Source organism: Marinobacterium sp. xm-a-152 (genome assembly GCF_013282965.1).
Classification (GTDB): domain Bacteria; phylum Pseudomonadota; class Gammaproteobacteria; order Pseudomonadales; family Balneatricaceae; genus Marinobacterium_E.
On the sequence record NZ_WBYI01000004.1, the window covers coordinates 115,343 to 170,719 of the forward strand.

68 protein-coding genes (2 of these 68 only partly in view) are annotated in these 55,377 nt (G+C 45.4%); 15 read left to right on the forward strand and 53 right to left on the reverse strand.

Annotated features, from left to right (window positions below; genetic code table 11):
* A protein-coding gene (locus tag XMA152_RS04930; protein WP_173482917.1) for a LysR family transcriptional regulator crosses the window boundary here: on the reverse strand, window positions 1-225 show its beginning. It extends 702 nt beyond the left edge of the window; 225 of the gene's 927 nt are visible here — the first part of the coding sequence; its start codon is at window positions 223-225; its stop codon lies off the left edge, out of view.
* A 98-nt stretch (window positions 226-323) separates the two neighbouring features.
* Between XMA152_RS04930 and XMA152_RS04935 the strand changes: the two genes are divergently transcribed.
* The 4 genes from XMA152_RS04935 to XMA152_RS04950 are packed head-to-tail and all read left to right on the forward strand — an operon-like array spanning window position 324 to window position 4,412.
* Window positions 324-1,532, forward strand: a complete 1,209-nt coding sequence (locus XMA152_RS04935; protein WP_254443093.1) for a M20 aminoacylase family protein — start codon at window positions 324-326, stop codon at window positions 1,530-1,532.
* A 21-nt stretch (window positions 1,533-1,553) separates the two neighbouring features.
* Window positions 1,554-2,585: a TRAP transporter substrate-binding protein gene (locus tag XMA152_RS04940; protein ID WP_173482918.1), complete on the forward strand. Its 1,032-nt coding sequence runs from the start codon at window positions 1,554-1,556 to the stop codon at window positions 2,583-2,585.
* Between the two features lie 52 nt (window positions 2,586-2,637).
* Window positions 2,638-3,123 carry a TRAP transporter small permease gene (locus XMA152_RS04945; RefSeq protein ID WP_173482919.1) on the forward strand — a complete coding sequence of 162 codons (486 nt, stop codon included), beginning with the start codon at window positions 2,638-2,640 and terminating at the stop codon, window positions 3,121-3,123.
* Entirely contained in the window at window positions 3,120-4,412 is a 1,293-nt protein-coding gene (locus tag XMA152_RS04950; protein ID WP_173482920.1) for a TRAP transporter large permease, read from the forward strand. Before XMA152_RS04945 ends, XMA152_RS04950 begins: the two co-directional genes overlap by 4 nt.
* A gap of 255 nt (window positions 4,413-4,667) precedes the next feature.
* Here the strand turns inward: XMA152_RS04950 and rplQ are convergent, their stop codons facing one another.
* The 29 genes from rplQ to tuf all read right to left on the reverse strand — a co-directional run bounded on the left by rplQ (window position 4,668) and on the right by tuf (window position 20,021).
* Window positions 4,668-5,048, reverse strand: coding sequence for a 50S ribosomal protein L17 (rplQ, locus tag XMA152_RS04955; protein ID WP_173480333.1), 381 nt, complete (start codon window positions 5,046-5,048; stop codon window positions 4,668-4,670).
* 33 nt (window positions 5,049-5,081) lie between these two features.
* Complete coding sequence (gene rpoA / locus XMA152_RS04960) at window positions 5,082-6,086, reverse strand: DNA-directed RNA polymerase subunit alpha (protein WP_173480332.1); 1,005 nt, start codon at window positions 6,084-6,086, stop codon at window positions 5,082-5,084.
* Window positions 6,087-6,108: 22 nt separating this feature from the next.
* Entirely contained in the window at window positions 6,109-6,729 is a 621-nt protein-coding gene (rpsD, locus tag XMA152_RS04965) for a 30S ribosomal protein S4 (RefSeq protein WP_173480331.1), read from the reverse strand.
* A 20-nt stretch (window positions 6,730-6,749) separates the two neighbouring features.
* Window positions 6,750-7,139: a 30S ribosomal protein S11 gene (gene rpsK, locus XMA152_RS04970; protein ID WP_173480330.1), complete on the reverse strand. Its 390-nt coding sequence runs from the start codon at window positions 7,137-7,139 to the stop codon at window positions 6,750-6,752.
* A gap of 19 nt (window positions 7,140-7,158) precedes the next feature.
* Window positions 7,159-7,515 carry a 30S ribosomal protein S13 gene (gene rpsM / locus XMA152_RS04975; RefSeq protein WP_173480329.1) on the reverse strand — a complete coding sequence of 119 codons (357 nt, stop codon included), beginning with the start codon at window positions 7,513-7,515 and terminating at the stop codon, window positions 7,159-7,161.
* Window positions 7,516-7,659: 144 nt separating this feature from the next.
* Entirely contained in the window at window positions 7,660-7,776 is a 117-nt protein-coding gene (gene rpmJ, locus XMA152_RS04980; protein WP_007021200.1) for a 50S ribosomal protein L36, read from the reverse strand.
* A gap of 16 nt (window positions 7,777-7,792) precedes the next feature.
* Window positions 7,793-9,118 (reverse strand): preprotein translocase subunit SecY, encoded by a 1,326-nt coding sequence (secY, locus tag XMA152_RS04985; RefSeq protein ID WP_173482921.1) that lies wholly within the window; start codon window positions 9,116-9,118, stop codon window positions 7,793-7,795.
* Window positions 9,118-9,552 carry a 50S ribosomal protein L15 gene (gene rplO, locus XMA152_RS04990; RefSeq protein WP_173480327.1) on the reverse strand — a complete coding sequence of 145 codons (435 nt, stop codon included), beginning with the start codon at window positions 9,550-9,552 and terminating at the stop codon, window positions 9,118-9,120. Before rplO ends, secY begins: the two co-directional genes overlap by 1 nt.
* Window positions 9,553-9,568: 16 nt before the next feature.
* Entirely contained in the window at window positions 9,569-9,748 is a 180-nt protein-coding gene (gene rpmD / locus XMA152_RS04995) for a 50S ribosomal protein L30 (RefSeq protein WP_173480326.1), read from the reverse strand.
* Between the two features lie 3 nt (window positions 9,749-9,751).
* Complete coding sequence (gene rpsE, locus XMA152_RS05000; RefSeq protein ID WP_173480325.1) at window positions 9,752-10,255, reverse strand: 30S ribosomal protein S5; 504 nt, start codon at window positions 10,253-10,255, stop codon at window positions 9,752-9,754.
* 11 nt (window positions 10,256-10,266) lie between these two features.
* Window positions 10,267-10,617 carry a 50S ribosomal protein L18 gene (gene rplR / locus XMA152_RS05005; RefSeq protein ID WP_173480324.1) on the reverse strand — a complete coding sequence of 117 codons (351 nt, stop codon included), beginning with the start codon at window positions 10,615-10,617 and terminating at the stop codon, window positions 10,267-10,269.
* Window positions 10,618-10,626: 9 nt separating this feature from the next.
* Entirely contained in the window at window positions 10,627-11,160 is a 534-nt protein-coding gene (gene rplF / locus XMA152_RS05010; protein WP_173480323.1) for a 50S ribosomal protein L6, read from the reverse strand.
* A gap of 11 nt (window positions 11,161-11,171) precedes the next feature.
* Window positions 11,172-11,564, reverse strand: coding sequence for a 30S ribosomal protein S8 (rpsH, locus tag XMA152_RS05015; RefSeq protein ID WP_173480322.1), 393 nt, complete (start codon window positions 11,562-11,564; stop codon window positions 11,172-11,174).
* A 94-nt stretch (window positions 11,565-11,658) separates the two neighbouring features.
* A complete protein-coding gene (gene rpsN / locus XMA152_RS05020; RefSeq protein WP_173480321.1) occupies window positions 11,659-11,964 on the reverse strand; it encodes a 30S ribosomal protein S14 in 306 nt (101 codons plus the stop codon).
* A 14-nt stretch (window positions 11,965-11,978) separates the two neighbouring features.
* Window positions 11,979-12,518, reverse strand: coding sequence for a 50S ribosomal protein L5 (gene rplE / locus XMA152_RS05025; protein ID WP_173480320.1), 540 nt, complete (start codon window positions 12,516-12,518; stop codon window positions 11,979-11,981).
* 14 nt (window positions 12,519-12,532) lie between these two features.
* Window positions 12,533-12,847 carry a 50S ribosomal protein L24 gene (gene rplX, locus XMA152_RS05030; protein ID WP_173482922.1) on the reverse strand — a complete coding sequence of 105 codons (315 nt, stop codon included), beginning with the start codon at window positions 12,845-12,847 and terminating at the stop codon, window positions 12,533-12,535.
* A 100-nt stretch (window positions 12,848-12,947) separates the two neighbouring features.
* Window positions 12,948-13,316 carry a 50S ribosomal protein L14 gene (gene rplN / locus XMA152_RS05035; protein WP_173480318.1) on the reverse strand — a complete coding sequence of 123 codons (369 nt, stop codon included), beginning with the start codon at window positions 13,314-13,316 and terminating at the stop codon, window positions 12,948-12,950.
* A gap of 84 nt (window positions 13,317-13,400) precedes the next feature.
* Window positions 13,401-13,664 carry a 30S ribosomal protein S17 gene (rpsQ, locus tag XMA152_RS05040; protein WP_173480317.1) on the reverse strand — a complete coding sequence of 88 codons (264 nt, stop codon included), beginning with the start codon at window positions 13,662-13,664 and terminating at the stop codon, window positions 13,401-13,403.
* Complete coding sequence (gene rpmC, locus XMA152_RS05045; protein ID WP_173480316.1) at window positions 13,665-13,856, reverse strand: 50S ribosomal protein L29; 192 nt, start codon at window positions 13,854-13,856, stop codon at window positions 13,665-13,667.
* A complete protein-coding gene (rplP, locus tag XMA152_RS05050; protein ID WP_173480315.1) occupies window positions 13,856-14,269 on the reverse strand; it encodes a 50S ribosomal protein L16 in 414 nt (137 codons plus the stop codon). The genes rpmC and rplP overlap by 1 nt, the downstream gene beginning before the upstream one ends.
* An 11-nt stretch (window positions 14,270-14,280) precedes the next feature.
* Complete coding sequence (gene rpsC, locus XMA152_RS05055; RefSeq protein ID WP_173480314.1) at window positions 14,281-14,961, reverse strand: 30S ribosomal protein S3; 681 nt, start codon at window positions 14,959-14,961, stop codon at window positions 14,281-14,283.
* A 25-nt stretch (window positions 14,962-14,986) separates the two neighbouring features.
* Window positions 14,987-15,316 (reverse strand): 50S ribosomal protein L22, encoded by a 330-nt coding sequence (gene rplV / locus XMA152_RS05060; RefSeq protein WP_173480313.1) that lies wholly within the window; start codon window positions 15,314-15,316, stop codon window positions 14,987-14,989.
* 12 nt (window positions 15,317-15,328) lie between these two features.
* On the reverse strand, window positions 15,329-15,604 hold the full coding sequence (gene rpsS, locus XMA152_RS05065; RefSeq protein ID WP_173480312.1) for a 30S ribosomal protein S19: 276 nt from the start codon (window positions 15,602-15,604) through the stop codon (window positions 15,329-15,331).
* Between the two features lie 12 nt (window positions 15,605-15,616).
* Window positions 15,617-16,444, reverse strand: coding sequence for a 50S ribosomal protein L2 (gene rplB / locus XMA152_RS05070; protein ID WP_173480311.1), 828 nt, complete (start codon window positions 16,442-16,444; stop codon window positions 15,617-15,619).
* Window positions 16,445-16,458: 14 nt separating this feature from the next.
* Window positions 16,459-16,758 (reverse strand): 50S ribosomal protein L23, encoded by a 300-nt coding sequence (gene rplW / locus XMA152_RS05075; protein WP_173480310.1) that lies wholly within the window; start codon window positions 16,756-16,758, stop codon window positions 16,459-16,461.
* On the reverse strand, window positions 16,755-17,360 hold the full coding sequence (gene rplD / locus XMA152_RS05080) for a 50S ribosomal protein L4 (RefSeq protein ID WP_173480309.1): 606 nt from the start codon (window positions 17,358-17,360) through the stop codon (window positions 16,755-16,757). The genes rplW and rplD overlap by 4 nt, the downstream gene beginning before the upstream one ends.
* Before the next feature lie 11 nt (window positions 17,361-17,371).
* Window positions 17,372-18,010 (reverse strand): 50S ribosomal protein L3, encoded by a 639-nt coding sequence (gene rplC / locus XMA152_RS05085; protein ID WP_173480308.1) that lies wholly within the window; start codon window positions 18,008-18,010, stop codon window positions 17,372-17,374.
* Between the two features lie 116 nt (window positions 18,011-18,126).
* Window positions 18,127-18,438: a 30S ribosomal protein S10 gene (gene rpsJ / locus XMA152_RS05090; protein WP_173480307.1), complete on the reverse strand. Its 312-nt coding sequence runs from the start codon at window positions 18,436-18,438 to the stop codon at window positions 18,127-18,129.
* 359 nt (window positions 18,439-18,797) lie between these two features.
* On the reverse strand, window positions 18,798-20,021 hold the full coding sequence (tuf, locus tag XMA152_RS05095) for an elongation factor Tu (RefSeq protein WP_173482923.1): 1,224 nt from the start codon (window positions 20,019-20,021) through the stop codon (window positions 18,798-18,800).
* 294 nt (window positions 20,022-20,315) lie between these two features.
* Here tuf and fusA point away from each other — a divergent pair, with 294 nt between their 5' ends.
* The 3 genes from fusA to XMA152_RS05110 all read left to right on the forward strand — a co-directional run bounded on the left by fusA (window position 20,316) and on the right by XMA152_RS05110 (window position 23,115).
* Window positions 20,316-22,400, forward strand: a complete 2,085-nt coding sequence (gene fusA / locus XMA152_RS05100) for an elongation factor G (RefSeq protein WP_173480305.1) — start codon at window positions 20,316-20,318, stop codon at window positions 22,398-22,400.
* A 194-nt stretch (window positions 22,401-22,594) separates the two neighbouring features.
* Window positions 22,595-22,855: a type II toxin-antitoxin system Phd/YefM family antitoxin gene (locus XMA152_RS05105; RefSeq protein ID WP_173480304.1), complete on the forward strand. Its 261-nt coding sequence runs from the start codon at window positions 22,595-22,597 to the stop codon at window positions 22,853-22,855.
* A complete protein-coding gene (locus tag XMA152_RS05110; protein ID WP_173482924.1) occupies window positions 22,852-23,115 on the forward strand; it encodes a type II toxin-antitoxin system RelE/ParE family toxin in 264 nt (87 codons plus the stop codon). Before XMA152_RS05105 ends, XMA152_RS05110 begins: the two co-directional genes overlap by 4 nt.
* A gap of 70 nt (window positions 23,116-23,185) precedes the next feature.
* On the opposite strand, the gene glp is transcribed toward XMA152_RS05110, so the two are convergent.
* From glp to moaA, 3 genes are all read right to left on the reverse strand, one after another.
* Window positions 23,186-24,391: a gephyrin-like molybdotransferase Glp gene (gene glp / locus XMA152_RS05115; RefSeq protein WP_173482925.1), complete on the reverse strand. Its 1,206-nt coding sequence runs from the start codon at window positions 24,389-24,391 to the stop codon at window positions 23,186-23,188.
* Entirely contained in the window at window positions 24,391-24,936 is a 546-nt protein-coding gene (gene moaB / locus XMA152_RS05120) for a molybdenum cofactor biosynthesis protein B (protein ID WP_173482926.1), read from the reverse strand. Before moaB ends, glp begins: the two co-directional genes overlap by 1 nt.
* 77 nt (window positions 24,937-25,013) lie before the next feature.
* Window positions 25,014-26,015: a GTP 3',8-cyclase MoaA gene (gene moaA / locus XMA152_RS05125; RefSeq protein ID WP_173482927.1), complete on the reverse strand. Its 1,002-nt coding sequence runs from the start codon at window positions 26,013-26,015 to the stop codon at window positions 25,014-25,016.
* Between the two features lie 137 nt (window positions 26,016-26,152).
* Here moaA and XMA152_RS05130 point away from each other — a divergent pair, with 137 nt between their 5' ends.
* Entirely contained in the window at window positions 26,153-26,692 is a 540-nt protein-coding gene (locus XMA152_RS05130) for a cytochrome b (protein ID WP_173482928.1), read from the forward strand.
* A gap of 3 nt (window positions 26,693-26,695) precedes the next feature.
* On the opposite strand, the gene rfbD is transcribed toward XMA152_RS05130, so the two are convergent.
* From rfbD to XMA152_RS05190, 12 genes are all read right to left on the reverse strand, one after another.
* Window positions 26,696-27,574, reverse strand: coding sequence for a dTDP-4-dehydrorhamnose reductase (gene rfbD, locus XMA152_RS05135; protein WP_173482929.1), 879 nt, complete (start codon window positions 27,572-27,574; stop codon window positions 26,696-26,698).
* 4 nt (window positions 27,575-27,578) lie between these two features.
* Window positions 27,579-28,118 carry a dTDP-4-dehydrorhamnose 3,5-epimerase gene (gene rfbC, locus XMA152_RS05140; RefSeq protein ID WP_173482930.1) on the reverse strand — a complete coding sequence of 180 codons (540 nt, stop codon included), beginning with the start codon at window positions 28,116-28,118 and terminating at the stop codon, window positions 27,579-27,581.
* Window positions 28,118-28,990 (reverse strand): glucose-1-phosphate thymidylyltransferase RfbA, encoded by an 873-nt coding sequence (gene rfbA / locus XMA152_RS05145; protein ID WP_173482931.1) that lies wholly within the window; start codon window positions 28,988-28,990, stop codon window positions 28,118-28,120. Before rfbA ends, rfbC begins: the two co-directional genes overlap by 1 nt.
* Window positions 28,991-28,994: 4 nt before the next feature.
* Window positions 28,995-30,071 (reverse strand): dTDP-glucose 4,6-dehydratase, encoded by a 1,077-nt coding sequence (rfbB, locus tag XMA152_RS05150; protein ID WP_173482932.1) that lies wholly within the window; start codon window positions 30,069-30,071, stop codon window positions 28,995-28,997.
* Window positions 30,072-30,089: 18 nt separating this feature from the next.
* Complete coding sequence (locus XMA152_RS05155) at window positions 30,090-30,893, reverse strand: hypothetical protein (protein WP_173482933.1); 804 nt, start codon at window positions 30,891-30,893, stop codon at window positions 30,090-30,092.
* A 262-nt stretch (window positions 30,894-31,155) separates the two neighbouring features.
* Window positions 31,156-32,100 carry a Wzz/FepE/Etk N-terminal domain-containing protein gene (locus XMA152_RS05160; RefSeq protein ID WP_173482934.1) on the reverse strand — a complete coding sequence of 315 codons (945 nt, stop codon included), beginning with the start codon at window positions 32,098-32,100 and terminating at the stop codon, window positions 31,156-31,158.
* 9 nt (window positions 32,101-32,109) lie between these two features.
* Complete coding sequence (locus XMA152_RS05165; protein ID WP_173482935.1) at window positions 32,110-35,019, reverse strand: SLBB domain-containing protein; 2,910 nt, start codon at window positions 35,017-35,019, stop codon at window positions 32,110-32,112.
* A gap of 78 nt (window positions 35,020-35,097) precedes the next feature.
* The gene (locus XMA152_RS05170) at window positions 35,098-35,619 is read right to left on the reverse strand and encodes a hypothetical protein (protein ID WP_173482936.1); all 522 of its coding nucleotides are present in this window, start codon (window positions 35,617-35,619) and stop codon (window positions 35,098-35,100) included.
* The gene (locus XMA152_RS05175; RefSeq protein ID WP_173482937.1) at window positions 35,616-37,652 is read right to left on the reverse strand and encodes a YjbH domain-containing protein; all 2,037 of its coding nucleotides are present in this window, start codon (window positions 37,650-37,652) and stop codon (window positions 35,616-35,618) included. Before XMA152_RS05175 ends, XMA152_RS05170 begins: the two co-directional genes overlap by 4 nt.
* A 53-nt stretch (window positions 37,653-37,705) precedes the next feature.
* Window positions 37,706-38,038, reverse strand: a complete 333-nt coding sequence (locus XMA152_RS12460; RefSeq protein ID WP_217364002.1) for a hypothetical protein — start codon at window positions 38,036-38,038, stop codon at window positions 37,706-37,708.
* Between the two features lie 12 nt (window positions 38,039-38,050).
* The gene (locus XMA152_RS05185) at window positions 38,051-41,443 is read right to left on the reverse strand and encodes a VCBS domain-containing protein (RefSeq protein WP_173482938.1); all 3,393 of its coding nucleotides are present in this window, start codon (window positions 41,441-41,443) and stop codon (window positions 38,051-38,053) included.
* Between the two features lie 91 nt (window positions 41,444-41,534).
* Window positions 41,535-42,584, reverse strand: coding sequence for an undecaprenyl-phosphate alpha-N-acetylglucosaminyl 1-phosphate transferase (locus XMA152_RS05190; protein WP_173482939.1), 1,050 nt, complete (start codon window positions 42,582-42,584; stop codon window positions 41,535-41,537).
* A gap of 522 nt (window positions 42,585-43,106) precedes the next feature.
* On the opposite strand from XMA152_RS05190, the gene XMA152_RS05195 reads away from it, so the two are divergent.
* A complete protein-coding gene (locus XMA152_RS05195; RefSeq protein ID WP_173482940.1) occupies window positions 43,107-44,006 on the forward strand; it encodes a hypothetical protein in 900 nt (299 codons plus the stop codon).
* A gap of 85 nt (window positions 44,007-44,091) precedes the next feature.
* Here the strand turns inward: XMA152_RS05195 and XMA152_RS05200 are convergent, their stop codons facing one another.
* On the reverse strand, window positions 44,092-44,328 hold the full coding sequence (locus XMA152_RS05200; protein WP_173482941.1) for a helix-turn-helix transcriptional regulator: 237 nt from the start codon (window positions 44,326-44,328) through the stop codon (window positions 44,092-44,094).
* A 49-nt stretch (window positions 44,329-44,377) separates the two neighbouring features.
* Between XMA152_RS05200 and XMA152_RS05205 the strand changes: the two genes are divergently transcribed.
* Both XMA152_RS05205 and XMA152_RS05210 read left to right on the forward strand, forming a co-directional pair.
* Complete coding sequence (locus tag XMA152_RS05205) at window positions 44,378-45,280, forward strand: tyrosine-type recombinase/integrase (RefSeq protein ID WP_173482942.1); 903 nt, start codon at window positions 44,378-44,380, stop codon at window positions 45,278-45,280.
* Between the two features lie 482 nt (window positions 45,281-45,762).
* Window positions 45,763-46,506 (forward strand): acyltransferase, encoded by a 744-nt coding sequence (locus XMA152_RS05210; RefSeq protein WP_173482943.1) that lies wholly within the window; start codon window positions 45,763-45,765, stop codon window positions 46,504-46,506.
* A gap of 1,176 nt (window positions 46,507-47,682) precedes the next feature.
* Here the strand turns inward: XMA152_RS05210 and XMA152_RS05215 are convergent.
* The 3 genes from XMA152_RS05215 to XMA152_RS05225 all read right to left on the reverse strand — a co-directional run bounded on the left by XMA152_RS05215 (window position 47,683) and on the right by XMA152_RS05225 (window position 48,800).
* Window positions 47,683-48,084, reverse strand: a complete 402-nt coding sequence (locus tag XMA152_RS05215) for a type II toxin-antitoxin system VapC family toxin (protein WP_217364003.1) — start codon at window positions 48,082-48,084, stop codon at window positions 47,683-47,685.
* Between the two features lies 1 nt (window position 48,085).
* A complete protein-coding gene (locus XMA152_RS05220) occupies window positions 48,086-48,313 on the reverse strand; it encodes an antitoxin (protein WP_173482945.1) in 228 nt (75 codons plus the stop codon).
* A gap of 154 nt (window positions 48,314-48,467) precedes the next feature.
* Window positions 48,468-48,800 carry a MarR family EPS-associated transcriptional regulator gene (locus XMA152_RS05225; RefSeq protein WP_173482946.1) on the reverse strand — a complete coding sequence of 111 codons (333 nt, stop codon included), beginning with the start codon at window positions 48,798-48,800 and terminating at the stop codon, window positions 48,468-48,470.
* 485 nt (window positions 48,801-49,285) lie between these two features.
* Here XMA152_RS05225 and XMA152_RS05230 point away from each other — a divergent pair, with 485 nt between their 5' ends.
* The 4 genes from XMA152_RS05230 (at window position 49,286) to XMA152_RS05245 (ending at window position 52,849) form a co-directional block, all read left to right on the forward strand.
* The gene (locus XMA152_RS05230; protein WP_173482947.1) at window positions 49,286-49,609 is read left to right on the forward strand and encodes a helix-turn-helix transcriptional regulator; all 324 of its coding nucleotides are present in this window, start codon (window positions 49,286-49,288) and stop codon (window positions 49,607-49,609) included.
* A complete protein-coding gene (locus XMA152_RS05235; RefSeq protein ID WP_173482948.1) occupies window positions 49,603-50,919 on the forward strand; it encodes a type II toxin-antitoxin system HipA family toxin in 1,317 nt (438 codons plus the stop codon). Before XMA152_RS05230 ends, XMA152_RS05235 begins: the two co-directional genes overlap by 7 nt.
* Window positions 50,920-51,257: 338 nt before the next feature.
* Entirely contained in the window at window positions 51,258-52,319 is a 1,062-nt protein-coding gene (locus XMA152_RS05240; RefSeq protein WP_173482949.1) for a hypothetical protein, read from the forward strand.
* A gap of 338 nt (window positions 52,320-52,657) precedes the next feature.
* Window positions 52,658-52,849, forward strand: coding sequence for a helix-turn-helix domain-containing protein (locus XMA152_RS05245; RefSeq protein ID WP_217364004.1), 192 nt, complete (start codon window positions 52,658-52,660; stop codon window positions 52,847-52,849).
* A gap of 127 nt (window positions 52,850-52,976) precedes the next feature.
* On the opposite strand, the gene XMA152_RS05250 is transcribed toward XMA152_RS05245, so the two are convergent.
* The 4 genes from XMA152_RS05250 to XMA152_RS05265 all read right to left on the reverse strand — a co-directional run.
* The gene (locus XMA152_RS05250) at window positions 52,977-54,158 is read right to left on the reverse strand and encodes a type II toxin-antitoxin system HipA family toxin (RefSeq protein WP_173482950.1); all 1,182 of its coding nucleotides are present in this window, start codon (window positions 54,156-54,158) and stop codon (window positions 52,977-52,979) included.
* On the reverse strand, window positions 54,148-54,390 hold the full coding sequence (locus XMA152_RS05255; RefSeq protein WP_173482951.1) for a helix-turn-helix transcriptional regulator: 243 nt from the start codon (window positions 54,388-54,390) through the stop codon (window positions 54,148-54,150). The genes XMA152_RS05250 and XMA152_RS05255 overlap by 11 nt, the downstream gene beginning before the upstream one ends.
* Before the next feature lie 156 nt (window positions 54,391-54,546).
* Window positions 54,547-54,627, reverse strand: coding sequence for a winged helix-turn-helix transcriptional regulator (locus XMA152_RS12820; protein WP_173482996.1), 81 nt, complete (start codon window positions 54,625-54,627; stop codon window positions 54,547-54,549).
* 47 nt (window positions 54,628-54,674) lie between these two features.
* Window positions 54,675-55,377, reverse strand: the 3' portion of a protein-coding gene (locus XMA152_RS05265; protein ID WP_173482952.1) for a nucleotidyl transferase AbiEii/AbiGii toxin family protein. The gene runs 29 nt beyond the window's last position; the window shows 703 of its 732 coding nt (coding positions 30-732); its start codon lies off the right edge, out of view; its stop codon occupies window positions 54,675-54,677.

The window sequence follows — 55,377 nt, forward strand, 5'->3', positions numbered from 1 at the left end:
GATGGTCGCAACAATTAATCTTGCCCGCTTTAAAAGCGCTTCACCTGCAGGGGTGAAAGTAACTCCCCGATAACTGCGCTGCAAAAGTTCCACACCTAGACTCTCTTCAAGCTCACGCATCGCCCTAGTCAAAGCACTCTGACTGGTGTTGAGCTCAACAGCTGCACTGCGAATAGATCCCATATCCGCAATCGCAACCAATGCACGTATTTGTTGCTGCTTCATATTAGTGACACCAAAAAATGATCACATAGCCAAAAAAGTCATATAGCTGAGATCATATACTCGTTTTAATCTGTTTGGAAATTACAAGAAGTACTGATATGAAAAAAATCACCGATACACAGATCAACCTCATGAAGAGTTGGCGCCACAGTATTCACTCAAATCCAGAATTAGGTTTTGAGGAGAACGATACGAGCCAATTGGTACAACAACTCCTAACATCATGGAACTATCAAGTCACCACAGGCATTGCAGAAACAGGAGTGGTTGCTCAAAAGGTATTTGGTGATGGCAGTGGTCCTAAAATAGGCCTAAGAGCCGATATGGATGCGCTACCGATCCAAGAGATGACGGGTCTACCCTACCAGAGCAAAAATAGAGGCAAGATGCACGCCTGTGGGCATGATGGGCATACCTCTATTTTGTTAGGGGCTGCGAAATCGATATCCGAAGCGGATACAAGTTCGTTTAATGGCACACTCAACCTTATCTTTCAGCCAGCAGAAGAGGTTGGTGGTGGAGGTGGTGCACAACGCATGATCAATGAGGGCTTGTTCGAACAATTCCCATGCGATGCCATCTTTGCACTCCATAATTACCCTGGCGTTCCTGTTGGTCGTGTCGAATTCCGAAGTGGTCCCTTCATGTGCTCATCAGATCTTGTGAAGATTACCTTTACAGGAAAAGGCGGCCACGGCGGACTCCCGCAAATGTCGATCGACCCAACACTACCGTTATCTGCCACCGTACTTGGTCTGCAAACAATTATTGGCCGCAATACCGATCCAATTCACACAGGCGTTATTAGTGTTGGAAAAATTACAGCCGGCCAAAGCTACAACGTTATTCCAGAGAGAGCCGAGCTTGAATTAAGTGTTCGCGCACTGCAACCAGAAGTACGTGACACGCTTGAAAGGCGCATAAGACAACTGGTCGATAATCAAGCAGCCGCTTATGACTGTAACGCACAAATCAGCTATCAATACGGCTACCCTGTGCTGCAAAACAGCGCTCAATATGCAGAGGTTGTTAGAACAGTAGCCGAGCGAGCATTCGGTGAAGAGCTCGTGGATTCACAAGCAGCCCCTCTGACTGGAAGTGAAGACTTTGCTTACATGTTAAACAGCGTTCCTGGCTGTTACTTCTTAATTGGTAATGGTGATAACGGCCATACCGATGGCAAACGCGTGGGGCCGTGCAGCGTACACAACCCGCACTATGATTTCAATGATGATGCTTTATCTGTGGGTACTCAAATGTGGGTAGACCTAATAGAGCAGTTTTTCTGCGAAACATCCATAAAATAGACCTTTATTGAGGATCAAATAATGACTATAAAAACAAATATTATGGGCACGCTAACAGCGGCCACAATGATTGGATCTCTATCCTTCAACGCTCAAGCTGAAACACTCACAATGTCAAATTGGGTTCCACCAGCTCACTTTGTTAGTGGAATTTTGAAAGACTGGGCTGAAGATGTTAGCGAAGCAACTGAGGGCCGAGTGACTGTCCGCATGCTGCCAAAAGCAGTTGGTAGTCCACCACAGCATTGGGAGCTAGCTCGCAAAGGGGTCGCTGACATCACTTGGGGAAACTGGACATACGAGCCAGAACGTTTCAAAGCAGTTTGGTTCTCGGAAGTGCCTTTTATTGGTGACTCAGCTGAAGCTTCATCGCTTGCTTTATGGGATACCTACAAAACTCATCTAGAGGCTAATACAGCGTTCGACGGGGTTAAGGTCCTTGGTGTAGGGACACTCGGTCCTGGAGTCATCAACCATGGTTCTAAAGACATAGTTACACCGGCAGACCTCGCAAATCAAAAGGTTCGCATGGGCGGACCTATTCAAAAAGTTCTGATTGAAACAGTGGGTGCGATACCTGTCGCTGCCCCGGCTACTAAAGCCTACGAAATGTTGAATGGTGGTGTCATTGATGCATCACTACACCCTATGGAATCAGTTGTTAACTTCCGTCTGGATGGCGTTTTAACCCACCATACTAAGATCCCAGAAGGTTTCTATGATGCTTCGTTCTTCTTGGCTATGAATGAGAAAAGATGGAATAAGCTTTCTAAAGCTGATAAAGAAGCGATCGAAACTGTTTCAGGTGCCGCATTTGCTAAACTATGGGGTGGGACATTTGACGCTCAATCAAAAGCAGCAGAAGAAAAAATGCGCGCCTCTGGTGAGCACAGCTTCAGCGAACCATCTCCAGAACTGATGGCCTTAATTACAGAAGCTCGCGAGAAAATCATCAATGAGTGGGCCTCTGATGCTAGTAACTTTGGTATCGACAATCCAATGGAAATTGTCAACTACCATAAAGAACGTTACAACGCTCACGCTAATAAATAACAAAAAGGGGCTGTCTGTTAGATAGCCCCTTGCTTTATAGAGGCGGAAGAAAATGAAGCCTATTATAGATAAGACCTTCAAAACCATTGAGATCATCTTAATGATCTCACTATTCCTAATGGTGGCTCTCACCTTTGCAGATGTATTAGGCCGTCGTCTATTTAATACTCCCATTTACGGTGCACACGATTTAACCGAACACTTTATGGCTGTTATTGTATTCACCGGTTTGCCTCTACTCACTGCAGCGAGAGGTCATCTCTGCGTCGACCTATTAGATGGATTCCTAATGAAGGATAGTCTGAACTGGTGGCACTTCTTAATTCGCTGCCTTGTAGCAGCTGCATTAGGTTTGATTGGTTATCAATTTGTCATTGCGGCCTTGGATGCAACTGAGATTCACGAAGTGAGTCATGAGCTTCTAATTCCACGCAGTTACATGTACTACCTATTTGCTTTCGGCTCATTTACAGCAGGTTTAGCAAGTCTATTACCGGCTAGACACCATTCAGATATCACATCCGAGGAACCAATATGACTCTTGGTTTAATCTGCCTAGGGCTAGTGCTAGTACTGGCATTTTTAAGAGTGCCTTTGGCCTTCTCTCTTCTAACCGTTAGTTTCTTTGGTATTGCTTGGGATTATGGCTATTCGACGTCGATCACTATGCTCTCCATGACCATATCAGACGCTGTATTTTCATACGATCTAGCCGTGGTACCCCTGTTTATATTGATGGGTAACATCCTATCTAAAACGGGAATAGCGGCGGATTTATTCAGAGCAGCCAATGCTTATCTAGGACACATTAGAGGTGGACTAGCCCTCTCTACGATGGTGACCTGTGCCGGATTTAGCGCTGTATGCGGATCGAGTCTTGCAACGGCCGCTACCATGTCAAAAGTCGCCTACCCCAGTATGAAAAAATACGGATATTCGGATTCTCTGGCATCTGCGTCAATAGCAGCTGGTGGCACTCTGGGTATTCTTATACCGCCATCAATTATTCTAATGATCTATGGCATTCTGACACAGACAAACATTGGGGAACTGTTCATAGCCGGTGTTGTGCCGGGATTATTAGGACTAGCATTTTATATGATAGCAATATACGTCGTAGCACTCTTCAAGCCAGAACATGCACCACGAGGCGATCGATCAGACGCTAAAGAAAAGGTTGAATCCTTAAAAGGAGTGTGGCCATTCTTTATGCTGTTTATTCTGATATTTGGAGGCATCTACGCGAAGTTATTCACAGCTACAGAAGCAGCTGGCATGGGGGCAGGATTTGCCTTAATCATAGCTGTTTGGCAAAAACGGATGACCTGGGCGAAGTTAAAAAACATCTTCTTAGATGCATCTTTTACCTCCGTCATGCTCTACTCTGTCCTATTTGGCGCTATGCTGTTCGCAAAATTTGTATCTTTCTCAGGGCTAGCCGAAGGTATATTGAGTGCAGTAGAGGCTTCAGGTCTGAGTAATTATGAATTGATCGCTCTGATCATGATCATATTCCTACTGTTAGGATGTGTAATGGATTCACTGGCCATTATTTTGATCTGTGTACCTCTATTCGTCCCAATCGTACTCGCTAATGGATTCGATCTTATTTGGTTCGGCATTATTGTCGTGGTCGTTACTGAAATAGCCCTAATTACCCCACCGATTGGCATGAACGTATTCGTTCTTAAGGCGACACTGCCCAATGTATCATTTGCATCGATTTTCAAAGGGCTAGTTCCTTTTATTGGTGTCGATTTACTAAGGCTAATTCTATTAATAGCAGTACCAAGCCTATCACTGGGATTAGTAGAAATGATGCGATGATCCACTATTAGGTCACTAAAATCACAAAGGGCGCTTTACGATTGGTAACCGTAAAGCGCCCTTTTTATTTGCAGTTGTAATGAATTTAAGCCTACATAAGCGCAGGTAAAACTTAATGAACTGGACATATATAAGACAGCGTTCAATCAACCATAATGCATGGACAGACGCTATTTAAAAACAAAACAAGTGGAAGGTAACGCTAGAAACAAAAAACCCGGCACAAGCCGGGTTTTTTATGGATCAACTCAGTGCTTAGTCTTCAGAAGACTCAGCAACTGGACGATCAACTAGTTCTACGTAAGCCATTGGAGCCGAATCACCAGCACGGAAACCGCACTTAAGGATACGAACATAGCCGCCTGGGCGAGTAGCGTAACGCTGACCCAGTTCGTTGAATAGTTTACCTACTGCTGCATCGCTACGTGTACGGGCAAAAGCCAGACGACGGTTAGCAACAGAGTCGTTTTTCGCCAATGTGATTAGTGGCTCAACAACAGAACGAAGTTCTTTAGCTTTTGGCAGAGTTGTTTTGATCAATTCGTGCTCGATCAAAGAAACTGCCATGTTCTTGAACATCGCTTTGCGGTGTGAGCTGGTACGATTCAAATGACGACCAGATTTACGATGACGCATCTTATCTATCCTTTAAAACTTAGCTAAGTCGACTTAAGAAGCCACTTTGTCGTCGCCTTTAAGAGAAGCTGGTGGCCAGTTCTCAAGACGCATACCTAGTGACAGACCTTTAGACGCAAGAACGTCTTTGATCTCTGTAAGTGACTTTTTACCCAAGTTCGGAGTTTTTAGCAGTTCAACTTCGGTACGCTGAATTAGGTCGCCGATGTAGTAGATCTGCTCAGCCTTCAAACAGTTCGCGGAACGCACAGTTAGCTCAAGATCATCAACAGGACGAAGAAGTACTGGATCGATCTCTGGCTCTGCTGGCTCAGACTTCGCTTGTTCGCTTGCATCTTCAAGGTCAACAAATACTGCTAGCTGTTGCTGCAGAATCGTTGCCGCACGACGGATGCACTCTTCTGGATCGATTGTGCCGTTAGACTCAATATCGATAACCAGTTTGTCTAGGTCTGTACGCTGTTCAACACGCGCAGCTTCAACTGCGTAAGAAACACGTAGTACTGGGCTGTAGCTAGCGTCTAGCTGCAGACGGCCAATAGCACGTGTCTCATCGTCTTCGCTAGTACGAGCATCAGCAGGTACGTAGCCGCGACCGCGGGAAACAGTTAGGCGCATGTTCAGACTGCCAGCGCTAGTTAGCGTAGCAATCACGTGTTCCGGATTAGCGATTTCAACGTCTTGGTTTAGCTGGATATCTGCAGCTGTAACTGCACCAGGACCCGACTTGTTGATTGTCAGCACCGCTTCGTCGCCGTTGTGCATGATGATCGCAACACCTTTAAGGTTCAGGAGGATCTCAATGACATCTTCCTGAACACCTTCGATGCTGCTGTACTCATGCAGAACACCGTCGATTTCTACTTCTGTAATTGCACAACCTGGCATAGAAGATAGAAGGATACGGCGCAGCGCATTACCCAAGGTGTGACCGAAGCCACGCTCTAGAGGTTCCAATGTAACCTTAGCGCGAGTCTTGCTAATCTCCTGTACGTCGATGTGACGTGGGCTTAGAAACTCATTTACTGAACTCTGCATAGTTCCACCGTTTAATTAAAAATTACTTAGAGTAAAGTTCGACGATCAACTGTTCGTTGATCTCAGCTGGTAGTTCTGCGCGTTCTGGCATGGCTTTAAAAGTGCCTTCCATTTTTGCAGAGTCAACTTCAACCCACTCTACCGGTGCACGCTGTGCAGCCAGTTCCAACGCCGCTTTGATACGTAGTTGGTTTTTAGCTTTTTCACGTACTGCAACCACATCGCCCGCTGCTACTTGGTAAGAAGCAACGTTTACTACTTCACCGTTAACAGTGATTGAGCGGTGAGAAACGATCTGACGTGCTTCAGCACGTGTAGAGCCGTAACCCATGCGGAATACAACGTTATCCAAACGGCTTTCAAGAAGTTGCAGAAGGTTTTCACCTGTTGCGCCTTTACGACGTGCTGCTTCTTTGTAGTAGCCGCGGAATTGCTTTTCTAGTACGCCGTAGATACGACGAACTTTCTGTTTTTCACGAAGCTGTAGACCGTAGTCTGACAAACGACCGCGACGAGCGCCGTGTACGCCAGGTACAGTTTCAGCCTTGCACTTGCTGTCTAGTGCGCGAACACCGCTCTTAAGAAAGAGATCAGTGCCTTCGCGGCGAGACAACTTGCACTTAGGTCCAATATAACGAGCCATAATTACTTACCGTCTCCAGATTAAACGCGACGTTTCTTCGGAGGGCGACAACCATTGTGTGGAATAGGTGTCACATCCGTGATGTTTGCGATTTTGTAGCCACAAGCGTTCAGTGCGCGCACTGCAGACTCACGACCTGGTCCAGGACCCTTCACAAACACGTCTAGGTTTTTCAAGCCGTACTCTAGTGCAGCTTGACCAGCACGTTCAGCAGCAACCTGTGCAGCGAACGGCGTGCTCTTACGAGAACCACGGAAGCCAGAGCCTCCAGAAGTTGCCCAAGAAAGAGCATTACCTTGACGATCGGTAATAGTAATAATGGTGTTGTTAAAAGAAGCGTGGATGTGCGCAAGGCCATCCGCAACTTGCTTTTTAACTTTTTTACGTGTGCGATTACTCGGCTTAGCCATAGTTAGTAATTCCTATCGCTTACTTACGGATCGGTTTACGTGGGCCCTTACGGGTACGTGCGTTAGTTTTAGAACGCTGTCCGCGCACCGGTAGATTACGACGGTGACGGATACCACGGAAACAACCAAGGTCCATAAGACGCTTAATATTCATGTTGACTTCACGACGAAGGTCGCCTTCAACAGTCAACTTAGTAACTTCACCACGAACATTGTCGAGTAGCTCTTCAGAAAGATCGCCAACTTTAGTCGTTGGATCGATACCTACTGTGTCACAAATCTGCTGTGCAGTTGTGCGGCCGACTCCATAAATGTAAGTCAGTGAAATTACCGCGTGCTTGTTGTCAGGAATATTGACGCCAGCTATACGGGCCATTCAATGTACTCCATTAGTTAATTATTCGCTTCCAGCAAGAACTGGGTACGAAATTACATTCAGTTCGTGGAAGGCGCGCAATTATACGGGTTGATTATTATTAAATCAACCCATGCGCCCTTCCGCCTCGTTTACAGCTTAGGATTAACCCTGACGCTGCTTGTGACGAGGTTCAACCTTACAGATCACGCGAACGGAACCGTTACGACGTACGATCTTACAGTTACGGCAAATTTTCTTAACAGATGCGCGTACTTTCATAATTCACCTCAATGGTTTAACGCAGTAGACCTGCGCCACCCTTTAGATTCGACTTCTTCATCAATGATTCATACTGGTGTGACATTAGGTGCGATTGCACTTGTGCCATGAAGTCCATTACCACCACTACAACGATCAGTAACGAAGTACCACCGAAGTAGAAAGGTACGTTCCATGCAACTACCATCGCCTGTGGCATCAGAGATACCGCAGTGATGTAAAGAGCACCAAACAGAGTAAGGCGGCTCAATACTGAGTCGATGTAACGAGCAGACTGTTCACCTGGACGAATACCTGGGATGAAAGCACCCGATTTCTTCAGGTTATCTGCCACTTCACGAGGATTGAACATAATCGCCGTGTAGAAGTAACAGAAAAATATAATTGCTGCCGAGAACAACAGAATGTACAACGGCTGGCCTGGGCCTAGAGCCAATGCAACATCCTGAAGCCAATCCATACCCTCACTCTGACCAAACCATTGGCCTAGAGATGCAGGGAATAGCAGAATAGAGCTTGCGAAGATCGGTGGGATAACACCCGCCATGTTGACCTTCAAAGGCAAGTGACTGGTTTGGCCCGCATAAACGCGGTTACCCTGCTGGCGTTTTGCGTAGTTAATGGTGATACGACGTTGTGCGCGTTCCATGAACACGACAAAACCAACCGTCGCTACCGCTAACACTGCAATTGCTAGCAGCGCCAGGATGTTAAGATCACCCTGACGAGCCGATTCAAAGGACTGACCGATCGCACCAGGAAGACCCGCTACGATACCAGCAAAGATCAGAATCGAGATACCGTTACCGATACCACGTTCAGTGATCTGCTCACCAAGCCACATTAGGAATACTGCACCAGCGACCAGTGTAATAACAGCTACAAAGTAGAAGTTAAACGCTGTGCTGAATGCCACACCCTGATTAGCTAGACCAACGGTCATACCCAAGCCCTGAATAGTTGCTAGTGCAACTGTACCGTAGCGTGTGTATTGGTTGATCTTACGGCGACCAGCTTCACCCTCTTTCTTCAACTGTTCAAGCTGAGGGCTAACCGCTGTCATCAACTGCATGATAATCGATGCAGAGATGTACGGCATGATACCTAGAGCCAAGATCGACATGCGCTCGAGTGCACCACCCGAGAACATATTGAATAGGCTTAGGATCGTACCCTGGTTCTGATCAAACAGAGCAGCAAGACGATCTGGGTTAATACCCGGAACCGGAATATGCGCGCCAATACGATACACAATGATCGCAATCGCAACGTAACGTAGACGAGCCCAAAGCTCACCTAGTCCGCTTGCATTTCCTGCTGGTACTTGTCCTTTAGTTGCCATTACGCTTCTACCTTACCACCGGCAGCTTCGATTGCAGCTAGAGCGCCTTTAGTCACTTTAAGACCTTTAACGGTAACTGCTTTAGTAATTTCACCAGACAGAATTACACGTGCAGAGGTGATCTCTTCACGGATAATGTCAGCCTGTTTAAGCGCTGCGAGGTCAACTACGTCAACACCGCAAGCAGCCAATTCGTTTAGACGAATTTCAGCTACGTAACGCGCTTGGCGAGATGTGAAACCAAATTTTGGCAGACGACGCTGCAAAGGCATTTGACCGCCTTCAAAACCTGGCTTAACACTACCGCCTGAGCGAGATTTAAGACCCTTGTGACCACGACCACCAGTCTTACCTAGGCCGGAGCCGATACCACGTCCAACACGCTTAGGAGCGTGCTTAGAACCGGCACCCGGGCGAAGAGTATTCAAACGCATTTGGGTGACTCCTCTATTAGTCTTCTACACGAAGCATGTAGTTGACTTTGTTAATCATGCCACGAACTGCAGGAGTGTCTTCCAACTCAACAGTGTGGTTCATGCGACGTAGACCAAGACCTGTTAGGGTAGCTTTATGCTTCGGAATGATACCGATTGGGCTGCGTACCAAAGTGATTTTAACTGTATTAGCCATCGATTAGTTCCCCAGGATCTCTTCGACTGACTTACCGCGCTTAGCTGCAACATCTTCAGGAGACGCCATAGACGCAAGACCTTTAACAGTCGCGCGAACAACGTTCACTGGGTTAGTTGAGCCGTAGCACTTAGCCAATACGTTTTCTACACCAGCCAGTTCAAGAACTGCACGCATCGCGCCACCGGCGATAACACCAGTACCTTCAGATGCAGGCTGCATGTAGACCATTGAAGCACCGTGACGTGCTTTGATTGGGTACTGCAACGTGTGACCGTTTAGAGAAACGCTCACCATGTTACGACGTGCTTGTTCCATTGCCTTTTGAATTGCAACAGGTACTTCGCGCGCTTTACCGCGACCAAAACCAACACGGCCATTGCCGTCACCAACTACAGTAAGAGCTGTAAAGCCGAAGATACGACCACCCTTAACTACTTTGGCTACACGGTTTACCTGAACAAGCTTCTCTTGCAGTTCACCGTCTTTCTGTTCGTGATTTGCCATAATAGAAACCTTTAGAATTCCAAACCGCCTTCACGTGCAGCGTCTGCTAGAGCAGCTACACGACCGTGGTATTTAAAACCAGAGCGGTCAAACGCTACCTGGCTAACACCTGCTTCTTTTGCACGGCTAGCGATCAGAGTACCGACCTTTTTAGCCGCTTCGATGTTACCAGTTGCGCTTTCACGCATATCTTTTTCAACTGTAGAAGCTGCAGCAAGAACTGTAGCGCCATCTGCAGTTACGATTTGCGCGTAGATATGGCGCGGTGTGCGGTTAACACACAGACGTGCAGTACCGATCTCACGCATTTTAGCGCGTGAACGACGAGCACGACGTAAACGAGATTCTTTTTTAACGTTCATAACCCTGCCTTACTTCTTCTTAGCTTCTTTACGGCGAACAAATTCGTCGCTGTAACGAACACCTTTACCTTTGTATGGCTCAGGTGGGCGGAAACCACGAACTTCAGCAGCAACCTGGCCTACAACTTGTTTGTCGGCACCAGAGATGACAACAGTCGTTTGGTTAGGTACTTCTGCCTTGATACCTTCAGGCAGTGCGTACTCTACTGGGTGTGAGAAACCCAGAGTCAGGTTTAGAGTGCTTCCAGAAACCGCAGCACGGTAACCAACACCGATCAGTGTTAGCTCTTTTTTGAAGCCTTCGCTAACACCAGTAACCATGTTGTTAACGATAGAACGAGTTGTGCCAGCCAGTGCAACAGATTGTTTAGCACCGTCACGAGTACCGAAGTTCAATGCACCTTCAGCCTGTTCAACAGTAACTGATGGGTGTACTTCGTGTGATAGCTGACCATTTTTGCCTTTAGCGCTGATCGTCTGGCCAGAGATTGAGATCTCTACACCAGCAGGCACAGCAACAGGCGCTTTAGCGATACGTGACATCGTAAATCCCCTTAGAATACTGTGCAGATCACTTCACCGCCGATACCAGCAGCGCGCGCAGCGCGATCGGTCATTACACCTTTGCTAGTAGAAACGATTGCGCAACCTAGGCCATCTGATACTTTTGGAAGATCAGATGCAGATTTGTAGATACGTAGAGATGGCTTAGATACTCGCTTGATCTCTTCGATAACTGGCTTGCCTTCGAAGTATTTCAGTTCGATAGACAGCACAGGCTTAACGTCACCTTCAACTGAGTAACCGTTGATGTAACCTTCTTCTTGAAGAACCGCTGCGATAGCAACTTTCTGCTTTGAAGATGGCATAGCAACAGCAACTTTCTCAGCCATGTGACCGTTGCGGATGCGTGTGAACATATCCGCGAGCGTGTCTTGCATGCTCATGCTTTTACTTCCTCTCTTGTGCAGCGTAGTGCGGTAGCCCCGTCATCACTGACGTGGCCCTGACCACTACGCTTACCGTTAACTAACCGGTGGATTACCAGCTAGCTTTCTTAAGGCCTGGTACGTCGCCGCGCATTGCAGCTTCGCGTAGCTGGTTACGGCAAAGACCGAACTTGCGGTAAACCGCATGTGGACGACCTGTTACCTGACAGCGACGCTGTTTACGTACTGGGCTAGCGTCACGTGGCAGTTTCTGCAACGCAACTTGTGCTTCCCACACTTCATCTTCAGAAGAAGCTGGTGAAGCGATGATAGCTTTCAGAGAAGCGCGTTTCTCAGCGAACTTAGCCGCTAGTTTTTCGCGCTTAACTTCACGCTCCCACATAGATACCTTAGCCATATCTTATCCCTTCCTTATTTCTTGAACGGGAACTGCAGTGCAGTCAAAAGAGCACGACCTTCGTCGTTTGTCTTCGCAGTTGTCGTGATAGTGATATCAAGACCACGGATCGCGTCTACTTTGTCGTAGTCGATCTCTGGGAAGATGATCTGCTCTTTAACACCCATGCTGTAGTTACCACGGCCGTCAAATGACTTAGGGTTAAGACCACGGAAGTCACGGATACGTGGAACCGCAACGTCAACTAGACGGTCTAGGAATTCCCACATACGCTCGCCGCGTAGAGTAACCTTACAACCGATTGGCCAACCTTCACGAACTTTAAAGCCCGCTACAGATTTACGAGCCAACGTAACAACAGGCTTCTGACCAGCGATTGCAGTCATATCATTTACTGCATTCTCTAGAAGCTTCTTGTCTGCCAGTGCTTCACCAACACCCATGTTAAGAGTGATTTTAGAAACACGTGGAACAGCCATTACGTTTGGCGAATTCAATTCTTCTTTAAGACTCTGTTTGATCTGAGTCTCGTAAAGCGCTTTCAATCTAGACATCTGTTCTACTCCTCTTACTCAACGATTTCGCCAGTTGATTTGTAGAAGCGAACTTTAGTGCCGTCTTCAAGAGTCTTGAAGCCTACACGGTCGCCTTTACCAGTCGCAGCGTTAAAGATAGCAACGTTAGAAGTCGCGATAGCCGCTTCCTTCTCAATGATGCCACCTGGTTGCTGAAGCATAGGATTTGGCTTCTGGTGTTTTTTCACCATGTTGATGCCAGACACGATCAAACGATCGTTTTCAAGTACGCGAGCAACTTTGCCACGCTTACCTTTGTCTTTACCTGCGATAACGATGACTTCGTCGTCACGTTTAATCTTGCGCATTTTAATTTACCTTCGTTTCCTACTACCTTCCTCATGCTGAAAAACGCCAAACTCGTTAGAGCTTGACGTTTTCCTTAAAAACTTCGAATTTTTCGAGGTTTTATAGCACTTCAGGCGCCAGGGAAATGATCTTCATGAACTTCTCAGAGCGAAGCTCACGCGTTACTGGGCCGAAGATACGAGTTCCGATAGGAGCGTCGTTCGCGTTCAATAGAACCGCTGAGTTAACATCAAAACGGATCAATGAACCATCGGGACGACGAACACCTTTACGGGTACGTACTACGACAGCTTTAAGTACTTGGCCTTTTTTAACTTTGCCACGAGGAATCGCTTCTTTAACCGATACCTTGATAACATCGCCAACGTTAGCGTAACGACGGTGTGAACCGCCTAGTACTTTAATACACTGCACTCGCTTAGCGCCGCTGTTATCAGCGACATCAAGCATCGTTTCAGTTTGAATCATGGTTTACTCCACAATCTCTAGTGCCTCATTCGACCCTCAATCGACAGTCGAATAAGGCGGCTAGTGAAGCAAAGGTGCAATAGTTTACACCTTTGCTCCACGTTCTTCAATGCGTACCAATGACCAAGACTTAGTCTTAGACAGAGGGCGACTTTCCGCGATTGTCACTAGGTCACCCGCTTGGCATTCATTCTTCTCATCGTGTGCGTGCAACTTAGTTGAACGCTTCATGAATTTACCGTAGATCGGGTGCTTTTCCTTGCGCTCAACCAACACAGTGATGGTCTTATCCATCTTGTCACTGATAACTTTACCAGTAACGGTACGAGTACGTTTTTCAGCGCTCATTTAGTCACCTGCTTTTTGGTTAAGTACTGTCTTAACGCGAGCAATGTCGCGACGAACCTGACCCAACATGTGAGTCTGTGCCAACTGGCCAGTAGCCTTTTGCATACGCAAGTTAAACTGATCCTTTAGGAGAGTCAGCAATGTTTGCTGAAGCTCTTCTACGGATTGATCACGTAGTTCAGTAGCTTTCATTACATCACCGTCCGTTTAACTACAGTTGTTGAAAGCGGAAGCTTAGCTGCCGCTAGTTCAAAGGCTTCTTTCGCGAGTTGTTCAGGTACGCCTGCCATTTCAAACAGCACTTTACCTGGTTGGATCTGAGCGACCCAGTACTCAACGTTACCCTTACCTTTACCCATACGTACTTCTAGTGGCTTACCTGTGATCGGCTTGTCTGGGAAGACACGGATCCAGATTTTACCACCACGTTTCACGTGACGAGTCATGGTACGACGAGCCGCTTCGATCTGACGCGCTGTGATGCGACCACGTTCGGTCGATTTCAGTGCGAATTCACCAAAACTAACGCTGCTGCCGCGTTGAGCCAAACCGCGGTTGCGGCCTTTCATTACCTTACGGAATTTTAAACGCTTAGGTTGCAACATGTTCCGCTACCTCACTTCGCTTTCTTCGCAGGTGCATTTTTCTCAGCGCGTACCTGTTCGATACCACCAAGAACTTCACCTTTGAAGATCCAAGTTTTGATGCCGATCACACCGTAAGTAGTGTGGGCTTCGTATGTAGCGTAGTCGATATCAGCACGTAGAGTGTGTAGAGGTACACGACCTTCACGGTACCACTCAGTACGCGCGATCTCAGCACCACCTAGACGGCCTGCAAGAGAGATCTTGATACCTTTTGCACCAGCACGCATTGTGTTCTGTACGGCGCGCTTCATAGCACGACGGAACATAACACGACGCTCTAGCTGACCTGCAATGTTCTGCGCAACTAGCTTCGCATCCATATCTGGCTTGCGAATCTCTTCGATGTTGATGTGAACTGGCACACCCATCATCTTAGAAACAGTTGAACGTAGAACTTCTACGTCTTCACCTTTTTTACCAATCACGATGCCTGGACGCGCCGTGTGGATGGTGATTTTCGCATTCTGTGCAGGACGCTCGATTTCGATACGGCTTACAGATGCTTTTTCTAGCTGCTTCTCAAGGTACTTACGTACTTCAAGGTCATTCAACAGCTTCTTCGCGTAATCGGCTTTGTCCGCATACCACACAGAAGTATGGTCTTTTACGACACCAAGTCGAATACCGGTTGGGTTAACTTTTTGACCCATGATTAAATCTCCTAGTACTCAGCTCTTAGTCTGCGACCTTAACAGTGATATGACACGAGCGTTTCAAAATACGATCAGCTCGTCCCTTAGCACGCGGACGGATACGTTTCATGGTCATGCCTTCATCAACGAAGATAGTCGCAACGCGAAGTTCGTCAATGTCAGCACCTTCATTGTGCTCTGCGTTAGCAATAGCAGACTCAAGCACTTTCTTAACCAGGTGTGCACCTTTCTTGGTGCTGAACGCCAAAATATTCAGAGCTTCGCCAACAGATTTGCCGCGGATCTGGTCAGCAACCAGACGAGCTTTCTGAGCGGAGATGCGGGCGCCGTTATGCTTTGCAATAGCTTCCATCATCAACTCCTATTACTTCTTAGCCTTCTTGTCTGCAACGTGGCCTTTAAAGGCACGAGTCACTGCAAACTCACCCAGCTTATGACCGACCATATCTTCAGTAATGAATACTGGGACATGCTGACGGCCGTTATGTACCGCAATCGTCAAACCGACAAAGTTCGGAAAGATTGTAGAACGGCGAGACCAAGTTTTAATTGGCTTACGATCGCTGTTCTCGATTGCAGCTTCTACCTTTTTCAACAAGTGAAGGTCGATAAATGGACCTTTCTTAAGTGAACGTGGCACAGCTGATTCCTCTTACTTAGCCTGACGACGACGTACGATAAGCTTATCAGTACGCTTGTTCTTACGGGTCTTGTGGCCCTTAGTCGGAACACCCCATGGAGTCACTGGGTGACGACCACCTGATGTACGACCTTCACCACCACCGTGTGGGTGATCGACTGGGTTCATCGCCACACCGCGGACGGTAGGACGAACACCACGCCAGCGCGTAGCACCAGCTTTACCCAAGCGACGTAGGCTATGTTCACCATTACCTACTTCACCAAGAGTCGCACGACACTCAGACAACACTTTGCGCATTTCGCCAGAACGTAGACGTAGAGTCGCGTACTGACCTTCACGAGCAACTAGCTGAGCTGATGTACCCGCAGAGCGAGCCATCTGTGCACCCTTACCAGGCTTCAATTCAACACAGTGAACAGTCGAACCTACAGGTACGTTGCGTAAAGGCATACAGTTACCTGGTTTAAAGTCAGCCTGTTCGCCAGACATCAGAGCAGCACCTGCTTCAACGCCCTTAGGAGCGATGATGTAGCGACGCTCACCATCTGCGTACTTCAACAGAGCGATGTTCGCAGAACGGTTTGGATCATATTCCAGACGCTCAACGACAGCAGGAATGCCATCTTTGTTGCGACGGAAGTCGATTACACGGTAAGCCTGCTTGTGACCACCACCAATGTGACGCGTAGTGATGCGACCATTGTGGTTACGACCACCAGACTTAGATTTCTTTTCAACCAACGCTGCAAAAGGCTTACCTTTGTGAAGGTTTTGGCCTTTAACAGAAACGACGTGACGACGTCCTGCAGAGGTTGGCTTAGCTTTAACAGTTGCCATTTCTTAACCCCTCCTTATTCGCCAGCAGCCAGAAAATCGATTTCTGAACCGTCAGCTAGACGAACGTATGCTTTGCGAACATCGTTGCGCTTACCCATGCCACGCATAGTACGCTTCGTTTTACCTTTCGCATTAAGCACGTTCACGTTTGCAACAGTCACGTTGAACAGCTGTTCAACAGCAGCCTTGATTTCAGGCTTAGTTGCATCGTTAGCGACACGGAATACTACTTGTTGAGTATCTTCCGCTACGATCGTTGCTTTCTCAGAGATGTGTGGTCCGAGTAGCACTTTGTAGATGCGTTCCGGGTTCATGCAAACACCTCCTCGATCTTCTTAAGAGCTGGGACAGTCACAACCACTTTATCGAAACCGATTAGGCTCACTGGATCGATACCTGCTGCATCACGTACGTCAACGTGTGGCACGTTACGAGCAGCAAGGAATAGGTTTAGATCAACCTCTTCAGTGATAACCAAAGCGTTGCTTAGGTCAAACTCTTTCATTTTTGCTAAGAACTGCTTAGTTTTTGGAGCTTCGACAGCGAAGTCTTCAACAACAACTAGACGCTCTTGGCGGACCAACTCAGACAAGATAGAACGCATCGCAGCGCGGTACATCTTCTTGTTAACTTTCTGAGAGTGGTCACGTGGAGTAGCAGCGAATGTTACGCCACCAGTACGCCAGATAGGAGAACGAGTAGTACCCTGACGAGCACGACCTGTACCTTTTTGACGGAATGGCTTAGCACCACCACCAGCTACAGCTGAACGGTTTTTCTGAGCTTTAGTACCCTGACGTGCGCCTGCCATGTAAGCAGTGACAACCTGGTGTACTAGAGCTTCATTAAACTCTTTGCCAAACGCAGTATCGGCTACTTCAACCGAACCCTTGGCACCAGTTAGATTCAAATTCATGACAATCTCCCTTAGCCGCGCGCTTTAACAGCTGGTTTAACGATGACGTCACCACCAGGAGCACCAGGTACGGCACCCTTGATTAGCAGCAGGCCGCGCTCAGCATCTACGCGTACAACCTCAAGGCTCTGTACGGTAGAACGCTCTGCACCCATGTGCCCAGCCATCTTTTTACCTTTAAAAACGCGACCCGGAGTTTGGCACTGACCAATTGAACCCGGAGCACGGTGAGAAAGTGAGTTACCGTGAGTCATATCCTGAGTACGGAAGTTGTGACGCTTAACGCCACCCTGGAAGCCCTTACCCTTAGATTGACCAGTTACATCTACTTTTTCGCCTGCTTGGAAGCGCTCAACAGTAAGTGCATCACCTACGTTGATTTCCTCATCACCCTTCGCGCGAAACTCCCACAAACCTGCACCTGCTTCAACGCCTGCTTTAGCAAAATGACCAGCTTCTGGTTTAGAAAGGCGGTTAGCCTTCTTAGTACCAGTAGTCACTTGTACAGCAGCGTAACCGTCAGTTTCGACAGTTTTAACGCAAGTCACTCGGTTCGGTTCCACCTCGATGACGGTGACTGGCACGGACACGCCGTCTTCAGTGAAGACACGGGTCATGCCCGCTTTACGTCCGATAAGTCCTAATGACATTTTATATACCTCTTGCCAGTTGTGTACGGGGCTGTTACCCACTACGGCTACCCTTTTCAGGGGTATTCCACAAATAGCGCTTCATTAATAAAAAATTAATAAATCTGCGCGTGCTATTAGCCTAGGCTGATCTGCACTTCTACACCCGCTGCGAGATCTAGCTTCATTAGAGCATCAACTGTTTTTTCAGTTGGCTCAACGATGTCTAGAACACGCTTGTGCGTACGAATTTCGTACTGATCACGCGCGTCTTTGTTGACGTGCGGAGAGACCAATACGGTGTAACGCTCTTTGCGAGTAGGAAGTGGGATCGGACCACGGACCTGAGCACCAGTACGCTTTGCAGTTTCAACGATCTCCTGAGCCGAAGTATCGATCAGACGATGGTCAAAAGCCTTCAAGCGGATTCTGATTTTTTGGTTCTGCATTTTGATCACGCATTTCCTAAAATATTAAATAAACGGCAATAGCCGACCTCCCCTCAAATGAAGGGACGCAAATTCTACTTGAGTTTTGGGCTGTAGGTCAACTAAAGATTTGCCAAATGATTGGTGCGTAATTAGACAGCGGATGACAGGCTGAAAGCCAGTCACCGGAGCACCTAACCACCTACGCAGTATCGGTGACCGGCCTTCAGCCTGTCACCCGCCTTACTAGCGCGCACCTTTCTCAGTTACGGTGACTGGCTTCAGCCTGTCACCCGCTTTACCAGCAACCACCCAATCCCAAACTACGGGCATAAAAAAACCCGCTCGAGAGCGGGTTTCTTTTAGAAGATTATCAACAATTAATCGATGATCTTAGATACAACACCTGCACCTACAGTACGGCCACCTTCGCGAACTGCGAAACGTAGACCTTCATCCATAGCGATTGGGTTGATTAGTGTAACGTTCATCTTAACGTTATCACCAGGCATTACCATTTCAACACCTTCTGGAAGCTCTACAGCACCAGTGATGTCAGTTGTACGGAAGTAGAACTGTGGACGGTAGCCTTTGAAGAATGGAGTGTGACGACCACCTTCATCTTTGTTTAGTACGTATACTTCACCTTCGAACTGAGTGTGAGGAGTTGTAGTACCAGGAGCACATAGAACCTGACCACGCTCAACTTCGTCACGCTTAGTACCACGAAGAAGGATACCACAGTTCTCGCCTGCACGACCTTCGTCAAGAAGCTTACGGAACATCTCAACACCAGTACAAGTAGTCTTAGAAGACTCACGGATACCAACGATATCGATCTCTTCACCAACTTTGATGATACCACGCTCGATACGACCAGTTACTACAGTACCACGACCAGAGATAGAGAATACGTCCTCGATTGGCATTAGGAATGGCATGTCTACTAGACGCTGTGGTTCTGGGATGTAAGAGTCTAGTGCTTCAACTAGTTTCTTAACCGCAGTAGTACCTAGTTCGTTGTCGTCCTGACCGTTTAGAGCCATTAGAGCAGAACCAGCGATGATTGGAGTGTCATCACCTGGGAAGTCGTAAGTGTCTAGAAGTTCAACGATTTCCATTTGAACTAGCTCTAGCATCTCGTCGTATTCTTCAGTACCAACGCCGCCACAGTCTTCAGCAAGAAGGTCAGCTTTGTTTAGGAATACTACGATGTAAGGTACGCCAACCTGGCGAGAAAGAAGGATGTGCTCACGAGTCTGTGGCATTGGACCATCAGTCGCACCACAAACTAGGATAGCGCCGTCCATCTGTGCAGCACCAGTGATCATGTTCTTAACGTAGTCGGCGTGCCCTGGGCAGTCAACGTGCGCGTAGTGACGGATGTTTGAATCGTACTCAACGTGAGAAGTGTTGATCGTGATGCCACGCTCACGCTCTTCAGGAGCTTTATCGATACCGTCGAATGCGACAGCTTCACCACCGAAAACTTCTGCACATACACGAGTAAGTGCTGCAGTTAGAGTTGTTTTACCGTGGTCAACGTGGCCGATAGTACCAACGTTAACGTGGGGCTTGGAACGTTCAAATGCTTGCTTAGCCACGAGCTTAATTCCTGTGTTAGGTTTAAAAAAATAAGAAGACTGCCAATTCGAGTTAGCAATCCTACTGGGCGCGAAATTTTAACGTCATTGCCTATATAGTCAAGCAATGTGATCAATTTTCTTTAAAAAAGATCTCTCCAACCGGTTTAAGGCAAATAATAAGCCTGTTCGTTTTTACTTATACATATATATGTCACATCTTTTTGGTTACATTTCGATCAGCTATTCCATCGAGGCTTATACAAGCGTATAATCTCGCGACTTTTTAAAACGTCCATGAATTCGAGTGAGAACATGACTGATCTAAACAAATACCGAAATATAGGCATCTTCGCCCACGTTGATGCGGGTAAAACCACAACTACTGAGCGTATCCTGAAACTAACAGGTAAGATCCACAAAACTGGTGAAGTACACGAAGGTGCTGCTACTACCGACTTCATGGAACAGGAGCAGGAGCGTGGTATTACTATCCAGTCTGCAGCAACGACCTGTTTCTGGAAAGACCACCGTTTCAACATCATCGATACTCCTGGGCACGTTGACTTCACTGTAGAAGTTTACCGTTCTCTTAAAGTACTTGATGGTGGTGTTGGTGTATTCTGTGGTTCAGGCGGTGTAGAACCTCAGTCTGAAACTAACTGGCGCTACGCGAACGAGTCAGAAGTTGCACGTGTTATCTTCGTCAACAAACTTGACCGTATGGGTGCTGACTTCTACCGCGTTGTAGACCAGATCAAAAACGTACTAGGTGCAAACCCACTTGTATGTACTCTTCCTATCGGTACTGAAGATCAGTTCGTGGGTGTTGTAGACGTTCTGACTAAGAAAGCTTACGTATGGGATGATTCTGGCCAGCCAGAAAACTACGAAATCCAAGACGTTCCTGCTGACATGGTTGACGACGTGGAGATGTACCACGAGCAACTAATCGAAACAGCGGTTGAACAAGACGACGATCTAATGATGGCTTACATGGAAGGCGAAATGCCATCTATCGAAGACATCAAGCGCTGTATCCGTAAAGGTACTATCGCTCTAGACTTCTTCCCAACATTCTGTGGTTCTGCATTCAAGAACAAGGGTGTTCAGCTAGTACTAGACGCAGTGGTTGACTACCTACCAAGCCCAACTGAAGTTGATCCACAGGATCTAACAGACGAAGAAGGTAACGCAACTGGCGAGAAAGCGATCGTATCACCAGACGAGCCTCTACGTGCGCTAGCATTCAAGATCATGGATGACCGCTTCGGTGCTCTAACCTTCGTACGTATCTACTCTGGCGTACTGAACAAAGGTGACACAATCCTTAACTCTGCAACAGGTAAGACTGAGCGTATCGGCCGCATGGTTGAGATGCACGCAGACGAGCGTAACGAACTATCTTCTGCAACGGCGGGTGACATCATCGCGATCGTTGGTATGAAGAACGTACAGACTGGTCACACTCTATGTGATCAGAAGCACCCATGTACTCTTGAAGCCATGGTCTTCCCAGAGCCAGTAATCTCGATCGCTGTTGCACCTAAAGATAAAGGCGGCTCTGAGAAAATGGGTATCGCAATCGGTAAGATGGTTGCAGAAGATCCATCATTCCGCGTTGAAACTGACGAAGATTCAGGCGAAACCATCCTTAAAGGCATGGGTGAGCTTCACCTAGACGTTAAAGTCGACATCCTTAAGCGTACATACGGCGTTGAGCTAAACGTAGGTAAACCACAGGTTGCTTACCGTGAGTCGATCACTATCCCAGTTGAAGATAGCTACACGCACAAGAAACAGTCGGGTGGTTCAGGTCAGTTCGGTAAGATCGACTACCGCATGAAGCCAGGTGAGCCAGGTTCTGGTTTCACATTCAGCTCTTCAGTTGTTGGTGGTAACGTTCCTAAGGAATTCTGGCCAGCTGTTGAGAAAGGCTTCGCGTCTATGATGCAAGAAGGTACGGTTGCAGGCTTCCCAGTTGTGGACGTTGAAATCGAACTGTTCGACGGTGGCTTCCACGCAGTCGACTCTTCTGCTATCGCATTCGAAATCGCAGCGAAAGGCGGCTTCCGTCAATCTATGCCAAAAGCGGGCCCACAGCTTCTTGAGCCTGTGATGAAAGTTGACGTCTTCACTCCTGAAGATCACGTTGGTGATGTTATCGGTGACCTTAACCGTCGTCGCGGCATGATCAAAGACCAGGAAGCTGGCGTAACTGGCGTTCGCATCAAAGCAGACGTACCTCTATCTGAGATGTTCGGCTACATCGGTCACCTACGTACTATGACATCGGGTCGTGGTCAGTTCTCTATGGAGTTCAGCCACTACTCTCAGTGTCCAGCTAACGTAGCAGAGACTGTTATCGCTGAAGCGAAAGAGCGTAAAGCGAACAAGTAATTCGCCCAACGCAAAAAACCCCGCCATCGCAAGATGCCGGGGTTTTTTAATGCTCACTTTTCAATTAATCGCGGCCTTTTTAAGACCACTCCAACAAGCAATGAGTGTTGGAGCTTTATCGCAGATGAAGCGATAAGCTAATTGCATCACCATCACCAAGTGGTACACTATATGGTACATAAATGGAGGGCATTATGATTACTCTAAACGCAACCGAAGCACGCAAATCTTTCTTCGACATCATTAAACGAACCAATCAACAGCATGAAATCGTTGAGGTTCAACATAAAAACGGCAAGTCCGTAATCATGTCGTCTGAAGAGTATGAAAGCCTACAAGAAACCCTCCACCTCCTATCACAAGAGGGTTTTGCCAAGGCGTTTAAAGAGGCTGTTGAAGAGGCCAACAGCGGCAAGACGGACAGCTTTGATAATGTTTTCGGTGAGTCATTGTGACCGACAGACGTTACGACATAGAACTAACCAAACAAGCCCAAAAAGACATTAAGAAACTATCACCGAAGCTGAAAGAGAAACTCAAAGATATACTAAGGAACAAGATTGCAGTGGATCCGTTATCAGGAAAAGCACTGCTAGGCGACTTAGCCGGTTTTTACTCTGTAAGACTCACCTTTCAGGACAGAATCGTCTATCGAATTGAAGATGATCGCTGTGTGGTGATTATTATTCGGGCTAAGACACACTATGGTGATTAGATCGCGGCCTTTTTAAGACCGCTCCAACTGGCGCTGAGTGTTGGAGCTTTATCGAAGATGAAGCGATCGATTAACTCGTCAACAGCGAGCAAAACGGAATAAAGTCGTAACGCTCACCCGCTTTAATCTCAACATCCGCTGGTAAATGCAGCAAACCATCCGCATTCAACGCTGAGGATAGAACGCCTGAACTCTGATTCACCAGACGGTGAGCGACACCGGCATGCAGCTCAACACGCATATACTCATCGCGAGACTGTGCAGCTCGAACCACAGACGTTTCAACCGGAATGCGCAACGCCTGCTTGTACTCCGCTCCCTGAAGATGCATCAAACAAGGACGCGCCAGCAACGAGAAGGTCACTAAGGCTGACATTGGGTTACCCGGCAGACCAAAAATCGGGGTCTGCCCTACCCGACCCGCGGCAAAAGGCTTACCTGGGCGAATACGAATTCGCCATAAGTTAATTGAACCCAACTCATCGATCGCACTCTTAACGTGATCCTCTTCACCTACTGAGACACCGCCCATGGTCAGAATCGCATCCGCCTGTACTGAAGCTGCAATCAATGCATCGCGGGTCGCCTGATGATTATCAGCTACCTGCCCCATATCAACCACGTCAAAGCCCGCTTGGCGAAGCAGCTCAACCAACATAGGTCGATTAGAGTTGTAGATCTGCCCAGGTTGCAGAGCAACACCGGGCTCTACAAGCTCATCACCCGTCGACAACAGTGCGACTGTTAGGGGCTTAAAGACCTTTACATGTGTAATACCGGTTGAGGCACAGATACCTAGAGCCGGCGCCGTGAGTCGCGCCCCCGCCTCTAAAATCACTTCTCCGGCTGTAATATCCAAACCGGCCGCTCGAACATTCTCGGACGCTTTAGCGGTTTGTAGAATACGCACACCCATGTCACAGGCTTCGGTGTTCTCTTGCATCACCACACAATCCGCACCATCTGGAAGCTCGGCACCGGTAAAGATTCTGGCCGCGGTCCCGCTGACTAATGGCGTAGTGATTGCGCCAGCAGGAATGCGTTGTGAAATAGCCAGCTCGGCACCCGCGATCGCATCTTTGGCAGCCAGCGCATAGCCATCCATCGCAGAGTTCGCGTTAGGCGGCACATTGATCGAAGCGACCACCGATTCCGCTAAAATTCGGCCAGCTGCATCATTCAGCGACACAGACTCAACCTCTGCAATAACAGAGAGCTGATCAAACAGCGCTTGGCGCGCATCATCCAGTGGAATCAGCGGCTTCATCGCCGACATTACTCTGCCGCCTCGATGGCAAGACGCTGCGCTTTTACCTGCTCAAGCAACGCCACAAAGTTACATGGGCGGTGACGGTTATCAAGCTGTGACTCAATGATGCTCCAGCCTGTACAGCAAGCACCGGTTGAACCTGGCATACAGACGATCAACGTACCGTTAGCCAAACCCGCAAACACACGTGACTGAATCGTCGAGGTACCGATCTCATCCCAAGAGACCTTGCGGAACATCTCACCAAAGCCTTCGACCTCTTTATCGAATAGCACCTTAAGTGCTTCAGGCGTTGAATCACGCATCGCAAATCCAGTACCACCGGTACTTAACACAACCTGCACTTCAGGATCCGCAATCCAGTGTGAAACCTGTGCACGCAATAGATAGACATCATCGGGTAACAGTGCGCGATCGATCAGGCTATGTCCCGCCTCAACGGCTGCATTCGCTAGAAAGTCACCCGAGGTGTCATTCGACTCGTTACGAGTGTCTGATACGGTCAATACTGCAATATTCAGACTGACAAACTCTTTACCGTTACTGCTCATTGTCTCTCCAAGCTCATACAGAGGGTTAATTTAAGGGATATTATTACGAACTTTACCGGCAGACGCACTGATGCGCATCAACCACCGGTGGCATTCATAAAACGGAGTATTTGCGGTTCGTTCGCTAGATCGAAGTGGTGTTTTTCAGGCTTAAGATCCATAGAGTTGATGATCGCCTGTTCTAGCTTAGCAGCACGTAATTCAGGATCCGCTTCTGAGCGCAACAGATCACGCAGATCCATAGAGTGTTCGTTACCCAAACAGAGCAACAAACGCCCTTCAACAGTGACACGCACACGATTACATTCCGAACAGAAGTTATGCGAGTGCGGCGAGATAAAACCGATGCGCGTATTCGAATCCACCATGCGGTAGTAGGTAGAAGGGCCCGCAGTCTGCTCTTGCGTCTTCTCCAGTGGGTAGACTTGCTCAATTAACTGACGCACATCATCGCTAGAGCAGTAGGCCTCTTCGCGATCATGCTCAGTAATAGCACCTAAGGGCATCTCTTCGATAAAACTGATGTCCATGTCACGATCACGCGCAAAATTGACCAGATCGACCACTTCATCATCATTACGGCCTTTTAAGATCACCGCATTTAACTTAACGCGTTTAAACCCTGCAGCACAGGCGGCATCGATACCGGCAATGACCTGATCAAACTTATCCTTGCGCGTCAGCTCTTTAAAACGATCCGCCTTCAGCGTATCCAAAGAGACGTTGATGCGCTTTACACCGGCTTCAACTAGATCGTTCGCCATGGTCGGTAGTTGCGAGCCATTAGTCGTTAATACCAACTCAATGTCCAACTCACCCAACTTGCGGATCAGCGTCAAAATATCACGACGTACCAATGGCTCACCGCCAGTCAAACGCAGCTTATTGACACCCAGACGCACAAACGCAGCACCCACCTCATAGATCTCCTCCAGAGTCAGCACCTGCTCGCGAGGAAGAAAGGTCATCTCCTCGGCCATGCAGTAGACGCAACGGAAGTCACAACGATCCGTCACCGAGATGCGCACATAGTCGATGTGGCGACCAAACTTATCGATCAGTTTCAAAGGTGTATTCATGGGCTCAAGTATAACGACTCGTGTAACAGTTTTTTAGCAATTCTTTGCGAAACTTTACGCTCTAGATCAATGCTTTTGATCAGTTAACAGCCTATTATTAGATCATTCTAATTTAACTCCCTTAAAAAGGACCTCCCATGGATACCAAAGCAAAACTGAGCCACACCAGCGTTGCGCTGCACTGGATAGTCGCCCTACTGATGATCGGCTCAATGATCATTGGCCTGACACTAGAAGAGATGGAGCGCAGCCCAGAGAAGTTCGACCTACTGAAACTCCACATGACGGCCGGCGCCGTTGTATTTGGCTTTGCCGTATGGCGATTAATGGTTCGTATGAAAAACGGATTCCCGGAGTCACTGAGTGACGTACCACCGATGCAGAAGAAGATCTCCATCATCGTCATGAGCTTCCTGATTGCAGCGACACTGTTCATGCCGATCTCTGGTGTACTGATGCAAGTTGGCGAAGGTCACGCCGTGATTATCTTTGGAATGGAAGTGATCGCACGCAGCAACACAGAGATCGAATGGGTAGAAAAGCTAGGTCACATCGGACACGGCCTAGGCAGCAAACTACTAATGCTCGCCTTCTTCCTACACGTCGCCGCTAGCTTCAAGCATATGCTATTTGCAAAAGACGGCACCATGGCTCGCATTTTTGGCAGAAGGGTTTAGAAGTTATTGAAGTTGGCGCAAAACGTCCCTAAGACTTTGCTTCCAATCATCAGGTTCGATCCCAAACTCCTTATAGATCTTTGAGCAATCAAGTTTTGAATTTAGAGGCCTTGGTGCTGGCGTAGGATATTCAGATGAAAAAATTGATGCTAGCTCTGGAGCTTTAGATATCAATCTCATAGATTCAGCTTGTTGGAATATTTCCTTAGCAAATTCATACCATGAGCAGTAGGGCAAACCAGTAAAATGGTAAGTACCCCATTTAATATCTCGCTTCTCGCCGACCCTAGCAGCAATTGTTAAAAGAGCATTGGCTATACTATCGGCACTTGTGGGACCGCCAAATTGATCTGCAACGATAGAAAGCTTTTCTCGCTCCGCCCCAAGCCTGAGCATTGTTTTAACGAAGTTACTGCCTATTTCTGAGAACACCCAGGCGGTTCTAAGAACAATATTCTGCTCTAGATTCTCTTTGACGGACAACTCACCAGCCAACTTGCTTTTTCCATATACAGATTGAGGATTAGTCAAAGCATTTTCGGTGTAAGCAATATTTGAAGTTCCATCAAATACATAATCAGTCGAGATGTGTAAAAGAGGGATATCTCGCTTACGGCAAGTAAGTGCAAGCAACTTTGGGCCAAGCTCATTAACTGAATAAGCTAGCTCAGAATCAGATTCGGCTTTATCTACTGCTGTATAAGCCGATGCGTTGATAACTAAATCCGGTTTAACTTGAGCGAAAACAGCATCAACATTCCGCAGATTTGTAATGTCCAGTTCCGAACTCGACATTCCAAAGACTTCAAAGCCCCGCTTACTTCCATGTTTTACGAGGGCACTCCCAACCTGACCCGCAGCGCCTGAAATCAATATTTTCATACGATCAAACGCCTAATTTAATTTCAGCTAAAGTCGGGAGCTTTAGATCTTTATCTGAGAGAAAAGGTTTTTTGATAGGCCACTCAATATCAACGTCTGGATCATTCCAAATAAGGCCACCTTCATCTTCTGGAAAATAAAGATCTGTGCATTTGTATTGGAAGTCAGCAGTCTCTGTGAGTACGCAGAAACCATGTGCATAACCTGGCGGAATCCATAACTGTTTGTGGTTATCTGCCGATAACTCTAGACCAACGTACTGACCAAATGTTAGCGACTCTGGATTAACATCTACAGCCACATCGAAAACAGCACCTGCGCTACAACTAACAAGCTTACCCTGTGGGCGAGTTTTTTGTAGGTGCAGCCCCCTGAGTACCCCTTTTTGAGAACGAGAGTGATTATCTTGAACAAACGGAAGATCAATTCCAGCTTCTTTATAACGTTCTAACTGAAATGTCTCTTTGAAAAAACCGCGTTGATCTCCAAAAACTTTGGGTTCAATTATGAGAACGCCTGCAAGCTTAGTTTCAGTCACTTGCATTATAAAGATGCCCCGGCAATTCTATTTAAATACTGTCCATAGCCGGTTTTAGATAAGAGATCAGCTTTTAGTTTGAGCTCATCCACTGAAATCCACCCATTTCGGAAGCCAATCTCCTCAAGGCATGCAACTTTAAGCCCTTGGCGATGCTCTATAGTTTGTACAAACTGACCGGCTTCCATAAGTGAGTCATGAGTCCCTGTATCTAACCAAGCAAAACCGCGACCCATTAGGCTTACGTTAAGCTCGCCAAGATTTAAGTAGGCGTTATTCACATCCGTAATTTCAAGTTCACCACGATGACTTGGCTTCACGGCCTTAGCAATTTCAACAACACGGTTATCGTAAAAGTAGAGACCTGTCACAGCATAATTTGATTTTGGTTTTTCAGGCTTCTCTTCAATAGAAATAGCCCTACCCGCCTCATCAAACTCAACCACACCAAAGCGCTCTGGATCATTAACATGGTACCCAAATACAGTTGCACCTGATGGGCGAGCAGCAGCCTCTTTCAACATCGCTGAAAAGCCATAGCCATAAAAGATATTGTCACCAAGAATTAAGCAAACATTGTCATTGCCGATAAATTCTTCACCAATAATAAATGCCTGCGCTAAGCCATCGGGAGAGGGTTGTTCTGCATAGGTGAGCTCGATACCGAAGTCAGACCCATCGCCCAACAGCTTCTGAAAATTTGGTAGATCTTCCGGTGTAGAAATAATTAGAATTTCACGAATACCCGCTAACATTAATACTGATAATGGATAATAAATCATCGGTTTATCGTATATAGGGAGCATCTGCTTAGAAACGCCCTTAGTAATAGGGTGAAGACGGGTTCCAGACCCGCCAGCTAAAACAATACCTTTCACAATCCTACCCCTGCCCGTTACCAATTCGATTTAAACGATATTCACCATCAAGTACCCGCTGCCACCAAGCATGGTTATTTAAGTACCACTCGACAGTTTTTCTTAACCCTGACTCAAATGTCTCTTGTGGTGTCCACCCTAGCTCTTTCTCAATCTTAGAGGCATCTATAGCGTATCTAAGATCGTGACCAGGTCTATCTTTAACGAACTCTATTAGGTCACGATAGCTTGTCACACCATCCGGCTTTTGAGGATGCAGCTCTTCAAGCAGATCACAAAGTGTATGTACAACCTCAAGATTCTGCTTTTCATTGTGGCCGCCGATATTATAGGTCTCGCCGATAACACCTTCAGTAGCAACCAAAACCAAAGCACGGGCATGATCTTCAACATACAGCCAGTCTCGAACCTGATTACCCTTTCCATAAACAGGAAGGCTTTTTCCAGACAGCGCGTTCAGGATCATGTGCGGAATGAGCTTTTCAGGGAAATGGTATGGGCCATAGTTGTTCGAGCAATTCGTTACAACAATGGGTAGCCCAAAAGTTCTGCCCCATGCACGAACCAAATGATCTGAGCTTGCTTTAGATGCTGAATAAGGTGAGCTTGGGGCATAAGGCGTTTCTTCTGTAAAAAGATCTTCAGTTCCCTCTAGATCCCCATACACCTCATCTGTTGAGATGTGATGGAATCGGAACGTGTTTTTTTTATCCGAAGGCAAACTTACCCAATATGCCCTAGATGCCTCAAGTAACTGGTAGGTACCAACTATGTTGGTTTCGATGAAATCGCCAGGACCGTCAATTGATCTATCTACATGACTCTCAGCAGCAAGGTGCATGACTATATCTGGCTGAAACTCTTTAAATGCAGAATCTAAAGATTTCCGATCACAAATATCAATTTGAGCAAATGAATATCTTTGGGAATCCGCCACAGGGGCGATCGAATCTAGATTTCCAGCATAGGTCAGCTTATCTATATTCAAGACATAATACCCAGTGTCAGCAATCAAATGCCTTACTACAGCAGAACCTATAAACCCAGCACCACCGGTTACAAGAATTTTTTTCTCAGACAAGAGTACGCCCCTTAAAATTTAGATGAATCTTTTCAGAAAACTAGTAAACGAATAGTCATTAGTAACTAATCGAGACAACTCGTTGAAAACATATCCATCATCTCTTTCATAGGAAAGGCTATGAATTGGCATATAGTGTACTCCCTCTACAAAAGGATGAGCGAGTGTTTCACTGTACAAAACCTTCCCGTGAAGATAGGCACTCAATAATCTTGGAACTTCAGTGTAAACCCCTTCACTGTAGTGAATATTAAGAACACCCTGGGAATCGTTGATAATTGAAGAAAGCTCTTTTCCATATGTACCTGCAGGAACGACAGATACCATTTCAGCAGGCAGATTACTAATAATCTTCTCACGTCTCGTGCCGTCGATAGCACCAAAAAAAACAAAACGCCCATCGGTTGGAGAATTAAAAACGGTAGTAGTATCAGGAAATACGTGAGGCCCAAAAACAAATTTTTGGGGGTATTTATCGAGCAAACCAATGCTTCTGTAGAACTCTCTGTTTGAAGTACTCAAATCTAAGTTCACATCACATAGCCGGCAAGCTAGTTTGATATTCCGAACAGCTTTGCGTTTTTTTGCACCCCACAACAGCGCTCCGTCTTCAGCGCACAGCTGTTCAGTCTGAATACCAATTTTCAAAGAAGGAATGAACCAATTAAAAATACCAAGCCCCTTGTGAATACCCACAAATATCTTAGCTTGCTGTTCTACAATAAGGGACGGATTAATTGCCGCTCTCAAATCATCTGCAAACTGCGAAAGCACAGGGTGCTTAGCAATGAATTTGATAGATTGAGCTTTGGATCTAAACATAAACGAGACTTAAAATACTTTCACGAATGATAGCATGATAAAGCATATTGATAAGCAGCGATTATCGAAGGTAAAAATCTTATTAGAAACAAGCTAGAGGGAGTTCGTTTTGAAAAATCATACCTTAATAATAATGAGAATCATTCAACTCTTGAAACTGTAGTAATTGTTCCCCAAGCTATCTTTAACTGAAATTAGTTGTATCAGAAGTTAAATAAACGACAGTTTAAAAACAATCATGCGCCATAACAGCGCATGAACATTATTCTTTGTTAAATGCGTAGTGCCTAATCAATACGATCAAAACACCCAGCATTCCACCTAAAACAACACCAAGCGCAGCGATTAACGCTCGTTTTGGTTTTGATTTAAGCTCAGGAACCACAGCCGGATCAATGGTTTTAAACAGATATTCTGGCGTAGCTTTGGCCAACATCATTGTTTCAATCTGGGACTGTACAAGATCGAATAAACCAGCTTGAAGCTCTGTTAAAGACGTAGAGCGAATCTGCTCTTCTAGGTATGCAATAGACTTCTCTGCCTGAGCCAAGTCTTGTGCTCTAACAGTCTCATTGATGTCTTCTACAAGCCATTCGACCCATTGCTGAGCAACAACCGGAGAGTAGTGCTCCACAGCAATGGTTACAAATCCTGTCTCTTTATCCTGGCTTGTTGAAAGCGATTCTTTAAATACTTCATGAGCCTCTTGAATGCTAGGCACAGGGGTTTTAGGTGGTTCTACTTCCCTAACCCACTCACCGGTTTCTACATTAAAAACCTCTGGATCAAAGGTAATGTTTTGCGTATTGATATCATACGATTTCGTAGCCATAAGCTCTGGCAGGATGTTATGACGACTTTCAAATTGACTAAAAAACTGACGGGATTTGATGATCTGTAATCCAAGACCCGTTTTATCAGCTCCACCAGATGGTAAAGAGATGCCAGCCAATCCGGCTAGTGCCCCATATTTAGACGCTAGGCCAGCCATACCACCACTCTCGGCACTGACTGGGGCTAAGAGCGCCTCTGAGCGGTAGATGTTTGGCATTTTGAGTGCAACAAACACAGCGACAATTGCAGCAAGCAGAGTCGTTAAGATAATGATCCACTTACCTTTCCATAAGACGCTGAACAGTTCTCGTAAGTCTATCTCATCGTCATTAGCAAGAGCTTGATTAGACACTTGATCTATCGAGTGATTCATATTTTTTCCTTAAAGAATACCAACCGCAGCAATAGCCACAGTACCTTGATAGATAATCTGAGTAATATCACGCCAGAATGGGATGAAATCTTTATAGTCAGTGTTAATTGGAACTACGATAGTATCACCCGGCTGGAGTCTTACCGACCTAGGTGTAAATTTAGTCCAGCTGACATCTGCCTGCTCAACGGATCCGTTAGCTCTAACCACATAAATGTTTTTATCATCTGCACGCGATGAGGTACCTGCAGCTAGGCCTAAGTAATCATCAATATTAAAGCCACGTTCAAAGGTATGCGAACCCTGGCGACGCACTTCCCCAACCACAGTGATCGTATTGGATTTTTTAGGGATAACCAAACGGTCACCATCTTCCAATAAAAGGTCAGAGGCTTCGTCACCATTCAAGGCCTTATCAAGATTAACAACTAATCGACCTAGGCCTGCAAATTGGTTCAAATCCGCAATAATCGAACTGACGGCAGTGTAATCAACCGTGGAGTTTTCATTTGTCATCAAAGAGGCGGCCACCTCCCTCTGTAACTGTTGACCAAATAAGCGCGCTTGAGTGGCTTCTAATTCAGCTACAGATTTACGTGTAAAGATAGCGCCTTGCGGATTACCCTCATTGGTGAAGCCTCCAGCTCGTACAACAATATCTGACAAAGTCTCACCTCGACGAAGAAGGTATTTACCAGGGTATTTAACTTCACCGGCAACCTCTACTTCTGCATCAGGGTTCCAGTCGATCATCTGCCGGACATTCACAAAATCTCTCGACTGAAGGGCAAAACTTCTAGCGTTGTTAATTTCTAAAACTTGAACTTCATTTTCGCTATTCGCATTTTGAACGATTCGTCTAACTTCAAAATTCTCTTGAAAAGCTGAGTCATCAAGCCCACCTGCTGCATCAACTAAATCTTGAAGCGTGTAATTTACGCCAAGCGGGTATTGACCTGGAACTTTGACTGCCCCACCAATGGATACAACATTGGCGGGTTGATCGGACCTAGCTTGACTGATCAACTTTGCTATAACCGGTGCTAACAAAGCTTCTCTAGAGAACTCTCTAGGCTCATTTTCATCAATACCAGAAACGCTATCTTCATATAGACCATCCCACTCGAACACTAAAACCCGATCTCTAGGTTTAAGAACAAGATCTGAGTGTGTACCTTGTTTAGCAAGAACATCAGACAGACTGAATTGAAGGGTTTCAATATCAAGATTGCTGTTTTTAATTCGTACAATAAGACCGTAACTACGATCAGCTTGTTCAAGGACACCACCTGCAGCCGCAAATAGATCAGAAAGTCTGTAACCCTCTTGAATTGGGTAGGTGCCTGAGGATCTTACAGGGCCAACAAGGGTTGCCACGCTAGCAGGATTACTAGCATCAGATTGAGCCTCTAATTTTTTAATAACCGGCTTAAGTAGCGCTGCTCGAGTGTTATCAGCCGTTGATAAATCGCTACCTGCAAGCTCTTCATTTAGCTGAGTCACACCCTCCCACTTAAAGACTAAGACTTTATCTCGAGCTTGTAGAATTGGGTCTTTTGGTGAACCTTTGTTTGATAGAGCCTCCACCAAGCTAAACTCCAGAACGTCAATATCAAGCTTCTGATTTTTTTCACGGAGAATCAGGCTGTAACCCAAGTCAGCATCGGGTAATAGGTCCCTTCGCATATCACCTATCAAATCTGAAACTCGTATTCCCTCTTTCCACCCATAAACACCAGGTCTTGCTAAAGCACCCTCAAGAGTAATCAGGTTTTCAACGTTATCGCCAAGTGGCAACACCCTTACAATATCACCGTTGCTCATCTCGATAGCAAGTTGATCACTGTTCTCAGCTTTAATGTTAACGGCCACAGGCAGCTCACCAGGGTTACGTTTTTTGATGAGCACAAGCTCACCGGCAAAAGCAGAGCTTTTATAGCCACCTGCCATGGCAACCATCTCACCTAAAGTTTGGCCTTTTTTAACCTCATAGACAGCAGGACGTTTAAGTTCACCGGTAAGAGTTACTAGTGCTTCGTAAGGTGGTACAAAAACCACATCACCTGACTGCAATCGAATATCACCAGAGATATCACCCTTCAATAGCAAATCGTAGACATCGAAAGAGGAGACCAACTCACCGCCTCTTTTAACTTGGATATTACGAAGGCTGCCGATATCTGTTACGCCACCGGCTTGAAACAACGCCTGTGTAATGGTGGTTAAAGCTGAAACAGAATAGGCACCCGGCACTGACACCTCGCCTGCCATGAATATATTCATAGCACGCAAACGTCCCATCGATACCATCGATTCAACACCGATTAATTGCTTATCGACACGTGCATTAATTAAACGTTGAGCTTCATCAAAGGATAGACCTGCAACTGAAATAGGACCTAGCTTTGGAAAGTTAATGATTCCATCACGGCCGACTTGAAGCGTTAAAAGATCACTCTCCTTACCAAACAGCTGGATAATCAGCTCATCACCAACACCTAAACGATAATCAGCTGGCACCATGGCGTTGTCTGTTGGGGCAAAGGTAGATACTTCACGATCAAAAAGATCGACTCCAAAGCGAACAAGAGGGTTTTTAACAGCTTTGATAGTTTCTGCTACGGAAGAATTCTCTTTTACAGCCTTTGACAGAACAGCATTTTTTTCTTCAACTTGAAGCTCGTTTGATTTTTCAGCTTGAGGAAGCTCTTGGCTGACTGTTCCAACAGGACTCGATTTGGATGATGACTTGATACTACCTAGATCAACACCGTATTGCTTAGCAAGAGCTTGCTGTTCCGATAAAGGCAAAGACTTAAACTGCTCAAGCATGGCGGGAGAAAGGGTCTGAGCATTGGAATTAATAACTAAAGACAAGCCTAGAGTTAAAAAGATAGATCGTTTAATGACTTTAAACATTTGAGCTGGACCAATTTTTATAAAATTTAATGTGTTCATATTATCAAATAAATACAGGTGATTGGACTTCAATATTCACTATTGAATCCAACGTTTATCTTTAAGAGTAACGATTTTACCTGTCGAAGGATGCTGCCACTCATAGCCTACAAAACGATTATCCTCTCTAATAGCTTTGTAAGTGATTTTATTAGCTATATTAATTCTAGAGCAAGAGAGCTCAAAGTCAGTCACTTCAGTGCAACGATCCTTTGAATATTGGCTGCTATTTTTAAAAATAGTTATGAGTAATGGATTTTCCCTATCAGATCGCCAGTTATATATGTTTTGACTACCCGACATTCGAGCCTGGGTTTTAATCACCCCTTTGTCATCGATAACAATGTACTCACCGCTCCCTCCCAGGAAAATAGTACCGACGCGGATATCAATGGGCACCATGGTGCGCTTATAGCTCCCATGGGTTAGCAACCAACGCTCATCTTTACGGGGATTGTCACTAGGGTTTATCAAACGATCCACTTTCGGTAACTGAGGTACTCGAACAGACAAACACCCAGACAAGCCAAAAATCAGCAAAATTAAGATTAAATGCCTCATCGAGTTGACTCCATAAAGACATCCGCCCTGGCGGCACGGGTATCCCACCACAACTGTCCTGAGTAACCTTCGAGTCGCGCACCACCATCACGCTGAATTGGACGAACTCTTGCATTAAATCCTGAGCCGACACCGCCTGTTATATTCATATTAAACGGTATCTGAAGATAGATGCCCTTATCAAAGCTGCCCTCACCAAAGGTATCAAAAGGAACATCCGTTAATGTTGCCCACAAGCCTAATGACCATCCATTTTCAAAGGTCCTTCTGACCTCCAAGGTACCACCTATGTCTTTTGCCAAGTATCGACCGAGGTGAAAGGCCGCGTCATAGTTATAAAACGGCGTAGCCCAAAAAAGACTAGCGTGCCCTGTGAACACATCGTAGTCAAAATGACCAAACAAGCCTTCGTAATCACGCTGTTTTGCATAGGCGCCACTGAGCCCAAAAGCAAGACGGGAATGGTATGGTTGATAGAGCAACTCAGCCCCAGCACCAGAATACATAGTCTCCAATACACCTCCAAATAGACGGTAGTGAAGGTTGGAGTTAAGGGTACCGCGCTTTTCAGCTTTTAATACCGATATTCGAGCTGGGCTATTTTTGAGGTATTTTGAAGCATCCGAACGAACATGAGGTAGAACCGAATCACTCACACGGGTGTTACCATCAAGGTTATCAACAAGGCTGTATTCAGCTATACCCAAACCATACCAGCCATCGAACAGAGGCACTGCAGATCCAAGGCCCGCATATAATTCAAAGCCTAATGGGTTGTCTGGATCAAAAAGATGGTATTTAGCATCAACAAAGGCGGAGACGGTCATGCCACTGGTATAAGTGTCACTGAGTTCATACGCATCATCACGGGTAGGTCTTGCCGGAAGCAAACTGGCTTGATCAGGGAAACGAACCTCACCTAATCCAAACTCACTATTAGGTTTAGGCAACCTAACGGTCTGTATGTTCATACCCGCTTCGTTGATTAGGTAATCAACGTTTCTAACATCTGACGGCAACTCAGCGACGGCTTGAGCGTGTGCTGAATTTATTGCATCTGGCCAGTATTGATAAGCACCTCGCCTTAAAACAACTTCAGCTTTACCATCCTCTTCTACTAAATTAATGGAGGCTGGCACTACACCCGCACGTAAAATAGACTCCGTTGTATTCAAGTACCACTCCGGCACTTGATCATCACGTAATGCAACTTGTTTAAGCTCAGGGATAAGTGGACTAGGCCGTGTGTAAGCGGGATTTTCTTTTGTATCAAAGGATGCGGAGAAAGAGAGGCCGAAACTATCGCCATGCTGATGACTAAGACCAATTGTATAGCCTGGCGTGAATTCCCAGTCCAATCCATAGGATAAGGGAGAGGTAGGCGAAGTCGAGCCATTTCTCACTTCCCATCGATATTGATCAGGATTATATTCGGCATTAACGGTAATTGGAGCCCAGTCTGGTCGGTATTGAATCCCCCCAAATAAACCGACATTTTCCCCACTAAACCATTCACCTAGTGAAAATGTACCACCTTTACCAACATCTTTAGATCGGTTAGCGAAGCTTGGATGCAAACGAACCATAGGGTTTGAAATGACCCCACTCCCGGCCAAACGCCCCCAGCCAAAACCGAGAGATAGGTCAAACTCGTTAAAACGTTTAGAGCCGACTACATATTCTGAACTGTATACACCGGTACCTAACATATCCCGAATACCCACTGATAATGCAGGCAATACTTTAGATTCCTCTAAAAGAGATAATTTAAGCTCATAGTTTCGATCCCAGTAGAAAAAATCATTAAGACCCGTGTACCTAAAAGTACCTTCTAAGCTGGGTAGAATCTGATAACTCAAACTGTAAGATTGGGCGTATCTATCGTGCGCAGTGGTAACCGAAAATTCACCATCAGAACGCATCCGTGCATTGGGGGTGTCGATCAGGCCTGATGTACCATAATCTGATGCACTGGCTGCACTGCTCAAAAAAAGCATCACCAGCAGGGAGGAGAATGGTCGTAATAGATTCAAATTCAAGCACCAAAAAAGGGGCAAACGCCCCTCTTTTAATAGGATCTTAGGGATTAGTAGGTAGAGCCTGTACCCGAGGTACTTCCGGCACCTGTAGTAGAACCAGTACCAGAGGTATCTGGTGTACCTATAGTGTAATCCGTTGTATCGCCTGTACCCGATGTATCGCCTGTACCCGATGTATCGCCTGTACCCGATGTATCGCCTGTACCCGATGTATCACCTGTACCCGATGTATCACCTGTACCCGATGTATCACCCGTACCGTTAGCTTCTTCTTCTGGCGCGTAGTACACGCCAGTATCGATCACAGTACCTACAGGAACACAGCCCTGCAAAATAAGAAGAAAAGAGCTAACAAGTGAAGCTAAAAATAGATTTTTCATATCAAATATTCCTTAAAGATCACTTATCACAAGCAAATCGTCAGTAGTCAAACCTGTCACACCCTCAACAAACGCAAGATAAACAACTTCTGAGCCATTATTATAAGTGATAACAGAACTACCTTGCTCCTCATCTATCGCAACATCGGCTTTGTCAATGACTGCACCATTGTCACTAAGTATAACAATGCCATCTGTCTCCTCTAGATTAGAGGTGTAATCAACAATTAGATCGATGTCGGACTCATTAGAAGCTCCGTTCTCGACAGTCAGTTTGAAGTAATCATTACCACCAAAACCAATCAATACCTCAGATGCTGCTGATGTTGACTGAAGCTGATTACTACCCTCATCGCCCGCTATAACCACTTCAGTAGTTAGATAAGCTTCGTAAGGATCAAGATCTGTATTACTTGCAACTTCGATAATATCCAAAGCACCTTGAATCGATTCGATGTTATTGCCAGTTGAAGATACCAGAGGAATATCAGTCTCGATACTGAAGAAGTAGTATCCATCTTCGGAGGTTAGGTCAAACACCTTCTCTTCTACACTAGCAACTGTATAGGTAAGGGTATCAATCAACGCTAGAGCAGGAGCAAGCTCAATTGTTAGCACAGTACCGTCACTAGAAATAATATCTGATGGGCTTAACTCGTCGAAGGTAAATTCAAATACGTTAGAGTTTTGATTATCGACGTTGGCTCCGTTTAAATCATCATTGATAATGACGCCAGCGAAGTCGTTCACAGCAACGCCTTCTGTGTCCAGGCTAGTTCCATCCCAGAAGTCACGTGCCGAGTCCACAGTCAAACTTGTTGCTCCAGAGGCATCAGTAGACCAACTAACATCAAGAGTGATTATTAGCTCTCTCTCGCCCTGAGCTCGGAGTGCATTCTCACCATCTAAAAGAGTGATATTTACTGATCCCGTCCCACTACCTACAGCAATAGAAGATAGGTCGAACTGAAGTGCTGAGTCATAGCCTAGGAAGCCATTTGTGTCAAAACCACTTGCCAAGTTTGCTCTATCTAGGAAGAAAGTCTGTTCACCCGCAACTTGCAGTGAGTAATCGGTATCACCCTGAACCTCGTCAAGACTCACATATTGAACGCCGGTAATATCCAACCCATCAACATAATCTGTGAGTGTTGCTAAGCCCGATGTTAGAGAGAATGTATCACTCGAACCATTAATGGTTACAGAAACAGATTGAGTCGCCCCGTCAGTCGCTGTGAACGTGTAGCTATCAGAAAGCGACTCACCTTCTCCCAACGCCTGCACGTCCGCATTAGCGTTATCTAGGGTATAAGTCCAAGTACCATCCACTAAAGTGAAAGAACCAAAGCCATTATCACCAGCACTGCTTGAAACATCTGCAAAGGATGGAGCGTCATCAGAATCTGTATCAGTAATAACAAGATCACCGGTAGCCGTTAGACCTGTTTCTTCTGTGACAGACCCACTGACAGTACCAGAGACAACGGAGGCATCATCAGCACCATTGATGGTGACTGTTACAACTTGCTCTGTACCATCTGTAGCTGTAAAGGTAATAGTGTCCTGAAGAGCTTTACCATCACCCAGTGCCTGAACCGCAGGCACAGCATTATCCAACGTATATGTCCAAGTTCCATTAGAGAGCTCAAAAGATCCATATCCATTATCACTTGCAGTGCTAGCAACATCTGCAAAGCTTGGAGAATCACTCGAATCAGTGTCGCTAATAGAAAGTGTGCCCGTATCGGTCAAAGTCCCATCTTCCGTAACGGCCCCTGTTACGTCACCTGAGACAACAGCAGCATCATCAGCACCATTGATAGTGATAGTAATATCCTGAGAATCTTTACCGTCAGCTGTTGTTACTGTGAAAACCTCTTTGATAACCTCGCCATCACCTAACTGCTGGATAGCAGCCGCATCACTATCGACGCTATATGACCAAGAGCCAGCTGCCGTAATCGTAAGAGCACCTAGAGCTTGAGAATTAGTACTGGCGCTGTCTTTGTAAACCACGGACGTATTAAACGCGCCATCGCCATCATCGTCAGTAACAGTCAGTGTACCGTTACTAGTTAATGTAGCAGCCGCATCCTCAGTGACTGATTCAGCTGCCGAATCTGAGGCACCAACAGTAATAACTGAATCCTCTGTTACATCCACTAGGGACAATTCAAAAGTTTCAGTACGAGTTTTACCACCACCATCGGTTACTTTGACAGTCACAGAGTATGATGACTTGGTTTCATAATCGGCAGTACCAACAAACTTCAAGATACCGTCTTGAGTAAGCGTAAAGCTTGAAGCATCTCCACCTGAAACAATTTCAAAGTCAGCGGAATCACCACTGTTAGGATCTACCACCGCGAAAGAACCAATTACGGAGCCAGAAGCGATACCCTCAAGGAATTCAATACCATCATTTGAGAACGTTATATCAGTAGGCGCCAAGTTGACAGCTGCCGTAGCATTATCGAAAGCCGTTGAATCGGTCAGTGTAATTGACCCACTACCGTCAACCGCTGATGTGATCTGAGAAGTCAAAGTTTCAGTCGCAACAGTCACAACAGCAGAAGTTGAGTCAGATTGAATATCAGTGATGGACTGAACAGCGGTGTAAACAGTTGCAGTGGCGGTCGCTACATCTGAAGACACTGCGTCAAAAGCGGTGTCATCAAAATTGGCATCAGACTCAGCAAGCTGAGTTGAAACAGAGTCAAGGGCATCTGATAGAAGCGTTGTATCCTCGAAAACAGACGTACCAGCAACCGTTGGCGTCTTTTGAACAAGCTCAACCACCGAGCTTAGTGCCGCTTCAAATGCAGCATCTGAATCACCGCCCGCTGCCACAGCGGCCGCTTGAATCGCTTTAACCGTCGCGAATACGGTGATAGACGCTTTCTCGTAAGCAAGCGCTGCTGTTGAATCAGCACCATCAGCAAACGGGTCAAAGCTATTAAGATCAACAGACGCAGGTATACCCAATGAAGCCTTCAAGACTGCTTCATCAACACCGGATGCGAGAAGAGTAGTTGTTGGCGATACAACCGTTGCACCAGCAGGAGCCTTGAGGACAGTACCGGCGCCGATCAAGTTACCGGTCGATGTATCAATGGTTGTCGCTAGCGTATTGACGATAATTGAAGATGACTGAGTCACATCAAGATCATAGGTACCGTCTGCATTAGTAGTGGTTTTGGGTTCATTCGCATCCCAGACACCGTTTTCGTTGTAGTCGGCAAATACCTCAGCCCCTTCCAATGGGCCTTTAATCGCCTTACCGCCGACTGAAATCAGGTTGCCAGCAACGCCACCGCCACCACAACCTTCAAGAAAGGCCCCAAACAGAGCAAGCATCCCGACGCGTTTAGTATGAGAAGCGTTAATATCGAACTTTTTCTTCATGTTGATAAGCCTAACTTGAATTCGCAATTCAATTGATTATATACAAACAAAGATTTCAATCTACCTTGCTTGCGTGGTTAATAGTAAAAATCTACTCCAAAGTAGATGGAGAAGATTTAAGAAACTTTTGTACCTTCCAGGCCTTTCTGAGCATCAAAACGTAAACAGCAAATACGATAAGAAAAGCTGGAAAGCTAAACAGAGGCAAATACGCCTCAATAAACAAACCCAATAGCAGTAACAATCCAGACACAGAAACAAGAAACACAAGAGATCCGAATGAAGAGAAACCTGCACGCATAAGTATATGGTGCAAATGATTTCTATCTGGCTTAAAGGGAGAGTCCCCTTTCAGCACCCTGCGAGACATAACACCGACTGTGTCGATAATTGGAATCGCAACGCACCATAGCGCACTGGTAGGTGAAATTGAGAATGCTGCTGTTTGAGTTTGATGGATGAGTGTCCACACAATAATAAAGCCGATAAACAAACTACCGGCATCACCCATGAACACTTTAAATCTTGGCCCGCCCCATAAATTAAGAATCAGATAGGGAATCAAAGCAGCCCCCAGCACTAACAGATACTCATAACCAGCCTGAACACCTGACTGACTCTGAAACACCAGTATTCCCATGATGGCGATGAGCGCCATTGATCCCGCAAGACCATCAATACCATCGATCAAATTGAAGGCATTGGTAACCCCCACAACCGCAAGCACTGTAAAAGGAACAGCTAGTAATCCTAATTCGATATTAGAAGAACCAAAAAGCGATCCCAAGCTGTCAATTTTAATCCCTGTCATCCAGACCATTAGAAGAGCGCAAGACACCTGCACTCCAACTCGAGTTCTAACACCGAGCGGACGGTAGTCATCGATGGCACCCATCAAAAAGAGAACAGAACCGGTTGCAAGTAGCGGGAGCACTTTATGGCTTAAGTTAGGGGTTAAAAACACATAAACGACAACGGAGAGAAAGACAGCGATCCCACCAATCAGAGGAACGGAACCTGAATGAAGCTTTCTAGCAGATGGTCGGTCAACTAACCCTATAGCTACAGCAAATGGACGCAAAACGAGCAAACTTGCGAAAGCGACAGTAAAACCAATGATGATAACGGGTAAAGAACTCATAAAACTCAGAATTAATGCAAAAAAAATAGAGCCAAAAAAATTAGTTTATATTTGTAAACAAGTATAGTTTATATTTGAAAAAAGACAAATAAGTTAAAGCTCCAAGGTCATCACAAACTAGCTTAATGAGCGTCATACTCATTTTTAAGGATTTTAGATACATCATAACCAACACTTATCGCACCCAATCCCGCATACACCCACTCCAGTCGGGGTCCGACCTATGGTCCGACCCCACTTCTGAGCCTATATGCTTAATTTTATATAACCGTAAAAAAAGAGTTTTCTTACTCGGTAAAAGTCTACTGTAGGAACCACCTCGAAGAGGCGGTGACCCATAGTTTGTTTTGCAAAACCACTCAACGATACGAATAAGAAGCATTTAATATATGGTGGCTAAAAACCCTCAAACCCCAGTAAACACAATGTGTTGACACCATAATTCTGCAACAGAAATAGCATTGACCACCCATTTACATTTGGCATACTGATCAATAATCAACCAACATCAAAGGTGATCAAATGACCTTAAAAGGCGGCCCCAAAACAATCGAAGGCAAACTCATCAGTAGCCAAAACTCATTGAAGCACGGTTTGACAGCAAACCGCTGGCTAGATTCTGAAGAAGAGGGTAGATACCAAGACCTAATGAATCAGTTGATTGATGAGCACGAACCGTCTGGGACGCTTGAGTACATTCAAATTGAGAGAATTGCAAACTGCAAAGTCCGCCTGGAGAGAATCCAATCGGTAGAAACGGCAATGTACCTCCAAGCTCAAAGACGCTCTGAAGACCCTGAACAATTTGTGGAAAGCTGGGGCTTCGATATGGAACAGGACCGTTTAGTGCTTGATGCATTTGGAAGAGAGTTGGTTGGTATATATCAAGCCCCATTAGGACTAAACGATCCAGAAATTGTAAAAGAAATAGCCAACCAAAATATTGGCCGAATCAATTCAATGGATGACTTCCAATTACTAATGCCAGCGTTACATAAGCACTTAATGATGGAATGCATCAAGAGAAATACCACCATTGGGAACTATATTGACCAATACAACAAAGGCGCAAAAAAGCTTCCAGCGGTTAGTAAGTTTCTAATAAATGCTGATTACGAATTAGAGTTAGATAAGCTTCTGAAAAAGAGTCTATATACCTATGACACTTCATATATTCATGACTACATAAAAATAAAGTCAGACGAGTATTCGATGTCTGAGGGGTTAAAGAAACTAAAAACAGATTACTTTGAACAACTTGAACTAGCAAAAGCAGCCGCAACACCGTCCAACACAGACATGGCAAAAATTCATAAAGAAAGAGTGGCTACAGACAAGCAACTTTCTAAAGCAATTGGAGAACTACTTGAACTCCAAGAACGAAGACTCAAAAAAGAAAGGCTAATAAAAATGAGTCATTGATTTGAAGTAGGAGCTAGCCGCAGGCGAAGCGATTTAATGTAGCAGGAATTTTGAGCGAAGCGAAAAGCCCCGACCAATGAAGGGCCTATTTCAAATGCAACACAACCCCAGGGTTCACCAAAGGATCACCAATAAACTCTACACCCGCATCTTCAAGCACTGACTTGATACGCTGCAGTGTCGATATACTTCCCGCCGGGATACCTTCCTGCGGCTCATAACGACGAAGCGTCTTCAAGCTAACATCACATTTAGCAGCTAACTCTTCACCGCTCCACCCAAGAAGTGCGCGCGCAGCACGAATTTGACTTGAACTTATCACTATTAGAGACTATATTGACCTTAAAAGAGACATTAATAGGTATCACCCCATGATCAACAAAATACTAGCATCATTCGACGGAGCTTTCGCAGAAAATACTATCCGCGCTTACCGTGCCGACTTCAACCACTACGAAAAGTGGTGCAAAACACATAACTTCCAAACAATCCCCGCTACAGCTGACAACCTAGCTCTTTACGTTGAAGAGATGTCCGAAAACTACAAAAGCGCCACAATAAGAAGACGCCTAAACTCACTCAGCTCCATTTTCCACCTATCCCGCAATCCAAACCCAACTCGCGATCCTGAGGTGCTTTTAGCCCTGAAACGCATGCACCGAAAAATTGGCCGCGCACAAAAACAAGCATCTCCTTTAACGCGTGAATATTTAGATAAAATGATGGCAAAGTGCGACAACTCCGTTATTGGTCTTCGCAACAAAGTCCTTTTGCAGCTGGGTTACGAAAGCATGCGTCGAAGAAGCGAGATCTGCCAATTCCGATTCGAAGATCTTAAGAAAATGCCTAACAACAAATACGCATTGATTCTACATCAATCAAAAACAGATCAACTGGGAAATGGGCGATTGATACCCATATCAGAAAAATTGGCCAACCTGATTACAAAGTGGCAAAAGCGGATCGATATTGGCAAAGGAGTGATTCTTAGAAGCATCCGTAAAAACGGCGCTGTAAATGCTCCATTATCACCTGCCGCAATGACGAACATACTAGTCGACCTACAATACCGAGCTAGACTTCGTCACCTACCGCACTTCAGTGGACACTCATTCAGAGTTGGATCTGCGTTAGATTTGTTAGAGAGAGGAGTGCCACTGGAAAAGATTATGTTACGAGGCGGGTGGAGCTCTAAATCTACAGCACTGAAATATTTAGCAACCTGGATTGGAAGTGACTTGGCTGTATTTGAGGAATTAGAAATACCATATTAAGAATCACCCTATCGAAATAACTAAATAAACCTTAAAAACCAAAGATAAATCGGAACATACTTCTAAGGTGCCATCTAAGATGAGTAGCGCTCCTGAAAGAGTTACGACGAGCATCATGCACAACTGAGAAACCAGTGTTCACAATAACTGGAAAACCCGCCTCATTAGCTCGTTTGCAGATATCGGCATCCTCTAAATACATGAAATAGCGATGATCGAATCCTTTGAGGGCCCTAAATACATCACTCCTAAAAATCAAAAACATACCAGCCACCCAATCGACGGGGATATCTCTATCGGCCCCACCCACTGGATAATCAGAGCCTCGTTGATTAAAAAAAACTCGGCGCGAAATTCTGGATATAGTTGGATAGCGACGTGCACTATCCTCAACCTCGCCCTGAGGTGATACCACCACTGGTGCCATACATCCCCAGTCAGCACCCTCACAGGCCAAGATATGTCTTGAAAACGATTCTGAAATGCGAATACCTTCCTTGGACTTCCTAAAAACCGGAGAGACTTGGAAGTATTTTCTTTCGAACTTAGCATTCTTAAATTTTGTTCAACCCAGTCTTCCTGGAGTTTTTACAAGCAACGAAATTCAAGCAATGAACGGCTCACTATGGACTATAAAGATTGAAGTAATGCTCTACTTTCTAGTTCCAATGATCGTATTTTTTTACAAAAAAATAGGCGCCAACTTCACCTTATTTATAGCATTTTCAACTGGTTTGATTTGGTACACTGTTTTCTCATATTTCATTGATCACAGACTTTCTGATGTGCTTGCGAGGCAATTTATTGGGCAACTACCATACTTTGCGCTGGGGAGTTTTCTAACATTTTTCGATTTGAAAAGAAAAGGCTTTATTTACCTTGGAATGATCAGTCTACTTTATTTTTTTACAAAGAAATTCATTCCCGGCTATATTTCAGAGTACCTAAACATGCTTTTCTATCCGCTACTCGTACTGACTCTTGCTAATACAAATTATCTTAATTTAGGTATAGGTAAATTTGGCGACTTATCATTCGGGATATATCTCTTCCATTTCCCTACTATTCAGCTATTGGTCCACCTAGGCTTATATGATTTAAATCCGTATATTGGGCTGTTCGTTAGTGTCGGATTAACTCTCTCACTGGCCGCTTTTTCGTGGAACTACGTTGAAAAGAAATTTCTCAAACGGTCCTCTCATTACATTGAAGCAGCGAAACAGTAATCTCGCTGCTCTGCATTTTAATTACGCCCCGTTTCGTTTCAACTTGGAGAAGCATGATTAGATCAATGAGGTAAATGTGGATGCAGCCAAAGCTACAGTTCACCCAAACTTGGGTGAACCCGCTTAAATGTACTCAAGCGCAGGCACCGATTTTCGTATTCCTCAAGATCCTGCTCCCGATAGACGATCCTTCCCTGCAGTTTGAGGAAAGCAGGCCAACCCCAATCGAGCGCCAGGGCTCAAGCGTTGTTTCACTGACTTGCCATCGTTCAGCTAGAGTCTGTTGATTGATGTGTTGAATTGCCATGTGTACTTCCTTCTTGGCTTGTTTTGGCAGGAGGCATGAACGCTCTAAAGGGGTTGGATAGCAAGTCCGGACGCCGGTTCGATTCCTTGTTTCGATTTCGAATTAAAGGGGCTCATAGAGGGTGATTCAACGAACTTGTACTTCGTGGAAGTGTGAGTTTTACGAGCGTTAAATCACAGAAATTAGCAGGAGCCCTTATGGATATTCAGTTATACTTAAACCCTTATATAGCGTTGTTTGGTGCAGGAATATCCGCCCTCCACTAGATGCGAACGAATTACGGCAGATGAAGAATTTACAGCCAACGCAACGTCTTATCTCGTTAAAAACATATAGATGCATCATTTAATATGTAAGTTGAATGACTATTTATATTCACTGGTTCGCATGCCAACTCGGTTAATTCGCAGTGTATTTAAAGCCATTACAAATCATATTTAACCGATAGACCACTTAAGCCTATGTTTTACTGAGATAAACAAAAAACGATAAGTAAATATTAAAAAGACAAAGACAAAGACAAAGACAAAGATAATCAGATATAAACCATTGATTTATATATACTATCTACCTTACATAATGTCTGCATAATCAAGATTATACACGTTATACTCAGTATCTTTAATTTTATGACACTCAACTGCAGAATCAAAAAAAACCGCACTACTTACAACCAACACAATAGTAAATAAATCTTATATTTCAATTGCTTATGAAAAAATAATGCAATGCAGTAGAACTATCTCCTAACGTGTCTAAAAATTCATTTTAATATTTTTAAATCAATGAATTTCTAGCTTTTTTTAGGCTTGATAAGGGCCTCTTATTCGTCAGCATTCTTTGCGTATACTTCACATGCTGATTAAGAATCAATCCAACACCCAATTCTCAATTTTAAGACCTCCAACACGCTCAAATTCTTTCGTATTGTTGGTTACCAATGTGCACCCGCTGGCGCGCGCATGAGCCGCTATCCAGAGATCGTTATTTCCAATAATAGTGCCTTTAGTTGTCAGATCAGCTCTGATATCTGCATATTCTGATGACACATTTTTCTGCAAATCAATCACTGGGATATAAGCTGAGAGTTCATCAAGTATATCCAGGGCCTTTTTCGAGTTATTGCTTCTTAGAGCACCATACTCCAACTCCCCTCGAGTAATTAACGACATCGACAAAGCACCCAAAGGTAAAGATTCAAATCGGCGAAAAACACTCATCGGCTTCTTCTTTATGATGTAAATGCAGATATTAGTATCAAGCATGTACATGCTAAAAAGACTCTCTTTTTTGAGGTAAAGAGTCTTCTCGCCCATCTGACATAAAGTCATCAGGCATTTCGGTTAGAAGCTTAAACGCCAGACCAAGGTTTTTAGGCTTGGGCTTGAGAACAATCTCATCGCCTCTTTTGAAAATCTCTACTTCTGTAGCCGAGAACCTGAACTCTTTGGGTATTCTGACGGCTTGGCTATTTCCTGATTGAAAAATTTTAGCTTCCATAAGCTGCCCCTTCAATTTTGTATATACGTATAAGTATACACTTTAATTTTAGAATATCCTATATGACTACATTTATGCTAAGTAAGAATTCAGTCAGCGGCGGCATTTGACTGATAGGGACACATTGATAGATATTAAATTCTAGTTAGTAAAATCACTCGTTTATTTTTGATTGAATGTCCGCAATTTCAGCCTTTAAACGCTCGTACTCTTCCACCTTTCGCTTTAAGAATCGCGCTGTGATTAACCCCTTATCTGAAATGCCTTTAGGAGTCAGAAGGTACAAGTAACCGGCTTTGTTATTTGAACGTTTAAAGTTCTCCGCTTTAACCAAGCCACGCTCAATGAGTGCAGATAAAACGTAGTTGGTTTTACCCACACTAACCCCCAGCTGCGAAGCAAGTTCGCGCTGTGAAATATCTGGGCGCTCTTCTATTAACTGAAGAACCCGGTAATCGTATTCAAGGGTATCGCTGTTTTGGGTCATTTAGGCACGCTACCGCCCCTGCTTGCCACAGTGCGGTTACATTAAAACGATCGTTCAATCTATGAACATAGACTAACAACATTGCTATAACATTACAAAGTGTCTTTAGTGATATCGATAACAAAAAAAGGGATAACCAAGGCTCATCAATTCTCTGACGGGATGGAAAGCAAGTTGACGATATCTACGGGGAAAAATGGGTGTCGCCGAAAAACTGCTCCTGCGTTTTCAGCATTTCCGCCTTCCTTGGTGGTCATTGGTTGTATTAATGGTTGATAAAACTCCCTCTCCACACGCGCCCTGCAACACATCTTTATACAGACCAATCACAATGCACCCAAACAGTTACATTAAAACTAAAATACACTATTAATGTAACCGTTTTAGCATATTATAAAACGAATTTGACAGAACTATCTTAAGGTCCTACATTAGGGACATAAGCAAGAATATTTGCCTTAAAGTCACCTTTTAAGGACCTTAGAATGAAAGAAATTACTGCTAAAGCATTAACAGAAGAGATCGGGGCAAGACTGAAGCAAGCTCGACTAAATCGAGACCTAACACAATCCGAAGTTGCAGCGCTTGCAGGCATAGCCCGCAAAACAGTTCTGAATGCTGAAAAAGGAAAAGTTCAGCTAGAAATCTTGATCGCGATACTAATAGCTCTGGACCTCACTGAACAGCTAAATACCTTTCTGCCTAAACAAGATATTTCTCCCCTACAGCTGGCGAAATTACAAGGCAAGAAAAGACAGAGAGCCTCAGGCATTCGCAGTAGCAAGGATAAGGAAACACCAGAATGGTAATGGAAGTCATTAAGATAAGTTACCAAGGCGATGTCGTGGGCGCAGTGAGTTTTGATACGGAAAAAGGATTCGGAGCATTTGAATACGATCCTGGCTTCGTAAAAAATGGCATCGAACTATCCCCTATCAAAATGCCATTATCGAGCCGTATCTACAGTTTCCCTGAGCTAGATTTTAATACGTTCAAGGGGCTGCCTGGGTTAATTGCGGATTCATTGCCTGACTATTTTGGTAACGCAGTTCTCAACGCATGGGTTGCAGAACAGGGCCGTTCTCCGAACGATATTACGCCATTGCAACGCCTTCAATATACGGGAAAGCGAGGAATGGGAGCGCTTGAATACGCGCCGGCTACAAAGTTAAGAAGCCTGAATGCTTCACAGCAGGTAGAGATCCAATCGCTCGTTTCAATTGCCCAGGAAATTTTAGATTTAAGAGGTAATTTTGAAGTAGAACTCACGCAAAATGGTCAAGATGACAGAGAGGGTATGATGTCTTTGCTATCGGTTGGCATGAGCGCTGGGGGGGCAAGGCCAAAAGCCGTGCTGGCATTTAATGAGGATTTTACTAAAGTTCGTTCAGGTCAAACGAACGTCCCAAAGGGTTTTAGTCATTATTTGATGAAATTTGATGGAGTTAGCGAACATAACAAGAATCAGGAAAGTTTCGGTGATCCATTGGGTTATGGTGCAATGGAGTTCGTCTATCATTTGATGGCTACGAAATGCGATATCGATATGATGCCGTGCCGCTTACTTCACGAAGGAGGCCGACAACACTTCATCACCAAGCGGTTTGATCGAATAAACAATAGGAAAATACACGTACAAACGCTTAATGGCCTTGCACACGTTGACTATAAAAAACCTGGTTCATTCTCTTACGCAGAATTATTTGGTATCGCTAGACAACTCAAGCTCTCGGCAATCGAAGCAGAGCAACTTTTCAAGCGCATGGCATTCAATATCATTGCGCGAAACCATGACGACCATTCAAAAAACTTTGCCTTCATAATGAAAAAAGGCAAGTGGTTTCTAGCCCCTGCTTATGATTTAGCCTACAGCTACAAATCAGGAAGCAAATGGGTTAATAGTCACTGGATGAGTTTGAATGGCAAAAGAGATAACTTTACTCGAAGTGACTTCTACAGCTTAGAAAAACTAATTCCAATTTTTACCAAAAGAAAGATCGACGACATTATTGATACGACAATTGAGCATGTATCAACCTGGCCTCTTCTTGCGCGGGAATGGAATGTACCCAAAACACTGATAGATGAGATACAAGGCAACTTACGCCTAGATATTTAATCGATCTAGTTCTTGAAATTAGACGACATCTAAAATTTATTTAAAATGGCGCAATTCAAAATAATTGTGACATTTTTTGGCGCGATTGGTGTCACAATTAATCCAGTAGACCGCTTTCAACTGTTCTGAGGGGCTCTTACGAGGAATCACCCAAGATCTTTAAGCAAAAATAGGTCTATGGGTAGTAATAGACGCTCGAATAAGACGCGATAGCAACCGCTTTTCGGGAATGGGTTTAAAGGAAAATCGAACGGGAGGAATAGTCTTCGATTAACTGTTTACCTACGCGGAGATTAATGGCCACATAGGGGAATACCAGATAAAACAAGGCCGAGAGAATGAATCGAAAACAGGAACAAATTGATACAGCGAAAATTTTAGTCGCCGCTAAGCGAGCATTGATCGCTGCAGATGCCGAATACTTCTCCTGGTCGACGGAGCAACAGGAGCGCTTTCGCGCCACGCTCGATCATGATGCTCGAGGCCGTGTCAGCAAAGTCTTACTCGAAAGTGTGCTTGGCATCCAATGTACGCTCGACCAGGTCGATGAAGCCTGGAATTCAATTCCGCCGGATAAACTCTATCAAATGAACTGGGCGTCTCTTCTCGCCCACGGTATCGGTGAGGACTACATCTATTTAAATGAGCCGATGGCCAAAGATTTCAGCCTGCTAGATTTCGAGACGCTCTTCGAATATGACTGTAAAAACCATCTGTATCAGGAGGAGGTAAAGAGCAAGGACTTCCCGGAGTATGAGGGAGCTGCCTATCACGGATGGAGCTACCCGACCTGGATCAGGCTGTTGATGGATGATCAGTTCCATTACGGAACTCTTATCTCATTAGCCCAGTATGTCATGTACGAAATCGAGTCTGCTGGGAATGATCATATCTCTGCACTAATCCCCCACGACTATGTTGAAGGCCCTGATAACGACAAAGAAGTCGATGGAGGCTTTTTATGGGATATACAGATTGACGCTGGCGGACTTGAAGGCCAGCTTGATGAGCTTAAAAGCCGCTGGCGGGCGTATCAGAGAACGCGCTCGGCCGAACTTGAAGAGATTTTTAACCACTATCCAGCGGCTGTTTACATTCAGGACAACAATTGGGATAAAGATCCGCAAAAGCACTTCATCTTCAGTAATGTCGAAGTTCTCAAAAGCATTCGTTGGCGGCATTTTCTATCAGACTGCGCCCCGTTTACGACTACTCCTAAAACCTTTGAGCCAGAGCTAAAACGGGAGATTGATCAAGCGATCAACTGGCTGACGGAAAACCATCAAGAGATTATGGAAAACTTCGATCCCAAAGTGGTCAAGCTACAGAAGAAGCGAAAGGTCATCTTCGCACCTGAGGCGTTGGATGATTTGAACAAGATGCTGGATGACGAGTCTTGAGGCGACTTCGCCGGCTGAGAATTCGCCAACCATTCCGAAATTTACGCAGAGTGATTCCGAAATTTACGGGGCTGGGATCCGATATTTACAGTGCTGAGATGTGAAACACTGGCTCCTTTCAGGCCGTCTCCACATAGAAAGCCGCGTCTAGCTATGCTTAAGGTTCTCGGCCTTGGCGGATGGGTTTGATTAAAGTTAGTGCACAGAATTTTAATTGCAGTCGCCACTTATTCGAGCCGACGTGCTCGTGTGGAGACACTGCTTCTCATAGGCTTCAAGATCCTGTTCTCGGTAAACAATCCGCCCATGCAACTTCAGGAAAACAGAGCCCTGGGCGCATGACTATTGATGAGGTAATCAAACTGACCGACGCAAGCCGAAATACCCTCAAACAACATTTCCGAGCACTAGTTGAACGAGGCGCCATTGAGCAGCCGGGAGTGGACGAGGGGTCTGGTATGATCTTATATAAGGGCCACTTGGGGCCTGATGAACCCAGTCTTCATGTAACAACCCTGGAACTCTACTAAACTCCTTAGTGTTATTTGTTACCAAGACATTCCCTGTGACGATTGCGTTGCATGCTATCGCTTTATTTATAGAGAATGCTTTGGCGATGCTTTTGACTTTTTGTAATTTGCCACTTTGCAAAACACTTTAGAGTTTTCTAACTGCATCTACGCAGCCCATCAAATGTTCCAAAATATGGATCTTATCAGCATCGACGGCCGACTCGAGTTTTTGAGCGAGCTCGTCTCCCATCTTCAGCAAGCCATCCAGACACTGCTGATGAAGTATTCCTGCCCGCTTCGGCGTCAATTGACAGGCAGAGCAGCCAAACTCTATTAGCTCAGTTCTAGACCACCAACGCTTGCTACCTGCTAGCGTCAGTGCTGCCATATCGTTCTCTATATAAGCGGTGGTAGAGACCACATCGTAGACGGGTGCCAATCGTACCTGATCGCCGTTTTCATAAAGCACACCAAAATTTTTAAGGTGTGCATCACCATTGCGCAGGTAGGTATTCAGCGCAATCATCTTGAACAATTGCTCTAGCGAAGCGCGTTGCCATTGTGCCGAACAGAACAGCTTTATCGATTTAGCAATTGACTCGTAACTACCCTGGTACTTCTGCGAAGCACTTTTGGCTTGTAGTACGCAGAAATCCTCAAATCCCAGCGGAGCCCCACCGTCAACCAAATCAAACCGCTTCATGATAAAAAGAGAATCATCGTCCGATAGGTAGAAATCAGGTACAGGTAAACCTGATAACTGCACTGCCCGCATACAAAAATATTCATTCAGGGCGAGTTGTGGAAAATCCCCCCCCCAGGCCTTAACGATGTACTCATCAGTGCGCAGCGTGGCCTTATTATCTACCCGCGCCAACACCTTGGGCTGGACTCCGCTTAATGGAGAGTGGAGCGCAAACCGCTTCACTAGCTCGTTGAACAAATTCTCCGAACTAGGGCTAAGCAAATCCGCTAAGGAGAGGCCAGCCACTTCAGCTTCACTACCGCCGTAACTCAAGCGCCCTACCACACTGGGAGCCAATAATCGCAACAAACCAAAATCGTCCACTTCGGCGATCTTGGCGAACTGTTTCTCGATAACGGCCCGCAGATAACCCTCTGGCAAATGCATCTCGAAAATTGGATGCAAACCGAAGTGAACATAACTCCGTTTTCTAACCGGCATCGTTAGTGAGATAAATGCATTATCTAAATCGGAGTCTTCACCTAACCCTTGGACATTGTAGTTGAAAAGCGTTTCACGCCCATCGCGTATCAGCTCACCAACTGGCTGACCGTGAACCAACAAGGACAACTCATTGCTCATCTAGCAGATCCTCAAGAGTCGGCCGTGATCGCTTCTCGACCAGTTTTATGCTCAAACCTAACAAGTCAAGAATCACCAGCAGCTTGCGTAGGCCAATTTCACCAGAGCGACCGTTTTCGAAAGCGCTCAAGGTTGGCCGCGAAATTGCGGCGTAGTCAGCAAGCTGCTGCTGGCTCCAGGCTTTCTCTTTACGTAACTGGGCGACCTGGCGGCCTAACTCACTATATTCCATCTCAAATGCACTTATTGAATATTATTTTTTACAAAATATCTATTAAAACTTATTTTGTAAAGTTTTATTTATAGAATTTCACTACTAAAAATAAAAATATCAGGAAGATCATCAAGCAAGCCTTTGTTGCCCTTTTGATAGGAATTCAATGACACCCTAAGTTGATTTGTAGTTCTCGACACTCACCCCCAACTTCGAAGCCAGTTCGCGCTGTGAAATATCTGGGTGCTCTTCAATTAACTTAGGCTAAGGTGGTTGTCTAACTAAAAGTTATTATTTAGGGGCTATAGGCAATTATCAGAGTCTCGCTCTAGCTTTTTCAATTTTTGCCATAGAACAGATTTAGGGAGATCGATACTCATAGTTTCCATACATTGTTCGAGTCGTTTCGGTGTTTCAGTTAGGTAGGTAAGTGACTTTTTCAAATCTTGCATAATGGAGGATCCATAGGCTGTTTCAGCTTTGGAGATGGCCTGACCAAGCTCTTTCTTTGATAGTCCCAACATCGATAAATCAATAATATCCCTAGAATAAACCGCGCGATCCGCCCAGCGATCTGAATTAGCAAGTAATTTTGTAGTCGCCATATCAAGCCTACTCAATATGGATACTCCACATATCCTCGAGACTACACCAGGCTTTTGAATCTCTACTCTACCCTCATTCACTATTTCAAATTTAATCAATGCACTTTCGTTAATACTCACCACCATACGTATTCCATACTGATCCATACGCATTCGATCTATAGCTAACCCTTCTTGGTGCTCTTTAAACAGGCCCAATCCCACTTGGTGTCCTTTCGCTACCTCTCGCAATGCGCGATAACCTTCCTTGCTAGAGACCACAAAATCTATATCAATAGATTCTCGGTATTCTCCATAAGCAAGGGCGATAGCCGTTCCTCCACCAAAAAAGCACTCACTCATATCAAAGAGATCTGTATTAATCGCTGCAAGTACTCTTGCAATCAACTGATGATGAGGT

Coding starts and splice junctions, on each gene's coding strand:
- XMA152_RS04935 (WP_254443093.1), top strand. CDS start 324: ATGAAAAAAATCACCGATACACAGATCAACCTCATGAAGAGTTGGCGC.
- XMA152_RS04940 (WP_173482918.1), top strand. CDS start 1,554: ATGACTATAAAAACAAATATTATGGGCACGCTAACAGCGGCCACAATG.
- XMA152_RS04945 (WP_173482919.1), top strand. CDS start 2,638: ATGAAGCCTATTATAGATAAGACCTTCAAAACCATTGAGATCATCTTA.
- XMA152_RS04950 (WP_173482920.1), top strand. CDS start 3,120: ATGACTCTTGGTTTAATCTGCCTAGGGCTAGTGCTAGTACTGGCATTT.
- rplQ (WP_173480333.1), bottom strand. CDS start 5,048: ATGCGTCATCGTAAATCTGGTCGTCATTTGAATCGTACCAGCTCACAC.
- rpoA (WP_173480332.1), bottom strand. CDS start 6,086: ATGCAGAGTTCAGTAAATGAGTTTCTAAGCCCACGTCACATCGACGTA.
- rpsD (WP_173480331.1), bottom strand. CDS start 6,729: ATGGCTCGTTATATTGGACCTAAGTGCAAGTTGTCTCGCCGCGAAGGC.
- rpsK (WP_173480330.1), bottom strand. CDS start 7,139: ATGGCTAAGCCGAGTAATCGCACACGTAAAAAAGTTAAAAAGCAAGTT.
- rpsM (WP_173480329.1), bottom strand. CDS start 7,515: ATGGCCCGTATAGCTGGCGTCAATATTCCTGACAACAAGCACGCGGTA.
- rpmJ (WP_007021200.1), bottom strand. CDS start 7,776: ATGAAAGTACGCGCATCTGTTAAGAAAATTTGCCGTAACTGTAAGATC.
- secY (WP_173482921.1), bottom strand. CDS start 9,118: ATGGCAACTAAAGGACAAGTACCAGCAGGAAATGCAAGCGGACTAGGT.
- rplO (WP_173480327.1), bottom strand. CDS start 9,552: ATGCGTTTGAATACTCTTCGCCCGGGTGCCGGTTCTAAGCACGCTCCT.
- rpmD (WP_173480326.1), bottom strand. CDS start 9,748: ATGGCTAATACAGTTAAAATCACTTTGGTACGCAGCCCAATCGGTATC.
- rpsE (WP_173480325.1), bottom strand. CDS start 10,255: ATGGCAAATCACGAACAGAAAGACGGTGAACTGCAAGAGAAGCTTGTT.
- rplR (WP_173480324.1), bottom strand. CDS start 10,617: ATGAACGTTAAAAAAGAATCTCGTTTACGTCGTGCTCGTCGTTCACGC.
- rplF (WP_173480323.1), bottom strand. CDS start 11,160: ATGTCACGTATCGCTAAAGCGCCTGTTGCTGTGCCTGCTGGTGTAGAG.
- rpsH (WP_173480322.1), bottom strand. CDS start 11,564: ATGAGCATGCAAGACACGCTCGCGGATATGTTCACACGCATCCGCAAC.
- rpsN (WP_173480321.1), bottom strand. CDS start 11,964: ATGGCTAAGGTATCTATGTGGGAGCGTGAAGTTAAGCGCGAAAAACTA.
- rplE (WP_173480320.1), bottom strand. CDS start 12,518: ATGTCTAGATTGAAAGCGCTTTACGAGACTCAGATCAAACAGAGTCTT.
- rplX (WP_173482922.1), bottom strand. CDS start 12,847: ATGCGCAAGATTAAACGTGACGACGAAGTCATCGTTATCGCAGGTAAA.
- rplN (WP_173480318.1), bottom strand. CDS start 13,316: ATGATTCAAACTGAAACGATGCTTGATGTCGCTGATAACAGCGGCGCT.
- rpsQ (WP_173480317.1), bottom strand. CDS start 13,664: ATGAGCGCTGAAAAACGTACTCGTACCGTTACTGGTAAAGTTATCAGT.
- rpmC (WP_173480316.1), bottom strand. CDS start 13,856: ATGAAAGCTACTGAACTACGTGATCAATCCGTAGAAGAGCTTCAGCAA.
- rplP (WP_173480315.1), bottom strand. CDS start 14,269: ATGTTGCAACCTAAGCGTTTAAAATTCCGTAAGGTAATGAAAGGCCGC.
- rpsC (WP_173480314.1), bottom strand. CDS start 14,961: ATGGGTCAAAAAGTTAACCCAACCGGTATTCGACTTGGTGTCGTAAAA.
- rplV (WP_173480313.1), bottom strand. CDS start 15,316: ATGGAAGCTATTGCAAAGCATAACGGCGCCCGCATCTCCGCTCAGAAA.
- rplB (WP_173480311.1), bottom strand. CDS start 16,444: ATGGCAACTGTTAAAGCTAAGCCAACCTCTGCAGGACGTCGTCACGTC.
- rplW (WP_173480310.1), bottom strand. CDS start 16,758: ATGAACCCGGAACGCATCTACAAAGTGCTACTCGGACCACACATCTCT.
- rplD (WP_173480309.1), bottom strand. CDS start 17,360: ATGAATTTGAATCTAACTGGTGCCAAGGGTTCGGTTGAAGTAGCCGAT.
- rplC (WP_173480308.1), bottom strand. CDS start 18,010: ATGTCATTAGGACTTATCGGACGTAAAGCGGGCATGACCCGTGTCTTC.
- rpsJ (WP_173480307.1), bottom strand. CDS start 18,438: ATGCAGAACCAAAAAATCAGAATCCGCTTGAAGGCTTTTGACCATCGT.
- fusA (WP_173480305.1), top strand. CDS start 20,316: ATGACTGATCTAAACAAATACCGAAATATAGGCATCTTCGCCCACGTT.
- XMA152_RS05105 (WP_173480304.1), top strand. CDS start 22,595: ATGATTACTCTAAACGCAACCGAAGCACGCAAATCTTTCTTCGACATC.
- glp (WP_173482925.1), bottom strand. CDS start 24,391: ATGTCGGCGATGAAGCCGCTGATTCCACTGGATGATGCGCGCCAAGCG.
- moaB (WP_173482926.1), bottom strand. CDS start 24,936: ATGAGCAGTAACGGTAAAGAGTTTGTCAGTCTGAATATTGCAGTATTG.
- moaA (WP_173482927.1), bottom strand. CDS start 26,015: ATGAATACACCTTTGAAACTGATCGATAAGTTTGGTCGCCACATCGAC.
- XMA152_RS05130 (WP_173482928.1), top strand. CDS start 26,153: ATGGATACCAAAGCAAAACTGAGCCACACCAGCGTTGCGCTGCACTGG.
- rfbD (WP_173482929.1), bottom strand. CDS start 27,574: ATGAAAATATTGATTTCAGGCGCTGCGGGTCAGGTTGGGAGTGCCCTC.
- rfbC (WP_173482930.1), bottom strand. CDS start 28,118: ATGCAAGTGACTGAAACTAAGCTTGCAGGCGTTCTCATAATTGAACCC.
- XMA152_RS05155 (WP_173482933.1), bottom strand. CDS start 30,893: ATGTTTAGATCCAAAGCTCAATCTATCAAATTCATTGCTAAGCACCCT.
- XMA152_RS05160 (WP_173482934.1), bottom strand. CDS start 32,100: ATGAATCACTCGATAGATCAAGTGTCTAATCAAGCTCTTGCTAATGAC.
- XMA152_RS05165 (WP_173482935.1), bottom strand. CDS start 35,019: ATGTTTAAAGTCATTAAACGATCTATCTTTTTAACTCTAGGCTTGTCT.
- XMA152_RS05170 (WP_173482936.1), bottom strand. CDS start 35,619: ATGAGGCATTTAATCTTAATTTTGCTGATTTTTGGCTTGTCTGGGTGT.
- XMA152_RS12460 (WP_217364002.1), bottom strand. CDS start 38,038: ATGAAAAATCTATTTTTAGCTTCACTTGTTAGCTCTTTTCTTCTTATT.
- XMA152_RS05185 (WP_173482938.1), bottom strand. CDS start 41,443: ATGAAGAAAAAGTTCGATATTAACGCTTCTCATACTAAACGCGTCGGG.
- XMA152_RS05190 (WP_173482939.1), bottom strand. CDS start 42,584: ATGAGTTCTTTACCCGTTATCATCATTGGTTTTACTGTCGCTTTCGCA.
- XMA152_RS05195 (WP_173482940.1), top strand. CDS start 43,107: ATGACCTTAAAAGGCGGCCCCAAAACAATCGAAGGCAAACTCATCAGT.
- XMA152_RS05205 (WP_173482942.1), top strand. CDS start 44,378: ATGATCAACAAAATACTAGCATCATTCGACGGAGCTTTCGCAGAAAAT.
- XMA152_RS05210 (WP_173482943.1), top strand. CDS start 45,763: ATGCGAATACCTTCCTTGGACTTCCTAAAAACCGGAGAGACTTGGAAG.
- XMA152_RS05215 (WP_217364003.1), bottom strand. CDS start 48,084: ATGTACATGCTTGATACTAATATCTGCATTTACATCATAAAGAAGAAG.
- XMA152_RS05220 (WP_173482945.1), bottom strand. CDS start 48,313: ATGGAAGCTAAAATTTTTCAATCAGGAAATAGCCAAGCCGTCAGAATA.
- XMA152_RS05225 (WP_173482946.1), bottom strand. CDS start 48,800: ATGACCCAAAACAGCGATACCCTTGAATACGATTACCGGGTTCTTCAG.
- XMA152_RS05230 (WP_173482947.1), top strand. CDS start 49,286: ATGAAAGAAATTACTGCTAAAGCATTAACAGAAGAGATCGGGGCAAGA.
- XMA152_RS05235 (WP_173482948.1), top strand. CDS start 49,603: ATGGTAATGGAAGTCATTAAGATAAGTTACCAAGGCGATGTCGTGGGC.
- XMA152_RS05240 (WP_173482949.1), top strand. CDS start 51,258: ATGAATCGAAAACAGGAACAAATTGATACAGCGAAAATTTTAGTCGCC.
- XMA152_RS05245 (WP_217364004.1), top strand. CDS start 52,658: ATGACTATTGATGAGGTAATCAAACTGACCGACGCAAGCCGAAATACC.
- XMA152_RS05250 (WP_173482950.1), bottom strand. CDS start 54,158: ATGAGCAATGAGTTGTCCTTGTTGGTTCACGGTCAGCCAGTTGGTGAG.
- XMA152_RS05255 (WP_173482951.1), bottom strand. CDS start 54,390: ATGGAATATAGTGAGTTAGGCCGCCAGGTCGCCCAGTTACGTAAAGAG.